Below are 55,996 nucleotides of genomic sequence, written 5' to 3'. Positions count from 1 at the left end.
ACACTTTGATTTTTTTTGCGCTTGCTGAAAGATAGAGTGACAGTGGTTGCGGTTTTGATTAGGTCTTTCGAGTTTGGTGTTGGTGTATGTCCCGTTTAGAACTCTCGCGGCAGCATTGAAATATTGTCATCCTCGCGAACGCGGGGATCTCGCTTTAAAATCCGTTCTTTCGAGATTGGTGGGGCTGTATGTCCCGCTTATAGATTTGCTAATTTCTTTAACTTTGCGGTAAGCGGTCCAATGACTCTTTGTCTTGCCAAAGAGTCATCAGAAAGGCGCTTTGGCTTGGCTGGTGTTGTCCGGTCGGTTTTAGGCGTTCCCGACACCGAAAACCTAAAAATTCGTCCTGAATTTTTCCCTTGTTTGTCGCTCTTCTCAAATATGGTCATTCTGCGGATGAAGAGACCTTGTTTGTCGACCTTCTCAAACATTGTCATCCTGCGGATGTTTTTTGACCCTCTCTAACATTGTCATCCTCGCGAACGTGGGGATCTCGCTTTAAAATCCGTTCTTTCGAGTTTGGTGTTGCATGTCCCGCATAGAAATCCAAAATTCACCCTGAATTTTGCCGACTATCTTTTCGCTGATTGGAATGCTTCTGTGAAAACGAGTTGCAATGGATTGTTAGAAATTTCAACGAAGATCGTTTGGCTTAATTAAAGTAATGTAACCATAGTCGAAACGCAGTCAGATAATTCTTCCAACAAAAATAGTCAATTTAAGTCAGCCTCTACAGTGTGTTCTTGCCTAAAATCTGTCAAACCTTATGAAAGTAAAAGAAAAGCTGTTACATTTATTGGTCGCGCTTGTTAAACTGGTAGAATATCAAATTTACTTCTTCCTCTCTGAATCATGGATAGATCAAACGTAGAACAGCAACAGCAAGTAGGAATCAATGAGCCTGAAAAATCTGTAGGCTCTCTCCATCTGTTATTTGAATTGGATTGGGCAGTAGGGAGAGTAGTGGCAACACTACTCAACGTATGTTTGTTCATAGCTCTAGTGGGAATGGCTCTAACATCCTTATGGTTGGAGCTTAGTAATATTTTCGAACACCAAGAGGGCCTGTCCGACATATCAACTCTCGAGGCTGTGTTCGCCGTCTTAGCTCTCGTTCTTTTAAGGCGATATATCTTCTACACACGTCAAACTAGTGAGCGTTGGTGGAATATTCTATCCATGCCTTTAATCTGGTATGGCAGATTTGTACTATTCGTCTGGTTGGCCGCTAGTGTTGTCGCTTTCTCTGATTTGCTAGAGGGGACTAAATATCTAAACTGGGCAATGCTTCATGGTGAGAACTATAGCCAGATGTTTGCGTTTGCTTGTATTCTTTTAAGCCTATACATAGCAGTGCCCAGCAAGAAGAAAATGACAAAGGTTATTTACTCTCAAGCTCTAAATGGAGATGACAGTAGCGGCAAAATCAATGCTACTTCTCAGGAGCAATCCCCAAAAACAACATCGGATATCTAGAATGCTACGTAAAAATACCTTTATCATTGCTCTTGGTCTTTTGCTAGTACCAGCAATCACTTCAGCTAAATCTCTTTCATTGACAGATAGTTGTGCTGAGTTAATTAATATATACGTGTCCAAAAATGAAAAGCATCTTTTAGCTGCCCAAACTACTTCGTTATCCGAAAGCTTAAGGGCAGGTTACTGTTTGGGTGTGATAGAGCAGTACGCAAAAAGTGAGTATCACTGTCGATCTGATTGGTTTAAGCGAGCGGAATTTATTGCGAAATACGCTCTTGAGGAAAATCCACCATCTGAAAAAAAGTTGTTAAGGTTGTCTTGTGAAATATGATGGATTGTCACCTCCTGACGCGATAAGAGCGTTGTTTTCTGTTGAACTGTCTGAGCACAAATCATTTAAAGATCTTGTTTACCCGCTTGTACGAAGTAAAGGTTTTCTTATCGTCAACAAAGAACAGATGGGGATTGGTTCAGAGAAAAACCATTTGCTCATAGCACGCGAAAGCCTAAATAAGTTTCACAATGCAGTGTTGCTGCAAGGTTTTTTTGCCGATAGCAAACGTGTTAAGGCTATCTTTACCGATAGTGGTAAGCGGATGGAAGCTGCTGAATTTTTAAACGTTATTCTAGCTGGTCGACAATCCATTATTGGTGTGGGTATCCAATCTGAAGCGCTGGAGCAGTTTATTAACATAATGAAATCGAGTGTTTCGTTGTCGGAAAATCGTTTACCCAATCCATTCTATGAACTCCCACAACTATCGATTGGTAATATCACCAGTGTTATGCAAGCTCTGCTAGCTCAAAGTGCTGTATTGAGTGATGGCGAAACCATGATGCTATATTACTTAAATGGCGATCTTGAAAAGGCTTATGAAGCAGCATCTTCACTGCAAGCTGAACATCCTGTTCTATCCAAGTATCAGTCACTGATAACCCAGCAATACCTCGAAGCGAGCGAGTTCGATAATTTATTGGACGATTTATTTAATTAGCTGTTGCGAGTGCAGTGCACTCAATCATTCTATTCTCAGTTCATCAAGGAGAGCAAGAATGACATCGATTAAACAACTTATTGATACATTCCAATCTCATATTCCACCGTGCCAGATTAAGCGTGCTTTCGAAATTGAAAGGTCACTTAAATCGGGGGTTTCTTATCTTAGTCTAGGAGGGAAGAAGATTCGCAGTTCCCCGACCTTTATTAGGTTCAGATTAGGAAGGGGCTTCGATTTGTTTGGCAGGATAACTCTGATGGACTGCACCCTAAAGCGATAACAACTAGACAAAGATTTGAGCGAACTATCAAGCAAATTCATAAGTCTAGTTTTAATTAAGGAAATCAGAATATGGCTAAAAAAATAACACCTGCTGACAATGCGTCAAATACCTCAAACGCAAATAAAGGCACTAAGGGAACCAACCGTCAGTACGATCAGAATCAGGGTAATCGCGGTAAGCAGATAAACCCTAATCAGCAAGGGAAGAAATAATATGCCAAATCCAAGTGAAATGTCTCAAGACGAGCTTGATATCTGGTCAGACATCAATAACCCAAATAACGATGCCGATATGGATGATTGGGCGGATGCTCATAACCCAAATAATGATGATTACTTGGGCGATGATGAATAACTAGAAAGCGGCCATAGTCAGTTTGACTGTGGCCGGATTTACTTATTTGCATGGAAGAGTTTTCCATATTTGAACTAATTTATCTTTTGTAAATTTAGCAAAGTTGCTAACTCGCTTCTGTCCAAAACCCTTACAGGCCGTGGCACTTTTCACTCAACAGTGTCAAAAAAGGGGCTTAATGCCCCTTTCTACCGTGTATCCGCTATTTGTGACCGATGACTACAGCCATCTCATCACCATCAACAAGTGGCGTGCCTTTGAGATCGCTGTATGCTCTTTTAATCTCAAGACCATGAGCTTCTAATTCTTGGCTAAGCTCTTCAATAGTAAAATGCTGAAGCCAGTTGAAGACTGTCCACTCTTTGTCTTCTTGAGAGATGACATACTTATCTAATGTCACCTTCTCTTCTTCATATTTGAATGAAGATTGAATACACCAATAATCCTTATCACTCCAGAAACCATTCATAGCGTTTCTTTCAAGACTTAGGGATTCATTTTGATTGGCAAATCTCGTTGCTGTATACACATCAAGCGCAATTGAACCATTAGATGCAAGCAGTGATTTGAATTCACCGAACAGTTCTGAGCGCTGTGCAGGATTGAGAGCACATAGGTCACACATTACTAGGGTAATTAAATCAAACTCTCTTGAATCACTATATTCAAGGTAATTGCCATAGCGGTATTCGATATCAAGGCTAGCTTGTTCCGCTTGCTCAGTGGCATGTTTCAAAGAGTTTTTTGAGAAATCCAACCCAACAACAGTACCCACACCTTTTGCTTTCAATCGATGAGTGTACAGCCCCGGACCACAGCCAAAATCAATGACTTTTGACGCTCCGTTTAGCCCAAATTCAGAAACCAGCCATGTAACAGACGCCTCAATGAAAGGGAGCGTTCTAGAGGCCAGACTTAAATCTGGATTGAGATGAAATGATAGCATTTGCTTTGCTATGTGCTCGTCAGTCCAGAGAACATCAGCGGTGTATTCAGACCAAACAATAGGCTTAGCCGTTGCACTAGTTATTTTTTTAAACATTTTTGTAATTCCGACAAGAATTTATTTGTCGTCCTCACAACAGACTAGAGGGGCAACTATTACCCAACAATGCAGTAAGGACGCGTTAAAGAAGTTGTTTTTTGAGTAATGTTCATTGTCAATGTCTCCTTGATAACGGTTAAAAATTAGGTGGAGGTTATACGATGTATTATCGGTTGGTGTCAATTTACGTTTTCTTTATATAAGTCAGTGTTGCTGTCATAGATGCTCCTTAACTACTGGTCATTTTTCATGGTGACAAATGTATAGATGAAAATGGTGAATAGGATAATTGAGCCTCCCACAATACTGGTCACGGCAGGTATCTCAGCAAAGAATAGTACGGCCCACACTGGTGCTAGCACCGTTTCTAACATCAAAGTCATCGATACCTCAGCTGCGGTGATATAACGAGTCGCAACCATCGACATTACTCTACCTAACGGCGCAGTAAACAGCCCCATTGCCGCCATAATCATCCAAGTATTCACGCTGTAACTGCTTGGCTCTGCGAAAAAGGACATCACAATGGTGAGTAGTAAACCGCCCAATGCAACACTCGCTAATCTACTTACATCCTGATATTTGCGCAGTAAGGTGAACATTAACGATAAGCAGATCACTGAGAATACAGCCAAAGCATCACCAAACCAGTTCCCCGAGTTAAAAGAACCTGACACAACAATGCCAATGCCGATCATGACAGAAATAATCGCAAGTACTGTCGATCGGCTGGTTTTCTCACGCAGTAATAGCCAGCTAAATATCGCTGCGACGGCTGGAGAAGCGCTAAGAATCACGAAGGTATTCGCAATTGACGTATTCTTGATGCTAAACACCAAACCCGTAGCACTGCCTAACATCAATACGCCAGCGAATAGCAACGGCCAACCACTCTGAATGATGGTTTTTCTGATGCCACGTTTGTCGTTTATCTTGAGCAAGATCGGCATTGATATCGCGCTAAACAAACCGAAAAGAAAGGCAGTGTCGAAGCCACTTACGCCAGCAAAACGGATAAATACAGGATCGATACTCATTAATATCGCTCCTAGAAGTGCTAACACAAAACCCGTTGTTCGGTTGTTTTTTAGAGCTGAAGAAGGAAGTGCAAAAATCGTCATAATGTACTCTCGTCATAAATCATACTGGCGAGTATGATTTTTTGTTGTTATCGTGTCAACACAAATCATACCAATGAGTGTGATCTAAGTTTTCTGAGGAAGCTGATGAGTAAAATTGAGCAAAATAAAGAAAAGAAAAAACAAGCGATCTTGGCTGCCGCGAAGTCTGTGTTTCTATCTGGGGGATATTCATCTGCCAGCATGGATGGAATTGCTGCGCAAGCGAAGCTGACAAAGCAGACCTTATATCGCTATTTCCCTTCCAAGATAGAACTTTTCCAAGCAACTTTGCAGCAAATCGGCGAGAGTTATAATGACCGTTATTCTCAACATCTTGCACTAGAAGGTACACGCGATGCCCTGATTGCTTTTGCTATAGAGTTTATGCAGTTTCATTTATCGCAAGAGCATATTGCGACGCAGCGACTTCTAATTGCTGAAGCGACCCAAGCTCCTGAAATTGTCGAGAGCTTTATGAGCATTGGTCCTGATGACACCAACAGTGCTTTGAAGGCGTTTTTTAACGAGCGGTTTAACTTACAGCAGCCAAATATCAAGATTGAACTCTGGCTCGGTATGCTGCTAGCTCCGCGTTCTGAGGCACTATTGGGTATGTCTGTTTTGAACGAACAACAGATTGAGCAACATGCCATTGAGGCAACAGATATGTTGCTTTTGGGTATTCAATAGCGCTATTTGGTGTAACCAACGTCGATATAAACGAACAAAGTCCTCAGGCTATAGATCTTGAAGAGTGTGTGGGATTCAAGCCGTTTTGCGCTCGCCACTAAATGAAATGGGAAAACCACCGCTAACTCTGCTTATGACACATTGAAGCTCGGCTTATCGTAATCCAGCACGTTAGAAGAAACGCCAAGGCCAACAATCTGTGGCGTTTCTGTATCCGTAAGTATTACGGTCTGTTGATTGCATTTTGCACAAATATGTCTGTTCGGAACTTTAGGTTTTAACAAATACTCCATGAGTTATATAAGATAAAACCAATGAAGTAACTATCGGATCAGAACGTAATTGATGATGCGAAAAACTCACTTCGTAGTAGTCATCCATTAAGGGTAATTTTGCAGAGTCTACGCTTACTAAACCATCATTCCGCTCATCAAAGTATTTACTAGTCCATTGGTAGCCTTTAGTACCAGCGATGACTCCAACGTTATAACTTGGTTCGTTTAGTTTGTTACTGAAGGCTCTTTCAGATGTAGTCAGAGAAAGGGGAATTTCGCCTAACCAGTGTATCCAAAATTTCTCAGCGTAATGATCTGCGACTTTGCTCCCGTGGTTCGGAGTACCAATCATAACAACTCTCCCCAATCGTTTTTCATCAATAAGGGCATGGTCTTCTTGGAGGTAGTGTCGAATTAATAAACCACCCAGTGAATGTCCAACAAAATGCACATTTTGCGCATTCTCGCTTTGGGTTAAACAGCTATTGATTTGCATACCCGTCTGTTCGGTTAACGCATTGTTGCTTACACCAAGGGAGGTATAGTTTAGAACACAGGTTTGATACCCCGCATTCTGAAACTCATAAGCAAACGTCTTCATTACTCGACCACTTTTTGCAAAGCCATGGACAAGGATGACCAAATCAGTGGCATTTTTATTAGCATCAAGCTTTGGAGTGTTAGAGCAACCGAACAGTAATAAAAGGATAAGAAATGTGATTTTATGAGTGGTATTCATAGCGAAAACCTCAACATGATAGCGCCCTTATCAACGTGAACGAGATAAGGGCATAACGTGTTAAAGACCGGCTTAGTTAACCGATATTTCTTTAAGTTCAGGAAGCTGATACTGCATCATTTTGTCGACATCTGGGCGATATGCTCGGATTTGACCTCTCCAACCATCAACATTGGTTTTGGCGTAGTTAACACCTTGCATTTCTGCGAGGTTTTGACATTTTTCGTCACCAAAGATAACGGTAAAACTACCATCTTCATGGCTCTTAAAGTCTGGCCGATTAGTGCTAACGATATTGTATTCGTCAGTCATTAAGTAATTGTGAGAGTCATACATGGTTAGAGAACCAAATGCTTTTGCTGGAATAGCATCAAATGTCGCGGTGTAGCATTGGCCTGCTTTAGTATCCTCTGGCGCCCATGATGCGTACATTGCCGTTGATTCAGGGCTTAATCCCCAAGAGCCAGCGATTGTGTATGTCCATTTTTCCCAGTCACTTACGTCATGAATGTCGAACTGGACTGAATCGTACATATCAGGAAGATTTCCCCATTCATCAAGAAGAGCATTGCGCAATGCTGCCACTTGCTCTTCGGTTGTGTCAGCCTCATAGGCAACCGCCGAGTTTGATTCAATCTTCATTTTTGGTTGTAGGACATCTTTGATGTAATCGAGGTCTTCTTGTGTCGCATCGGTACCTGTGCGAATTCCAACGAACACATAGTCTGTATCGATCTCTCCAACTGCGTATTCATACACTCCAGGCTCCCAGACATATTCAACGAAGGTATGGTTCTGGTCTTGAATGTGCAAAGACATAAAACGGTCACCCATTTCAGGTACTTCGATAGTAAAGCCTTCGCGAGTATCAATGATAGCTAAGGAGTAGACCGTATCCACATTTGGGGTTACTAACCAGTTGTCGCCAGCTTTGCTTAGCCCAGGGAAGTGAATAAATTCGTTTATCTCACCTCGATTTAGCATATTCAGCGCAAAGAGGTCGCCTTCTTTTTGCTGGTATTCCATTGCTGTCATACCAAAATCGAGAGGATTTACAGCCCAATTAGAAGAGTCAATTTTTGCGATAACATCAGCAGTGCTTGCGTTGACCAATGTTGAAGATGAAAGTAGGGCAATCGAAAGCGCAAGTGTTGTCTTTTTCATAGTGTTTACCTTATGCAAATTATTAAAGCTGGTAATTAAATTCGATGATGTGGGTGCCGTCTTTATAACTAAGCTGTTCATTCCACTGAGCGAAATAACGAATATTGAACTTAGGGTTGATCTGGTAAGACGCAGCAAATTCGTGATTCAGGATATTGTCACCATCCGCAAACGCATGGTTTTTGTAGTTATCCGAGCCAGATAGTGTCTTCATAAACATTGGGTTGTAGTTCAGCCAAATGTTGTCGGTTAACTCGAGTTTGCCGTACGTCCCCACAACCGCAAATGTACCGGGAACCGTATAACCACTGAGCGTGTCGCCACTATCATTGAGTGCGTTGTTCGCAAATGCAGCGCCGACTCCTGCTAGTGGATAAAGTTGCAGTGCACCAAATGCAGGTAAGGCTTGAATTAGGCTATAAGAAAGCGAACCTGCTTCTGTATTGAAGTTATAGTTGAAGTCCACTTGGGAACCTCGGCCGTTGGTGAGGTCAACACCAAATCGACGCAAGCGTAAGCTATCAATGCTGTCATCGGCATAGTCGCGTACCCCGAGTGCATCACCAAAAGCGCCTTTGAGTTCCAACACATTCATGCCCATCGTAGAGTCGCTGCCTGTATCGAAAGTCTGACCCAGTTTGAGGTTGAGACCTTTGTCGGTGTACCCCAGACCAACTTGTGTATAGACCGCAAGTGGATCTGACATGTCTTGAACGGCTTCCGTGCCTAGATTGTTGTGTCTCTCTGCATAAGCTAAAGGTGTTGCCATGAGCATACAGAGGGTTAAAGGAAGTCGCTCGGTTTGAAACATATCTTTTGCTTTCCGTTATTGAGGTGATGAAAGAATTTTAGGGAAATTTAGATATGCTCAGAAGTGAAGCTGTTGATTGCTAGAAATTAACTATATTAATATCTAGGTCGTTTTTCTTTTCTGAGGTTTGCTGATGAAATCGTTTGATTACAACCTGCTTAAAGTTCTGCGTGTCTTGATAGACACTCAAAATACACGCCATGCTTCTGAGGTTTTGAATCTGAGTCAATCAGCCGTCAGCCATGCTTTGAATCGTTTACGGGATACGTTTGATGACCCTCTATTTATCAGAGAACGCTATGGTTTAGTGCCAACCGAACGCTGTCTAGAAATCGAAAAATCCTTACCTAATTTGATTGAGCAACTTGATGGCTTGTTAGAGCAGAGCGGTGGTTTTAACCCTGTGAAGTACGATGGGAAGATTTCCATCAGTCTTACAAATGCGCTGACTAATGCGGTTGGTGTTCAGCTTTATCAAGAGTTGAGTAAACGAGCGCCAAACGCTCAATTTGAACTCATGGATTGGACGTGGCAGGTAGAATCGAGCCTTTTATCAAGAAAGGTACACGTTGCCTTGGATTATGGTCCGGAAAATTATTCTAAGCAGATAAAGCAGAAATTGATGCCAAAGAGTCGTTATGTCATATGCGTTCGTGAAGAGCACCCATTAACAAAATTGAGTTCAGTAACACTTAAGGATATTGCTCAATACCCCTTAGTATTGATTAGAACGCCAGATTGGCGGAGTAGACATGAAACTGCAGAAGATACCCTACTCAAAGCAGGCTATATGCCCAACGTTGTCTTGAAGTCTGACTCGCCACAAGTGAATTTCGAGGCAATTCGAAACTCTGATGCAATATTTCCAATGATACGCTCAACCGCATCACTGCCTGATGGTATTAAATGCGTAGAATCAATTGAGCAGTCACCAAAATACAATATGGACATTTATGCTTACTATCTTTATCAAACCAAAGACCTCTCTTTAAATGCTTGGTTGTTAAGAGAGATTGAATCCATACTGGAAACTACCTTTTGATATTAATGCCATGGAAAGGCCCGAGTATCAGGCCTTTCGAATTCGCATATTGAGCATGTTCATGTTATCAGTGGTGAAGTTAGTGTCCATTTTGATCATAAGTGGCATGCGCTGAAGGCAGGCGAAAGTATACGTTTTTTCAGTGACCAACCTTATGGATATCAGGCAGAGTCAGAAATTGCGGTGTTCCACAATATCGTTTGTTATCCAAAGTAAAGGGACATAATTTCTGGGCTTAGCCCTTGCACCTTGCCTTGCCTATCGATCTTCTCAAATATTGGCATTCTCGCTTTTTGTTTGTGCTTGAGCTAATAGCCACAAAGCAATAGATGCCAAATTGCAACTGGTTGCATTATAAAGGGTTGCGCGACAAAATGGCCCAGTAACACAACGCAGAGTTGAGGTTGGCTAGTAAGCACTCAACCTAATATTTTAATCTATTCACGGGAGGTAAAATGGAATTTACAAGTGCTAGTGAGGTTCATTTTGAAGCAATTTCTCAACTGGTTTCGTCACCTGAGGAGTTGTATTCAGTTTGTCCTTCAGCTTCTTATCCGTGGGATTACAATCAAATCAATGATATCTCCAAAGTACGGTCAGATTTGACAGTATGCCTTATTGACAATCAGGTTGTTGCCTTTGGGAATTTATATGATGTAAAACCATCAGAAAGTGCTTTCATTGGTAATATCGTGGTGTCTGATGCGTACAAGGGGCAAGGGATAGGGCGAGCCCTTATTGAGCATTTGAGTTTAAAGTGCACAGAGGTTTATCAAGCGATACCGTACTTGTCTGTGTTTAATTACAACACTCGAGCTTTGCTACTTTATATCAAACTTGGCTTTGAACCGTATAGCGCAGAATCTCGACTTTCCCATGATGGTGAAACGGTTGTTTTGCTTCATATGCGTAAGCAACCTGAATATAACAAGCCGTTATAACTGGGTAGTCGCAGGCGGTGTGCTTACTGTTAGGTGGGGCATGCCAATGTAAAATAAGAGAAAGGCAAGATTGTTGTCTATGCTAGATGAGCCTAGCGATACACCCAGCAGCGAAAATGAATCGAAAGGAAACAATGAAAATAACAACATTAGTTGACAACACTCGGCTGGAGAATCGACAAGACTTAGCTGTTGAACGTGGATTGTCACTCTATATTGAAACGGAATCATCAAAGATATTGTTCGATATGGGAAGTGGCAATACGTTTTGTCAGAATGCGCAGCGACTTGACGTTGATATCGAGGATGTTGATATCGCGGTGATATCCCATAGGCACCATGATCATTGTAATGGCGCTATCGACTTTATTGCTCACAACTCAAAAGCCAAGGTGTTTTTAAGAAACAGCGAAGATAAAAACTATTATTTCCGCGCATATGGCTTCAAATATGATGTTGGCGTCAATAAGGATTTACTAAAAAATAGTAATGAGCGGCTCGTATTGGTTGATAGAACGACTGAAATTGCCCCCAACGTATTTGTCATCACTGATATCAGCAGCAAACACGAAAAGCCCAAAGGGAATCAATACCTTTATACCCAATCTCAAAATCGATGGGAGCGAGATTCATTCGATCATGAGTTACTTTTGGTGATCAAAGAAGCCGATGGTTTAGTGATATTTACGGGTTGTGCTCATAGTGGTGTTCTCAATATGGTTGATACCGCTCTTACACATTTTCCTGGCGAGAATATAAAAGCCGTTGTCGGGGGCTTTCACCTAGTTGGGTTGCCATTATTCGATAGTATCGGAGGGACTAAGCAAAACATCAAAGACCTTGGTCTGGCGTTGTTGCAGTACCCTATCGATAAACTTTACACAGGGCACTGTACAGGGAAGAAAGCCTATGGCCTGTTAAAAGAAATACTAGGAGAACGTTTAGAAGCAATGCCTACAGGTCGGAGTATTAGTGTGTAGTGAGGCTGCTGCTTAGGCAGCTTCATCTGTACTATTTCACTTCGTACCTAAGTAGAACTTCATTATCCAAAACAACGTTTGTTGACCAAATGAAGTTAGCTCCAGCGCCACTGAATTTTTCGATAAAGTTCATGTAAGATTTCTTGTTATTCACACCAATTTCATCTTCTGAGTATTCAGTCGCTTGCGGCCATGAAACTGCGTCAAAGTCTTTTGCCATCCAGTTACTTGGAGTAGCCCAGTGAGCTGCATAAGCATTTTCACCGTTATCTGTACCTTGTGTCGTACAGTTCTCCGATAATCGCTTACCATCGATTTCACTCAGGCAACTTAAATCATAGATTGGTGCAGTATAAAATGTCTGAGCTTGCCAATCAGAACCTGTCACAGTACCGTCACTAAAGCTTGCGATAAAGCCACCATCACCTGGGTGGAATGCCTTGCCACGGTTATCTTCTGTACCTAAACCTAAGTTCTCTTCCCAATCAATGACTTTTATAGCAATCGTGTATGGTTTACTGACTTTGAACTTTACAATACTAGAGTTAAACGGTGTGAAAGGTACAGTGTCTACTGCAACGAGCTGTCCATTGGTATATAGCTCGAAGTAGTTGTCAGCAAAGATATAACCAGTGATCTCCTCGCCGTCTTCATCAATAACAGCTACAGGCACAGAGGCTTCATCTACATCAGCTATGCTTTCGGGTGTGATGTTGGCGCACTCTTCATAAAGATCGACCGCCTTTGGCGCAGTTGTGAAATGGTTTTGAGCAGGGACTGTCCATACTTTGCCATCAGCATCAGTAATTTCACCTATAGCCTCTTCGTCACTCAGAAATGCCCATAAACCTGCGCCCCAAGGCGCAACTTGAAAGTAAATCTATAGATTACTCAATCTTTCATTTTTGAATGAATAAGAATCAAGCCTGTCTATTTTTGATCTCTATTGAATTTCGTAGAATGACACCATCAACTTGCCAACACATAATGAAGGTTTGCTATGAGCCCATCGCAACTAATTCTTGAGCTATCTCTTATCGGCACGATGCTACTCGTTACGGGTGTTTTTTTGGTTCGCAGCTATGAAAAAACTGACAGCATAGGAACAAAAGTTCAAAAGATTCTAACTGGCCTTCTCGGTGCTTTTATGGTGATGGCGGGAACCGTAAAATTTTTCGAACCGTTTACGACTATGTTCGCAAAACAGATTGCACTAAGTGAGCTGCCTTTTCCAACTCTGTCTCGTTGGGCTGGCCAATTAGGTGAGATTTTTGCAGGTCTACTGCTACTTGTAGTGATGATTGGTAATAAGGCACTCGCAGCACCGATTAAAGATAAAGCGATGCAGCTATCAACGTTACTAACAACAGCAATTATGTTTGTTGCTGTGTATGTTCATTTACTGCCAAGTGTGCCGGCGCATGTGTTGCCACTGCAATCAAAGCCACCGGTAATGACATTAATTATTCTTGCTTTGGCTTGGCTAAATGCATTCCTCTACTTTCGTAAGAAGTAATCGCTCAAGCAATACGATACGCCAGATTAGACTGCCTAATCTGGCGTTTTTCATTTCATAAGCCCTACAACTATGAATCCCGCTCTGAGTTTATAGAGGCCAAGAACTCAGATGACTGCCCAAAGCGCTCAAAAATCATATCTCTAAAAGCAACGATTCTAGTGGCTATCAGTTTTCTATCCGCCCACACTAAGAAAGCCTTACCCGTTGGGCATTTTACGTTTGGCAATACCTCTACTAACTCTTTTCGTTCGGCACGTTTTTCAAAAGCAGCTCTTGGCATCATACAGATCCCTGCACCTGCCATTGTCGCATCAATGTTCAAGCGCAGACTGCTAACGGAATAGCGTGGTTGATAAGGAACACGGATCGCTTTGCCGTCTTCTTTTAGTTCCCAATATGGCAAGTTATTCCCTGACAGTAGTTGATGATTGATCAGCTCTTCTGCTCGTTTCGGCTGGCCATGCTTTTCAATATAGCTTGGTGACGCCGCTAGCATTAATGGGGACTCAAACAACTGACGCTGCACTAAATGACTGGCATGAGGTGGCGTCGTCACAATCGCAAGGTCAATCTGCTCATCAAAGAAGCGCTCTGTACCTGCACTGAATTGGATGGTTACAGAGACCTCAGGGTGGAGTTGCATAAATTCAATCGCCATCTTTTGCAGAAAGTTATCGGCAAACGGCTCTGGGCAAGAGACTCGGATTTCGCCCGTTAATACTGGTTGGCTATTCGAAAGCTGCGCCCACTCATCATTTAACTGCATAAAGAGAGCAGCGAAGCGCTGATAGTATTCGTCACCTGCTGTAGACAGTTGGAACTGCTTTGCATTACGGTGTACCAGTTTCTCACCTAGCTTATTTTCAAGGCTTGCGACTGCCCTTGATAGCGTTGGAGCTGAAACGTGTGTTTTAAGGCTTGCTGCTGCAAAACCACCGCACTCGACAGATTGGCAAAACAGGTAGAGGTTAGAGATGTCCTTTGCTTTCATTTGATCACCCTTAAGAGTTGTACTCTGAGTTAATCATTCAAATATGAAAGATTCAAGTTCAATGTTGTCTATTTTTGATTGCAAAATTCAGGGCTAATATAACCCCATCAGTTAGCCAATCGCAGTTAAGCATAAGAGAGAGCAGCATGAAAAAATTTCCACGTAAGTTCCAGTACCCACTAATGGTATCTATGGTTCTACCAACTATGCTTCTTAGCATGCCAGCTATCATGGTTGCTAAGACCTTACCGACAAACGGTGTGTTCTTCGATGCATGGTTAAACGCAGTTTCACAAATGGTGCCATCGGCGCTGTTAGTTTTAGCCCTTGTTGCACCAACGGTTCGTCTGTTCGTTACCAAAGTGCTGCTAGAGCCAGAAGTAAAATAAGTCAGTAAAGTTAATAAGTTAGAGAATAGGAAAAGTAAATGAGCGAATTTAAACTACACACTGTTGATTCAGCACCTGAGAAAAGCAAAGCAATCCTTGAAGGCGCACAAAAGCAAATGGGTATGGTTCCAGGTCTTTATGCAGTAATGGCTGAGTCTCCTCAAATCCTAACGGCTTACACACAGCTACATCAGCAATTCACTAATACGTCATTTGATGCTGAAGAGCTAACAGTGGTATGGCAAACCATCAACGTTGAACATGAGTGTCACTACTGCGTTCCTGCACACACTGGTATTGCACACTCAATGAAGGTTGCTCCGGCTTTGACTGAAGCACTGCGTAACGATGAAGCGATGCCTACGGAAAAGCTGCAAGCACTAAAAGACTTCACTCTTTCAGTAGTACGTGAGCGTGGCAACGTCTCAGAGGCAGATCTTGAGGCATTCTTTGCAGCGGGTTACGGTCAGCAACAGGTTCTCGAAGTGATCCTTGGTCTATCTCAGAAGGTGATCAGCAATTATGTAAATCACGTTGCTCACACACCAGTAGACAAAGTATTTGAGAAGTTTGCTTGGTCAAAGAAATAGCCCCACGAGCTAGATGCAATAGAGCGAACGAGTAAGTTCGCTCTTTTATTAACGAAAATTTGGGTGTTGAGATAGAAAGTGCTCTTTGACTATCCGAAGAAGTTGAGAGCAGGTTGATAAGGTTTGATTGTCAAAAATTGACGCGTTAGAGCTTTGATGCTGTCTCACTTTTGTCCAAAAGTTAGTTGTGACCGACTCTCATCAAAGCTTCAACTTAGTGGAAATAGTTCCCATGAAACTTTTCTCTACACAAGCTCCTTCAACAGTTTGAGATTGCTTTTTTTTATATATTTCGATTATTTTGGAAATATATCTTAAGTTGGAGAAAACGATGGAACTTGAAAGTGTGGCTAAAGCCCTTAAAGAGCTTGGGCATCCGACGCGTTTGTCGATCTACAAAAGTGTTGTGAAAGCAGGTCACCAAGGTATCGCTGTTGGTGGGTTGCAAGAGCAGTTGGATATTCCGGGTTCGACGTTATCCCACCATATAGCCAGCTTGGCATCTGCGGGGCTTATTAGCCAACGTCGCGAAGGTCGTACCTTGTTTTGTGTCGCTGAGTATCAGTGTCTAGAAGGTGTGATTGGCTTTTTGCAAGCTGAGTGTTGTGCTGATGAAAAGTGCCAGTAAGCCACTGAGCCTTGATGAAGTATGGCGTCAGTATCAGCATTCGCTTCGAGCGTTTTTGCATAGTAAGGTCGCCAATGAAGCGGATGTCGACGACCTCCAGCAAGAAATCTTATTAAAAACCTATCAAAGCTTGGCTGACGTAAAGAATGAATCAAGCGTTAAAGCGTGGCTTTTCCAACTTGCGCAGCGAACGATCATCGACTTCTATCGCAAGCGAGCCAGAGTGCAAAGGGATGATAGTTTGCACGTTGATGATCTGTGGTTTGAGCAATCACCAGCGAGTATTGAACAAGAACTAGCGAACTGTGTTGCGCCCTTTATTCAAGCTTTACCAGAGTCGAGTGCTTCACTTCTTGGTCGCGTTGAGCTTGACGGAGTGAGCCAGAAAGAACTCGCTGAACAACAAGGTGTGAGCTACTCCACGCTCAAGTCTCGAGTGCAAAAAAGCCGCACAGAGCTTAAAAAATTGTTTGAAGAGTGCTGCGATTTAACTCTGGATAAACACGGTAACGTCATCGACTATCAGCAAAAAAAGAACGGTTGTTCCCGTTGCTAAAATGATGAGAAAACCACAGAATGAAAACGCCCCGCAATAGCGGGGCGCTGTTTTATATCAACCAGAATAAATCCACTCACTGAATTATCCCAATTGGTAAGGTGTCGCTTTACAGCTTAAAGCTGCCAACCATTTTATCTAAACGTTGCGAAAGGTCTTTTAGCTCGGCACTCGCCATTGCTAACTCTTCTGCTGTACCGGTTGTCGCTTCGTTAATGGCATTGATCTCTTCGATATTGTGGTTGATGGTATGCACCACAGTTGATTGCTCTTCTGTCGCAGTTGCCACTTGGGTATTGCGGTCAGAGATATCATGAATTCGCTCAGCAATACTCGTCAGCACTTCTACAGCTTCATCAGATGAAGAGACACCTTCAAGCGTTACCGATTTGCCAGCTTCCATCGCCATTACCGCATCTTTGGCATCGCTTTGCAGCTGGTTGATCATCTTCTGAATTTCTTCCGTTGAGTCTGCTGTACGGCTTGCTAGGTTGCGCACTTCATCGGCAACAACGGCAAAGCCACGACCTTGTTCACCTGCGCGAGCAGCTTCAATCGCGGCATTTAACGCCAGCAGGTTGGTTTGATCAGAGATATCACGGATCACATCCAAGATAGAACCGATATCTTGTGTGGTTGAAGCAAGCTGCTCAATCACTTGACCTGTATTATCGATATCCATCGCTAGGCGGCTGATGGCGTCTTTAGCTTGGTTGACTACGTCCTGACCGAGTTGAGTGTTGTCAGAAGCCAGCGTTGCTGTTTCAGCGGCTGTCGCGGCATTAGAGGCGATTTCGCTGATTGTTGCGCCCATTTGGTTAATGGCAGTGACGACTTGTAAGGTTTGGTCGCGTTGTAACTGGCTATTATCGTATGTCGAATGAGCTTTGCTCGAAACACTGTCCGCTGCAGATTGCAGTGAGTTGCTGGTGGATGCCACTTCGCGCATTGAGTCGTGGATCTTCTCAATAAAGCCATTGAAGCCTTCAGAGAGCTGGGCGATTTCATCGTTGCCTTTGACTTCGATGCGTTGTGATAAATCGCCATCACCTTGTCCAAGGTCGCTAAAGCGAGCTGCGATGCCACGAATAGGACGTGTAATGCTGTTAGCTAGCACAATACCCATTAAGATAAATAGCGCGGCGATAACGGCTGTGGTGAACATCATCTCTTTTGCGACATTGGCAAGATCAGCAAATACTTCATCCACAGGTACGACACTCACCACAAACCAGTCCATTGACGGTACGTATCCGCTTGAGACGATCACGCGTTGGCCTTGGTAGTCTGTTTCGATGATGTTGAAGTTTGATTTGTTAAGCAGTTGAGAGGCTTGAGCGCCGTAGAGTTGGCTTAATGAGCTATTGTTTTTGCTACGATCTCGATGGATTTTTACTGCACCTTTGGCATCGGTTAGGAACACAAAGCCACTTTGCTCGATTTTAAAGTTGTTGAGCAGCGATACCATGTCATCCAACGATTTTGATAAACCTGCCATGGTGAGACCATGAACCAATTGGAAGTTGGTGAACATCTTCACATCGCCGTTTTGCTCTTGGAAAATGCTTACCGAGGTCTCTTTGCCTGACTGCGTAAAGTCAAAAAACCATGTGTCTTGCTGTTGATTAAGTTGGCGCAGAAAACCATTTTGGTTCCAGTAGTAGCCCGTATTGCGGTTAGCAACGGAGGCGTCATTGAGTTGGTACTGTTGACGAACATTATTCAGTTCTTTGACTAGCATCGCTTGCGTTGCTGAATCAATGTCAGTGCCATCAACGGCTTGTTTAATAAACTCATTGTTGGTGATCTGCTCGGCTGCGAGCAACATTTCGCTCACTTCTCGATCTATTTCACTACTGATTTTCTCAACAATAGAGGGAAGTTCGACGTCGATAAGATGGTGTTCTAATACACTGCGTGACTGCTTGTAAGCCAGTACACCCATAATGATGGTTGAGGCAAGTACAGCGAATGTGATGCCTGCAACAACCTTTTGCTTGATGCTAATCTTATTGAAATTCATTGGTTAATCTACCTTTGTATAGCACTTCGTTATTGTGATGTTTGGTGTCGCCTGCTTACCCTAATAGGCGATGTCATCTGTTTGTAGACAGGTCCAATACGAATAGAGTAACGACTGTTTGTGGTATTTCTTTACCCCAATTTGAGATTAAAATCGCAAAATATTGACCATTAGTCAGTTGACTCAGTTAAGCGATTGTTTTTTCGAATCTAAATTCTCAACGGTGGCGGGAGGATGTAGAGAGCGAAGCGGTTTTTAGTGAGCGACAAGTCGAAGGTATACAAGTGTTAGAGCTTGCGGGAAATAGCAGAGAAAGAAGCCGAGAATCCTCGGCTTGTGTATATCATTATTTAATTGAAAGCTGCTCTAAGCGATCGATGGTAATACCAAGCGCTTCATCACCCAGTTTTGCGATGGCTTTTTCATATTTTGATAGCTCGGTATACATCAACAGCAGTTCACTCTCTTCTAGGTGCTGCGCATGAAGCAGCAAGTCTTTATAGGTGAGTAAACGATGCTGAGATTGGCGCAGCATAAGGTGGGTTTCTTGTTGGCTGCTTGATGCTTTTAGTTCCAAATATGCAATCAAATCCGCAATCATTTTTTGCAAATTGCTAAGATCACTTTCGCAATTTGCATCAAAGACCTTTTGATCTCTTTCCATTGTTAGCAAACCTTTCGTTGTGTAACTCGTTAAAAAGTTTGGCTATTTTGGGTGGCTCACTAGGCGGGTAAATATATGCTGGTTAACATGGTCTAGTTATTGCCTTATTTAGGTCAAATATGTCCGTTTAAGGTGGTGCTAATGATAGATCCCATAGTGCAAGTGATTATTTCACGAAGAAAACTTTCTAAGCTAACCCGACAACAGATGGCTGATATTGCAGGAATGAGTCTAAAAACATATCAACGCATTGAGCGAGGGGAGTCCGATATGAAAATGTCGCAGTATCGCTCCATTCTTCGCACGCTGAACTTGACCGACTTGGATATCGCATTGGATGTAAAAGAGATTCAGCCTTTTACCAATGCAGATTTAGTGGCTGCGGCTAGATTGCTAAGCCCTGAAGCGCAAGCATTGCTAGTGCGCTTTATTATGAATGTGTCGAAATAGAGCAGCTTCTAAAGAAAAAGGCGGCTGGAGTGGTCGTGTTTAGCGAGGGCTTATAAGGACAGACACCGTTAGCCCCAAACTCCTACAGGTGCAGTGTTAGAGCTTGGAGCCGTTTGGACGGTTAGTGTCGGGTTGTTGTTGCGAGTTGTTGGTAGTTTTTGTCAAAGAGAACCGCGTGATAGTTTTCACCATCATCAAAACGAACCAGATAGTTTAATGGGTCAGCCAACAGTTGCAGCGACATCTTGTGGTAATCAAAACCCGCTAAGGACAATGGAATCATCTGATAGTTAGGGTAAGAAATGAGATAAACCTGACTATCGGTGGTGATTGCGTAACCATAAAATGATTTTTGTCGATTCTCAGAGACCTGGATATAAGCGATATCCGCAATTTGATCGCTAAGTTCAACCTTGGTGATTGTCATAACATCATCACCGCGCTTGAGATTGTAGAGATCGCCTTTGCTGTCGTAGATAAAGTATCCCCAGTCAAAGGGCTTCATATTAGTGGTTTTTCCCCAGATATTTTCAATCGGGAATTCGATGCCACTCTCTTGCGCCAACTGGTTGATTTCAGTGGTGAGAACAGGATTAACGCCTGCGGTCTCCGCATCAAAAACCACAAACTGATCATCTCTGATCACAAATGCATTTTCTGGAAAGCGAATCGCCCCTAATTGGCTATCAGGGTTGAACAATGGATAGAGTGGTAGTTCCAACCGCTCTAATTGATCAGGGTGGTATTGCAAGCTCAACCGAGCGCTGCGAATTGTGTTTTTATTGTAACTTTGCTTAGCGACAGTAACGGGCAGTTTCCCTTGAATATCAAGGTTTTTCCAGTAAACAAAAGGGAGTGCCAGTTCAAACTCGTTTTTGCTTAGATCACGATGACTTGTTCCGTAAAAGAACTGGTGATTTTGTCCATTTTTCTGGTAAACAAAGTCTTGTAGAACGGCGGAGTAAAATAGGTAGTAGTGACTGCGTTGTACCGCATACTGTTGGTAGAGCAACCAAGTTGTACTGCCGATCAAAACAGTAAGTAACATTGGCATACCGGGTTTTAGTAGCGGTAGTCGACGTGTTTTTACGCTGAGAAAGCTGTCTTTAATCAGCAGAAGCAACCACAGTACTAGCAAGGCCTCAATTATCAATTGCCAATGCGTGTTGGCATTAAGTATTAGGTAAACAACCAGCATGGTTGTTAGTGCTTTTGTTGCGCGTCTTAGCCATGTTTGTTCGACAATCACGGCACACACACCTAAGTAGGTTGCAAGCGCAGGTATTTGTCCCATTAGTAAGTCTTTGGCGGCTAAAGAAACGATATCAATGGGATAGTAGTGCTGAAATACCAGCAATGTGAGCGCAACCAACACCGCGTTGACGAGAAGCAGCAGCGCACTGCCACTAATAAGGTGTTGTATGACCACTCTATCGAGTGACCAAGGCAAATGGGCAAGAATCCGAATCTTATTGCCACTGATTTCAGGAATGTATTGGCAGCATGCAACAACCGTTGCAACAAGTATAAAAACGTAGTTCAGCCAGAGATATGGCTTATCATTAAGGTGGATTAATCGATACCACATCATCGATTCAGGCTCGATATTGGCAAATTGACCAATAAGGTCAAAACCGAAATACCCGCCAATTAAAACCGCACCAAGAAGAAGTAGGGCAAAAATTCGGCGTAGTTTTAACCACTCTTTTAGATAGATTGGGTTGGTCGTCATTAGTATTTACCTACATAGCCGAGAAATCGTTGTTCGAAGTTCATGGCGACTGGAGTGAGCGCTGTACCTATCTGTTGCTCTAATTGGCTTTGCTCTGCGAAGGAGTAAATTAAATGTTGATTACGATAGTGCTCATATCGGTGAACAAGAGGTGTCTGTTTATCTAGCAATTCGCTGGGCATTTGATAGCAAGAGAAACGCTGATTAAACTCTTTCATACTGCTTTGATAGACCTCTGTTGTGCGGTCAACAATGGCAATGTGGTCGACGAGATTTTCCAAGTCGTTCATCACATGAGTGGTGATTAAAACGGTCTTTTGCGTGCCAGATAAGTAATCAGAAAGATAGTCGACAAACAGTTGGCGATATCCAGCATCTAACCCCATGGAGTAATCGTCTAAGATTAATAGATCGGCGTCTTGTGCAAGCACTAGTCCAAGTACCACCTGCGATTTTTGACCAAAAGAGAGTGAACTGAGCGGTTGATTGAGATTGATATCCATCAATGCGATGAGTTCATCAAAGTAACGTTTTTGCCACGCAGGGTAAAATGAGGAGAAGAAGCGTTCGACTTGTTTGACGCTCATAGAGTCGTAACTGATAAAGCCTTCATAGAGCAGAGCTATGCGTGCGCGAGTTTGTGCAGATAGATCCTGCGTTCTTTCGCCAAAGAGTAAGCACTTACCTTGTTGAGGCTGCAAGTAGCCCATGAGTAAGTTGATAAGCGTCGATTTACCCACTCCGTTCTTGCCCAATAAACCAAATTTGGTGCCAGGTTCAATGGTGAGGTTTAGGTTGTGATAAATCGCCTTGTTGCCATAGCTATGAGAAAGGTTTTCGATTGCGATGACGGGTTGGGCACTGTTCATACATCACTCCGTAATGTCTCGGCCGTTCACATAAACGACATGTCCTTCGCCAGCGTTAAGAACGACAGTAAAATCACTTTGTGGTTTTTCAAAATAGATCTCGCCAAACTCATCAAGCTTGGTCTGCATCACAACAGATTGGTTCTGTTCGATACGCACTTCAACCCCTTCCGCTGATGCGCCATCGCTAAAGCCACCTTCACACATAATATAACCATTGCCCTCGTCGTAGCAGGCCATTAGGGCGGTATGCGCCATGCTTGATGCGCTAAATAGGCCAAGAACTAGGGCGAAATAAGATTTGTTCATAATGTACTCCTAATGACAAAAAGCTGACCGAAGTCAGCTTTTTAATAAACACAGTTAAATTAGGTGCTTATAGATCTTGTGCTTCGATCCAAAGTACTGCGTCTTGAGACAGTTCTTTGCCTTTGTATTCAGTGTCAGGACCTGAACCTAGACACGCAAAGCCCCATTTACCCGCTTTAGGAATACCAAAGGTAAACATACCATTGTCATCGGTTACGGCTACGATTGCTGATGCAGGTGTTGCGCTGAAGTTCTCTTTAGCAAATGCATTCGCTTTAGAATCGATCTTGGTGTTGATCCATTCGATTTCACATTCAACGCCTGCTGCAGGTTTACCTTCGCTCAGTACTTGGCCTGTGAAGGTGCTGCCAGCGAACACTTGGTAAGGTTTGTTCTTAGGAACGATTTCAGTTTTCAGACCTAGTGGCTTATCCCAACCAGTTGGCAGTGCACCTTTGTTGATGTAGCGTTTAGTGATTTGTTGAATGTAAACGCCTTCGCCTGCTTCGTAGTATGGAGCAGGAACAAGTGCAAACGCGTAGTCACCATTACGAGTGACTTTGTAGTCAACTTGGTAAGCGTCAGCTTGGTTGTCAGGACCAGTCCACGTGATCTTTTTCAGTTTGCTCAGCAAGTCAGTTTTTTTGTCTTTGAACATAACAAAAAACTCTTCAGGCGCACCCATGTCCATGACATGACCATTTTCCATTGGGTGACCGAATACAAGTTTCATGTCAACCGTGGTTGGTTTTTCCAATTGAGAAGTTGGGGTATAAAGTAGTTGGAAGTGTGCGTGAGAAGCCGCTGAAACTGCTAGTGCAGCTGTGCCAACCAAAAGTGAAATCTTTTTCATTTCCTTCTTTCCTTAAAAATATAATAACTATAATTGTGTTTGTAATTATTCGACGATGTCTTCGCCTTTAATTTCTAGCGCGTGGCCAGGACCTGCGTTAAAGATAACTTTGTAAGTACCTTCAGGTTTTTGGAATTCGAACTCACCATCTTCAGACATTTCGCTTTTGATGATCTCTTTGTCTGAACCGTCTAGAACTAGCATCTCAACACCCGCCGCAGATGAGCCATCGGAGAAGCCACCTTCACAAAGAATGGTGTTGTCCCCAAAGTCGTAACATGAGAACAGTGGAGTGTGAGCTAGAGCAATGCTAGGTACGCTTAGTGCGATTAGCACAGATAAAGCGGTTTTCTTCATGAGATTTCCTCTCTCTTTGAAGTAATCGAATAACAAGAATAAGAATTTCAGAAAGTCAACTATACGCATATGAATGCGCGACCTTTGTAACCTTATTATTGATAGCGATTATCACTTCCATTTGTATTGATCTAAGTCAATTTAAAAACAAATGATAGTACTTATCATTTTACTATTGAGATGCGTCGCTCTAATTTTGAGCAAAATAAAGTGAAAATAACAATGAAACAAATGCTTACGGAACTTAAGCCGGGAGAGGTTGCACGTGTTGTTGGCCACCAATCTCAGGGACTAGTGAGACAACGTCTGCTCGATCTAGGTTTGATACCTCAAACAGAAATCAAATTTATACGTTATGCCCCTTTGGGTGATCCAATCGAAATTAAGGTTGGTTATACCCATGTGGTCATTCGCGCCTCGGAAGCGGAAACCGTGATCGTAGAGAGCCAAGCCTAGCATCGTGAAATGGAGTTGTAGCAATGCAAAGAAGTAAAATTTTATTGGCAGGCCAGCAGAACGCGGGTAAGTCAACCATCTTCAATATGCTGACAGGAGCAAGGCAGCATGTTGCGAATTATCCCGGTGTAACGGTCGATAAGAAAACAGGCTATTTCAGTAATGAGTCAGGTTCTTTCGAACTGGTGGACTTACCCGGGACATACGGCTTAACCAGTTTCTCGCTTGAAGAAAGGGTGGCGCGTAAAGCATTGCGAGAAGAGCAAGCTGACTGTGTTTTGAATGTGATTGATGCGGCTAACTTAAGTCGCTCGCTACACCTAACATTGCAACTGTTAGAGTTGGAGTTGCCATTGGTGATTGCACTCAACATGATGGATGTGGTGCGAAAAGCCGGTCTTGATATTGATGTTGAACGTTTAAAGCAGCAGCTTAATGTACCGATTATCGAGTGTATTGGACGTTTAGGTAAGGGAGTTGAAGCGATTTCTGCCGAAGTCGCACATGCGCAAGTAAGTAGCGTTAAGGTGGATTATCCACTGCTGGATGAGGCGATTAGCGTCATCAGTCATCAGCTTTTTTCTCTAAATATTGACCAGTTACCGAGTGCTCGCTGGCTAAGTTTGCGTTTGCTGGAAAACGATCAAGAAGCGTATAACTGGCTTGAAAACCAGCTAGACAAAGTGAGTTATCAAGAGCTTGAGGCTATCGTGGCTATCGAGCAAGAAGGGCTGTTGGCGAAGTTGGACGGCGAGATTAATGACTACATCGTTGCTCAGCGGCAAAAGCTCGTGTCTTCAATTGTTTCGTCGTGTCTTAAGCAGATAACCGCAGAAGAAAAGACCGCTCTTACGCCTAAAATTGACCGTATTGTACTAAGCCGTTGGGGCGCGCCTATTTTCTTGATCAGTACGGTGTTTATTATTTATCAGAGTGCGATCGTTTACGGCTACGAGTTGACCAACTATTGGTGGCCGTATCTCGCAGCATTGCGTGAAATGATTGCCTCGATATTGCCAGAGGCGGGCTTCCTTCATGATCCTTATGTGCGTTCATTAGGGCTTTGGATTGTTGACTCGGCAAATACCTTACTGAACTACATCCCTATATTCCTGATTCTATTCTCTTTGATCGCCATTATTGAAGACTCAGGTTATATGGCGCGTATTGCTTTTATCGCGGATAAGGCCCTGAATAAATTTGGCTTGCATGGTCAAAGTACTCTGCCAATGATTTTGGCGGGTGTGTTTGCTGGTGGTTGTGCGGTGCCCGGAGTGATGGCAACCAAAGGGATTCCTGACAATAGAGCCCGTCTTGCGACGATCATGACAGTGCCATTTATGAACTGTTTAGCGAAAGTGCCGCTTTACACGCTATTGCTTGGTATTTTCTTCGTCGAAGACAAATCTTTGATGCTTTTCTATATCTCGACGATCACCATTATCGCTGCTTTGCTGGTTGCGAAGTTACTGACTACAACAGTATTGCGTAATCAGGAGCCTTCGCCATTTGTAATGGAATTGCCACGTTACAACTTGCCGACAGTAAGAAGTGTGGTGACTCGCGCGGTAGAACGTACTTGGATTTATATCCGTAAAGTGGGCACCATTGTGTTGGCGGTTTCTACGGTGATCTTTGTATTGCTCCAATTCCCGGGTATCTCAGAAGAGAGCGAGGCAAAATACCAAGCGAGAGCGGAAAAAGCTGTAGCAAAATTTGAGCGTTCGATTGCTAAAACCGATTATGCCGATACGTTAGAACAGCAAATGATTCCTGATTTAGTTAACTTTTATACCGATTTTAAAGCGGCGAAACTAAACGCCAAAGGTGCAAAAGCGTCAAAACAGGTTAACCAAGATTTCAAACTTCGTAATGAGCTGTTCTTCTCGGTGATTGCGCCTGCGAAAGGGGACAAATCTGCTAAGACAGTCAGTCGTTCACTTCGTAAGCTGGTTTCAGAACGTAAGAAGATTCGCCGAGAAATGAAGGAAGAGCGCTTAGAGGCATCGTTACTCGGTAGCATGGGGCGCAGCTTAGAACCTGTCACTCAGTACGCGGGCTTCGATTGGAAGATAAACGTAGCGCTGTTCTCTTCTTTCGCTGCGCGGGAAAGCAGTGTGGCAACGTTGGGCGTATTGTTCCAGCCAGATGAAGACAGCAACCAGAAGCTTGAAGAGCGTATGGGGTCGTCATCGGAACTAAGCAGTCACGGCGAGCTTGCAGCTGTCGCATTGATTTTGTTCTTTATCCTATACCCACCTTGTTTGGCTACTGTGATGATGATTAAGGTGCAAACGGGTGAGTATAAGTGGATGTTGTTGTCGATATTCTTACCGACGCTGCTTGGCTTTACTGTCGCAACAACAGTGTACTCCATTGGTACGGCCTTTAACTTGAGCGGTGTAGCCATGATGAGTGGCGCTTACTTTACGGGTGTATTAGGGCTGATATTAGTGGTGATCAAGGATCGCTTTGTCAAAGGTAAAAGTCACGGTGACATACCGATAAAGATGGTGGAGTAGAACTATGTTTAGCCAAGAAATTCAGTTCTGGGATATTGCCACGGTAGTTGTGGTGGTGGGTATCGCCGCTTACTATTTGTACAGAAAGCTTATCGCTAAGAAAAACCATGGTGATTGTAGTTCGTGTCCTAGTTGCGATAAGAGCAGTAAAAGGTAACCTTGTTTTCGACAAAGATTCACGTGATTTCAAGATGCAGGATTTAGAGCATGGTCACTGGTTCGGCTACAAGGAAAGCCGCGACGTGAAATAGCCATCGACTATCTAGGTATATCCGCCCCAAATATCGTTATGATATTTGGGGCTTTTTTCATGGTTGAGAACTAATATTACTGATATTTTTGTCGTTCAAAGTTTGACCTGTTTGATTAGCCTTTGTAGGCTGGGACTTATGTAATGATCCCTGAGGTATTGATGCGATGAATCGTTATTGCTCAAATTGTGGAAAGACATGTGAACACATAGAAATTGTTAAACAGAAAAAATCACCCTACGGAAAAAGCCGTAAAGAACAGTTTAAAGCCTTTATTTCGGGCTTTATATCCGGTGCTGCGGTTGGCGGTGCTCTTGCGTCGCTTGAGCTGATTGACCGTTATGTCCAATGCACCCAATGTCGGCATTTGACACTCGAAAACAAGGGTGAGGAATTTCAATAACGAGCCGTTAAAACACAAGGAGCGTGACGTGAGTTATCCGATTAAAGCAAGTTGCCAATGTGGGCAAGTCTCATATCAACTTAAAGCCGCACCGCAGATGGTGGTGGCGTGTCACTGTAAAGAGTGCCAAAAACTCGCTACTGCGCCCTTTAGCGTGACTGCGATGGTAAGGGCAAGCGATATCGATTTTTCAGGGGAACTGGCTGAGTGGAGTCGTAAAGCGGACAGTGGCAATATCAATAGCGCCAAGTTTTGTCCTCGTTGTGGTAATCGAGTGCTGCATTACAACCCTGCCGAGCCGGATATGATTAAGCTCAAACTTAAACCTGTGCACTATCAAGAGGATGGTATTTTCGAGCCCAAGGTTCATGTGTGGGTGAAAGAAAAGGTCTCTTGGTACGTTATTCCTGAAGGTGTCAAAACCTTTGAAGAGCAACCCTAGAAAAGAAAACAGCGCCATTATGACGCTGTTTTAGTAATGGGGGAGTCACCTCGGTTAGATTTTGAACTTGTTCAGTTCTTGGTGCAGTTCTGCCGCGCCATGAGAGAGTTCATGACTGATATCGACCGACTGCGTCATGGTGTCTGTCACATCAATTGCCGTGTCGTTAATGATCACCACATTGCGATTGATTTCCTCAGCGACAAGGCTTTGTTCTTCTGCCGCAGACGCGATTTGGTTGTTCATATCATTGATGATTTCAATCGCTTGGTTAATTTCTGCTAGGGCAATTTGCGCCGCTTCGGTTTCACCTTTGGTATCGGCTGCTTGTTGGCTGCTTGTTTGCATGAGACCGACAATACTCTGTGTATCTTGCTCTAGACGAGCGAGCATCGCGCGGATCTCCTCCGTTGAACTTTGTGTGCGATTGGCAAGATTTCTCACTTCATCGGCAACAACGGCGAAACCTCGACCAGCTTGACCTGCACGTGCTGCTTCGATAGCTGCGTTTAACGCTAGTAGGTTGGTTTGCTCTGCAATGCCACCAATTTCAGTCAAGATGCCTTGGATATTGGCACTAGACTGAGCAAGACTCAGAGTTTGCTGCTGAGCATCGCTGACCTGCTCTGCAAGCGCTTCCATTGCATGGGCGGCATTGTCCATGCGGTCCATACCATTACGGCTGCTTACTTGCACTTCGCCGGCAGCTGAAGCGGCTTGTACCGCCGAGTTTGCCACTTCTTGCGCTGCTGCCGTCATCTCGTTAATAGCGGTTGCCAAAGAGTTAACTTCATTAAGCTGGGTGTTGAGTTTATCTTTTGCCATTTCGCCACTGGCTTTACCTTCACCAGCGTGATGGTCAACTTGCAGTGCGGTCTCTTTGGCGGCTCTAATCATCTCTTGCATGCGGGCTAGAAACGCGTTGAACCATTGCGCAAGTTGCGCGGTTTCATCTTTTCCTTTTACTTCTAAGCGGTAGGTTAAATCACCTTCGCCTTGAGCAACGTCTTTGAAACGCTCAACCAGATTGGATAGAACACGGCCCAAAGAGGTGGCGATTACCGTCATAGCAAGTACACCGGCTAACATGGCTAAAACGCCCGCCCAAACGCCTTTTTCAAGCGCACTGCTGTTCATTTCTTCGTTCCAATGGGTAAAGTCAGTGATGCTCTTTTGCAGAACTTCCGTCGGCACTGAAACGATCACGACCCATGGAGCGCCAGAAGTTTGGATAGAGGTAACCGCATACTCCTGACCATTTTGCGTCATCATGCCGATCTCAGAGCGAGTCGCGAGATCTTGGATGTCACTCCACTGTTTGTAGAGTAGCGAGGGTACTTTTTTGCCCACACTGGTCGGCAGCTTGCTGTTCGCCAGTGTCGCACCGCCCCATGACGCGATGATGATGTTGCCTTGCCCTTCGAATAGCTCTTTCGCCAAGGTTTCACTTTGACCTTGCAGTTTATGCAGTGATAGATCAAAGCCCAGCGAACCAATGATCTTGCCATTAAGGCGAATTGGTTGGCTGATGGTCGTGATAAGCTCTTGCTTACCACGTACTGGGTACATATAAGGTTCCATTACGAATGGACGACCCGTCTCATAAGGAGCCAAATGCCAATCATCAATACGTTCGCCGTTAGCGTTTAAAGCAGTATTGGTAAAGCTTTCCATGCCTAGCGCATCAAAACCACCTTCACTGTTTGGCGAGAAAAATGGTGCTAGGTGCCCGTCTGGGCTAAATGCTGCCGCAGCAGCAGCTTCTGTTTCGATTGGCCACGTTTTTTGTTCAAAAACCATGTAACCCGCAAAAACTGCTTCATCTTGTGCTTTTAGCGCAGCGATAAAGTGGTTTACCAGCGCATCTGCACCAGCGCCATCAAAGGCACTTTGCTCCATGATTGAGCGCAATTGACTTAAGCTACGAGTGACAGGAAAAAGATCGTTAGCGATAATTTTGCTTTCTTCAGAAGCGGTAAAACGTAGGTGAGAAGTAGTTGCTTCAGTTAGCTGATCTGTCACTTTGTGTGAGATCTGTCGGTTGACCTCGGTAAACGCATTGGTTGTCATCCCCATTGCGATCAATAGGGTAAACGCCATTGCTGCGCCTGCCGTGACTGCGATCCGTGTACGGATACTATTAAACATGCTCGATTGACCCTCAGTTAATTATATTTGTGTGAATCGCGGGGATTATATCGACAAGTATTGAATGCAATATGTTGCTTTGTGATGAGTTGTTAATGGGTTAATTGATGTTATGAATATGGGTTTGTCAGTGACTAAATTATGTCACTAGGAATAAGGTGACTTTAAGTGCAATTTCATGATTAACCATATGTATTTTAAAGTAAAATTGAAATGGAACTATTATTGACGCTATAAGTGACGAATATTTGTCGTTTTTGCTCGATGAAAAGTGAGAAAAACTAATTGTAATTTTAATGCTTTAGGTCAAATTTTATTTTGAGTTAGACCTAAATGGCAGCAAAGAGAACCGCGTAACGTGATGGCGTTTTTAATTGAACTGGGAGGAAGAATAATCGCTGTTCAGGTTGCCTGCTACCGTCTTACTTTCTTGCTAAACACCTCGTTACTCATGCAGGGTGAAGTATCTTTGTATGTGTAGGAGTAATACTTACTTTGCTATGACGGTTAGGCAACGTTAAACTTCATTTTTTGTTGTCTTAATTTAGGTGTTTTGTGTCTATATCCTCTGCTGCTAACTCAATTATTGTGCTCGATTTCGAAACGACGGGGCTTTCACCGCAACAAGGCGATCGCGCAATTGAGATTGGTGCGATTAAGTTGCACCAAGGAGAAGTGGTTGATCGCTTTCAGAGCTTGATGAATCCGGGTTTTCGCGTCAGCGGTTTTATAGAAGGCTACACGGGGATCACCAATACCATGTTAGCCGATGCGCCTAGTTGTGCAGAGGTGATGGATCAGTTTGCTGATTTTATTCAGGGCAGCAACCTTCTCGCGCACAATGCATCGTTTGATCAGCGTTTCCTTGATGCTGAACTGCAATTGATCAATCGTGATTACAAAGGCAAATTTGCATGCTCTTTGTTGGTATCGAGACGCCTTCATCAAGAGAGTCACTCACATCGGTTAGGGGACTTAGTCAAATACCATCAGATTGAAAATGATGGAGTATTTCACCGCGCATTAGCCGATGCAGAGATGACGGCAAGACTTTGGCAGGTTCAGTTAGCAACCTTGCAAGAAAAGTATGCGATTGCTGACCCTAGTTTTGAGCTTCTGGTAAAAGTAGGCAAAACTGCCAAGGCTTCGGTTGACCAAATGCTGCAAAAAGAAGCACGAAAAATTGTACTGAGATCTTAGATTTCATTGCTAGTTATTGGCATATGCCAATAACTAGCAATATAGTAGCATGGTTACTTAACGGAAACTGAGTGCCCATGATATACGCTATTCCTACTCGCGACTTTCAAGTTGCCAATCACTTCTCACGCTCACCAAACGTGGTTATCTTTGATGATGAGCATCATACACACCAGCTAATTCAATTGGTTGAGACGCCTTCTCAGTGCGGCAAAAAAAAGCAGTGGGTCGAGATCTTAAATGCCTATCAAGTTGATGCGGTCGTCGTACGTTCTATTGGCAAAAAAATGCTCAAGCGTTTGTTTGATATGCAGATGAAGGTGTTGGTCTCTCCAGCTAAAGCTCAAGTACAACATCTTGATTTTAATACACTTGAAGAAGTAAAAAGCATTGAGTATGGTAGAGAGCCACGCAAGCAAAGCTCTTGTTGTGGAAGCAAAAAATCAGCAAAACCATCAATGTTATTGAATCCGGCTTCAACCTCATTCGGGGCGATAAAAAGGATCAGTAAATGACCTTACTTCTCACGTTGGTTGGTTTTATCGCTGTGATTGCATTGATGGCGATTGGTGTCATGTTTTCGCGCAAACCAATTGAAGGAAGTTGTGGTGGTTTGGCCCAACTAGATATTGAGCGTGAATGTAATTGCAAAGAAGTGTGTGCAGAGCACAGTAAAACACTTTATCAGATCCAAGAGCCGGGGCAGTCTTAGAACCGGAGTATTACGTTGTGCTAAAAGAGACGGACTTTAATATCGATCATCAGTTTCTCTATTTTCGTAAAGATCGCTACCCACTAGCTAAAATAAACGACGTGCGGCTTAAGAAGATGTCGCTGTTGGATAATGTTGGTCAGTTGGCGTTTTGGCTGTTTCTTTTTGCCGGTCCGCTTTGGCTAGGTATGGCGAACTGGCAACCTGCCCCTTTGTGGTTGGAATGTACTGCCGTGGCATTAGCAATCTCGGGATTGGGGTTCGGGCTAAGTCGCTGTTCTCGATACGCTCTGCAAGTGGAGTTTAACCACATTGATGAGACGGGGACCCAATGGGTCAACGTAACCAAATCATACACAACTAAAGATAGTGCGCTGCTGCTACGTCAAGAGCGGGCTATCAAAACCGCGCTATAAACTTGGTCGTCGCGCTACTCTGGCTGCAAGATTAAAGCGTGCCCGTTGACAAGGCATTCACTCACTTTGGCTCGGGCGCGCTTAATAATATTGCCAAAGGTTTGACGAGAGACCCCCATTTGAGCTGCGGCATCGAGTTGGCTCAATCCTTCCTGATCCGCCAGTCGCAGCGCTTCCAATTCTTCAGCGAGTAGCTCGATATGTTGCAATTCTGCCATCGGTACACCATTAGGCTTAAAGCATGAATATGGCGCTCGGGTACAGATTTGGCGGTGAATTTTAGGACGAGCCATAGCAAGGTTCCATTAGGTGAGTAAACGATATGTCAGTTCAGATCCCACGTAACCACGCACAGTGCGTAATTTGTCAGCAGCCCTTTTTTACTGATCATGTAATTGAGTTTCAACCGACCGCACAGGGTGTGGTTCGCGCAGAGATTGTAGCAACTTCTCAAGTGCAGGGCTACGTTGGCGTGATGCAAGGTGGGCTAGTGACAGCGCTGCACGATAGCGCAATGTTACATTGTTTGTTTGCTGAAGGGGTCACGGCTATGACCGCTAAATTGGAGACGCGTTTTCATCATCCGGTGCCGATTGGTGAGACCTTAATTGTGGAAGCTAAGCATGTGATGAGCAAAAGAAATGTCCATTACTTGCAAAGTGAAGTGCGATGTGGGGAAACGCTATGTTCAAGCGCTAAAAGTCAGTTTATTTCCATTAGCTAAAACTCAGAGCCACTTCAATCCATGTTAGGATGGCTGAAGTAAAACCGCGTACATGGAGAAAATAACGATGTCACAGCAGTATCGATTATCTGGAGTTTATGTTGGTCAAGTTGCCGAGCGTTTTGGCATGAAAACGGCGATAGATAAATCCGCCGTCAGTGGTGAGATTTACCTGTCGGAGACAGGTTTGGCGGGCGATGAGTGTGCTGAAACTAAGTTCCACGGTGGCGTAGAGCGTGCGTTGCATCAGTACCCAGCAGAGCATTACCAATACTGGGCCAAGAAGTACCACAGTGAACATGAGTGGCAAGCACCAGGGATGGGGGAAAACATCAGCGCATCAGGGATGTCAGAGTCCGATGTCTGCATTGGTGACCGTTACCAGTGGGGGGAGGCTATCATTGAAGTGAGCCAGCCCCGTTCACCATGTATGAAGTTAAGTCAGCGTTGGGGCGTAGAGAATTTCTCGGTCGATATGCAAGAGATCAGTCGCTGTGGTTGGTTATACCGCGTGATTCAACCCGGCGTTGTCAGTGTTGAACAGCCGTTGGTGTTAATTGAACGAGTGGAAAATCCGCTCTCTATTCTTGCAGTTTGTGAGCGTTATTTTGGCGATCCTTTGAATCGTTCTGGTTTAGAGCAGTTGATCGCGCAAGAGCGTCTATCTAAAAGCTGGCGCGATAAAATTCTCCAACGTTTAGCTACGGGCGAAGTCGAGAACTGGAATTTTCGTTTATTAGGGCATGCCTAAAATAAAAGGGTTGACCCGTCTATCAGTCAAGGGTTGAAGATGCAGTCTGAACCACAAAGAGGCAAGCATATGTTAACGGTTACCCAATTGGCACGAGAGTGTGGAATTTCACGCACAACCATTTTGTACTACGAAAAAGAACAGCTATTGCTGCCGACTTGCCGTGGGGAAAATGGTTATCGCTGGTATGGGGAAAGCGAGATAAATCGATTGAAAGCGATTTCGTCATACCGCTCCTATGGTTTACCGTTGGCAAGTATTCGCGCTTTGTTGGAGCATCAGGGGCAATCTCAGGCACAAATCTTAAAAGATCACTTTGCAGAACTTGAGCAAGAGATTCAGACACTTCGCGCGCAACAAAGCGCGATAGTTGCCCTTCTTCAAGAACCAAACCTGATAGAGGACAAGAGTGTGACTAAGCAACGTTGGGTAGAAATAATGCAAGCCGCTGGTTTCAGTGATGCTGATATGGTGAAGTGGCATCAGAAATTTGAAGAAATGGAGCCGGAGGAACATCAAAAGTTCCTAGAGTCGCTTAGCATTGATAGTGAAGAAATCGCTCAAATCCGCAAGATGTAATCTCGCCAAGAGTGTCAGACTAAAGCCAACAGAGATGTTGGCTTTTTTACTTTAAACCATTAGTGAGCTTGCCACTCTACAATCTTGCCATTGCTTAATTTCGCCAAAATGGCGAGCTTTTGTAATCTATATGTCAACAATAGACGGTTTATTTTTCGTAGAGCTCTAGTGGTAGCCCATCTGGGTCTTTGAAAAAGGTAAAGCGTTTGCCCGTAAACTCATCAATGCGAATAGGCTCAACATCTACCCCGTGTTGTTGCAAATACTCAGCGCTCTCTTCAACACTAGCCACAGCAAAAGCAAGATGTCTTAACCCCTGTGCCTCTGGGCGACTAGGGCGGGATGGTGGGTTAGGAAAAGAGAACAGTTCGATTTGATTACCATTTGGCAGCGCTAAATCCAACTTGTAAGAATCGCGTTGTTGGCGATAGTTTTCTGCAATCACCTTTAACCCCAACAGGTTTACATAGAAGTGTTTGGAGATTGAATAATCAGAGCAGATGATGGCCACATGATGGATTGCTTCAAGTTGCACTGTGGGTGTCCTTTTTGCTGTTGTGCGCGGAATGCATCGACAATTTAAACTGGCTGTCGCAAATCTTCAAGATTCAGACCGCTGAGCGCAGTATGCTCATAGTCAACGATATTCAACAAGGATTCGATATGAAACTGAAATACACCATTATGTACGTGGAAGATGTCAAAACAACATTGGAGTTTTATCGTGATGCTTTTGGCTTTGAGATTGAGCTTTTGCATCCAAGTGGTGACTACGGAGCACTAAACACTGGTGAGACAACGCTGTCGTTTAGTTCGTTAGCATTGATGAATCAGTTAGGAAAAGGCGCGATTAAGCCACAACCTAGTGCACCGACTTTCGAGATTGCGTTTGAGACAGAGCAGGTAGCAGAACAACTGCAGCAAGCATTGGCGGCAGGCGCAAAGTTAGTTCAAGATGTTGAAGAGATGCCTTGGGGGCAAACGACCGCTTATGTGCACGATATCAACGGTTACTTAGTAGAAATTTGCTCGCCAGTGTCTGTTTAATAACCGGGTGCTTGCAATTCACTGTTAGTAAAAGAAAAGCCTCCTAACAAAAGGGGGAAGTGGCTAGGAGGCTGTGCGAGATACCTAAACAACGAATTTGTGATGAAGGGGACACAAACGGTTTAGGCTTAAAACTAGTTTAGCAAACTGGTGATGGGGGCACCGTTTTCTGGTGCTTGAGCCGCAAAAAATTTGCAGACAGTTGCGCCAACGTCTGACAGGGTCTCGCGTTCACCAAGGTTAAGGGCTTGGTGACCTTTTTTTATCGCAAGGAGTGGTACTTTTTCCCGCGTATGTTTGGTGTGACCAATAAACGGATCATTGCCATGATCGGCCATAACGATAAGCACATCTTGCTCGGTCATCTTCTCAATCACTTGGCTTAACCCAATATCTGCTCGTTCCAGAACGCGCCAATACTGTTTGGGATCTTGTTGGTGCCCAGAAAGATCTGTCTCTTGTACATTGGCGCAGAAGAACCCCTGCGTTTGCGTGGCTAAATCTTGGTTTAACAAGCGAAATACTTCATCGGTATCCACAACCGATAGGTAGGATTGACCATTTGGGTTTTGCACGATGTCTGCGACTTTGCCATACAACCAAGTTTTTATGCCTTGTTGGTGGAGCAAGTGAGGTGCCTGAGTTAGTGCATCCACACCAAAGCCCAAGTGAGCCACTTGAAAACCGCATTCGTACGCGCCGCTATCTGGGGCATTGATGCCGATATAAGTAGGTTGCCCTTGAGGGTCGTTTTTTACTTCAATCGCGTTATAGACGCGTTGCATGCTAGGTATGCCGTTCTCTGATTCAATATTGCCACCAAAGGCGATATTGCGACTTACGGGGTTATTTGCCCGTACGACACTGGCAATCTCAAGCAGTTTTTCAAACGGCACTACATTGAAATTGCATGTTAAGTTATAGACTTGTCCTAAATCAGCCTCTAAGTTATCGCCGACAACGACACCGTGCTCAATTTGCAGCAATGACAATCCTTGCTGGGTAATTCTTTCAACGTGATAGCTTTTGTCGATCAGTGCTGACTCAATCTTTGCTAGTGCTTGTTGAAAGGGTTGAACCAATGGGGGTTTTGGTTGTGTGCCCATAATTTCTTGGTGTCCCATAAACGTGTCACCACCTTCATGAGCAAGCCAAGCTGAACCTGTATTGGCATCTGGGTTGGGCTTCATCACTGAGTCAGGGTTACCAACCACATTCTGTAGCCCCATTTTTTCTAGAGTGGGTAATCGTTTGAGAGCAAAGTGAGACAGTAGTTTGTTGGCAGTGTTTGCACCACAATCTTGTGGTCTCACCTGAGGCACATCCGGCATTTCACCTACGCCAAATCCATCAAGAACCACGACAATAAATCTAGCCATGATGCACCTCGCTGGTGTTCAGTGGATTTCCTAATGCGTCGTAAACAGCCATGAGATGTGGCTTGCCACTGCTAATTCCGGCCACTAAAGCAACATCACTTCGGGTGACAAAGACTTGAGTGCGATACGCCATGATTACTGGTGACCCGACAGGAAACAATCCAGATAGGCGCAGATGATAATCGATGCTGTCGCGATCATCATTGTAGATACTGGTGAGGTAGCGCTTGTTATTATCGAAAACCAAGCAGTTCTCTAGACCACCTCTGCGGTAGTAACCCCCCGCAAAGCAGTAACTGTCTGAACCATAATGGTGAGACACCTCACTTAGGTAGAGCATCGCGATTTTTTCGCTTTGGGTGGTGGTGGCATTGGCAGGCACTGTGCCAGTCAATGCGTGCCCAGGCTCACCATGTGTACAACCAAACTCAGCTAATATCGGTAGCGTTTCAACGCAAGTTGCTGACGGTGCATTGATTTGGCGACACTCAACGCCCAGCTGTTCTAATCTCTGCTTTGCCTCAATCAAGGTGGTTAAGTTTGCAGTAGGCTGGGTTTTGTTACTTTCTTGGTTATAAAGAAAGCAAGGGAAATGGGTGACACCCTCAATATGTACGTTTGGCATCGCTTCAATTTCTGCGACAATGTCATCCAGCTCTTCGATTGGAAAGCCCGACTCTTGATTCGTGTAGAGTTGATCTCGTGCATGATAGAATTTCAGCAGCAGGCCTTGTTGGCGCTGATACTTCTGTGCGGCATTCGAGATCTGTTTGGCTTTATCGAGACTGTAAACCGTAATCACCTCGGGTTGAATTTCTCCAATTAGGCTATCGATCATATTAGTGGGTGGCTGGACTAAATGACCAACATTCGCAATTGGCAGTCCATGTTTTGCCATTAGGCGCGCTTCTTTAAAGTCGACACAGACAATCCCATCAAATTGACATTGCTCGATTAGGATTTTGGCGAGTAAAGGATTGCGACCGACCTGCTTGGTCATTGCAAACAACTTCAGTCCATATCTATCTGCCTGTTGGCGTATATTTTGGGCATTGTGAATAAATTGGTCTACATCAATGACGGTTGTATCCGGCATCAATAGACCTTGGTTAAATAAGCTTAACGCGGCTTCTACTAAGTCGGGATTTTGCTTTTCTAAGGCTTGTAAAAACATTTTCTCCCCTTTTTAGGAATGAGCTGATCCGGCACTAACATCTCTGTAGCGCTGGTTAAATAACGACACCAGTTGATCTAATTGAGTAATTTAAGCCAGTGATCAGCTCGGCTATTTATTTTTAGATGGCGAACAGTCCAACCACGTGAAGAATGTTTAAGATGACGCCAGTGAGAATGGCGGCTACGGCTGGAGCTGCAATCTTCAATACAGGGCGACCCATAACTTCGTTGAGGTAGAACAACATCGCAAAGATGGTAAAGCCTGTGGTGGATCCCATTTTCATTACCGCGAGAACACCACCGATAAGAAGTGCGAACTCCATTAGTGTGTTCATTGAGTTACGAATATTGTCTGAAGCGTTCCGAATTGAAGGGAACTGCTCTAAGAAGCGGCCGATACCACGTAATAAGTAAACTTCAACGCAAATAGTGACGGCACCTAATGCTGCTGCGACTGCCATATTGGGTGATAGATAACCCACGACGAACACAAAGGTCATACCCACCACGCCATAAACACCCGTTGCGAGCGCGGTCGTTGCAATCAGCGGAATAAAGCCTAAGCCACGCATAAACTCAGACAGAGCCACTTGTTTCATGGCGGCATCTTGAGCTTCAGGGTCGGCGATTTTCAGTGCGTCTGCGAGTGAATAGATAGAGACTTCGGATCCGGCGAAAATACCACCGTTCGAAACCGCTGCAATCAGTGCACCAGTGACCGCCAAGAAAGGTAAGTGTTTAACAATACGTTTGGTTCGTTCTTCAAAAATGCTGTGTAGGCCAGACATATCTGGAGCCTGAATGCCTGCTTTACGATCCGCTAAGTCTTTACGTACCGCAAAGAAAACTAACATTAGCATACCGACAAAGATTTGAATCGACTCTGGGTAAATGCCAGTGAACTTCATGATCATTAAGCGAGAAAGCAGAATGACACCAGCTGCAATTGCCCCAGCTTTCCAGCCAAATTGATAGAAAATAGCCAACAGTGGGAAGAGTGCAAAGGCTGACATTACCGGTGTACCGAGTTCACCTAGTGCGCCAAGAGCATCAATCGGTAGACCAGTTAAAACGGCATTTACACCCGCAAGAGAGGTGACAACTAACACTCCCCACAACCCACCAGCGAGCGCTGCCAGAATGCGGCTACCGATCATGACACCAAGGATATCGGTGGGCAAAAAGAGTAACCAAGGGTTAAGCAGTCCAGTTGATAGAGTGAAAGAAATACCTACAGAAGCAACGAAACCGATGGAAAGACCGAACGCAACAGAACCTGCATCTCGGCGAGTCATATTGCCTTCGAATAATTGTGGTAAAACAGGGCGGATGCCGTCATGGAAGACGGCGGCACTCATGTTGGCAATCAATGCGGTCATGGCACAGAGTGCAGCAACCAGTCCAATGTGCATAATATCCATGAGAGACTCCTTACTTCTCTGCGAGTAGTTTTGTGAGCATGGGGACTGCGTGCTCGACATGTTCAATAGATAAGCCAAACGCGACACAGCCTTTATCTATAAACTGCTGAACCTCATCTTGCTTTGCTTGAATTGCTGGCTTTGCGATGGTGCAACTTTGACCAAAACCAATAATGGCGATAGCCATAGCCAGTGCGCCACCAGCGCCGGTATTACAACATCCGATAAAGTAGTCCATTTCTCCTGACTTAACCTTCATCGCCGCGTCCATATCGGTGAGGATATGGCACTCAAAGGTGTCGGGCATGGTTGTCTCAATTTGCTGTTTGATTTGCTCACGCTGCAAACCAGCAATCGCGATTTTTTTCATGTTCTATCCTTATATTTTTGAGCGCGGACGCTCTCTAGCCAAATAAGCGAGCAGGGTTGGTTTTTAGTAGGGTGCTTATTTGGTGATCACTGACCCCATGCTGTTTAAGCAGGGGAACGAATTCGTCAATTAGGTAGCTAAAACCTAGGCCACCGTTGGCTTTTAAGTGCGAGCGACGGGTAATGTCCATCGAGAGCATGATCTGTTTTTCGTAGCCTCGTCGGCATAGTTCGGCGATGGAGGCTGCACGTTTGTCGTCTGGGTAGTAACTGTTTTTGCCAATGGTGTCGAACTGCACATAGCAGCCTTGATCGAGCATCCAAATAATGTGCTCAAAGTTATCGCGTAGGTCACAGTGGCCAATGGTGACGTTTTCCATTTCAACGCCGCACTGTTTTAGCAGTTCAATTTGTTGTCTACCCATCGTACTCATTGATTGGTGAGTTGAGATTGGACGCCCCGTTTCAAGGTGGGCGATTGCCGCGGCTTGAAATACTTTTTGTTCGGTTGGGCTAAACTGCGCTTCGCTACTGCCAATTTCTCCAATCACACTCGCTTTTAAGCAAGAACCATCAATACCAACTTCTATTTCATTGATCATTCCTTGGGCAATTTGCTCGACACTTGCGTCGTACAAGCTGGCGGGGAAGAAGCCTTCAATATAAAAACCGGTAGAAAGTAAGACGTTGATACCAGTGTCATTAATTAAATTTTCAATAAATTGAGGATTTCTGCCCATAAAAGAGTTGGTCACTTCTACGATGTTACGTACCCCACGTTTTTGAACGTCACGCATCTCTTCACACAACAGCTGGTATTGATCCAAACGACAATCAAGAGTGTGTTTTTGTGGCGATAAGTCGATGTGCAAGTGCTCATGACAGTAGGTATAACCCGTAGTATCAATCATCATTTTGTCTCCTCAAGTGAGGTCTGAATCAATGAATAGATATTGGCTAACATAAAACCCTCTTCACTGCTCGGTACAGTGTGTAGTTCCATCGCATCCAATACCTGTTGATGCAGTGTGAGTGTGTCGGAATAGCATTCATCCGTTGAAATCTCATCGAGAATGTCTTGGTCCAATCCCTCTGCTACGGCTTCATTTTGCCAAATACGATCCGCCGCTCTCGCTAAGTGAGTGATCGCCATTTGATACTGTTCATTGTCGTGTGGCACAGACAGTTGTTTATCGATGATATCAATTACTCGTAAACAGCCTTGTTGTGCTTTTGAGCTAATCACATTGGCTTGCAACAGCAGCTCGAGTCGCTCTTCCATATGTCACCTTTAATAGCTTGGTGTGAGTTCACCTTTCACCACCGCTTGTTGATGGATCAGTAGCGGTGAAAGTTTCAGTAATTTACGCAGCAAGATAGTAATGTGCTGCTCGTTGCCATTGACCAACATAACCGCTTCGGATGCTTGCTGGCAGGCGGGTAGGTGGCTAAGCGATTGCTCTGCTAAGCCGTATTTTTCCATATCGATCGCTTCTGGAAGCCAAACGACAGCGTCAATATCGCCATTGGTCAGGTGATTTAAGCTTTCACCGTAGTGTATTTCGACAATTTCGATTTCCTTGTCTTCAAATGCCTGACTAGTAAGAATCTTTTGGTCAGGAGAATCGGGGTCGACACCGACACGTTTGATTTGCTCAAACTCTCCTTGACGATAGATTAAGCGGTGTTCGTGAGAATAAGTTCGTGGTCCCAAATCAATGGCAGTAATTAACCCAGATGCTAACTCTTTCGCTGCCAACTTAGACATAATCGCCACATCATAGGTGCCATTTTTCAAACATTCGGCACGTACGCTTGCACCGCGCATATGGGCAAAGTAGAGCGGAAGACCACCAAGTTGCGCTTTTAGACCGCTTGCCAATCCTTCATAGTGACGGGTATAGGGAAGTGGCATCGCACAAACGACATTGCTGATCCCAGCGCATGCTACCAGTTCTTGATAGTTTAATTGGCTGATAAAAGTTCCGTTACGTCCCTGTTTTGACAACACGACGGCACCACGCTGCTCTATAGTGGTTAGCGCTTTCTGAATAAAGCCTACCGAGACCGCAAACTCCTCTGAGAGTGAGTCGATAGTTCTTAATCGATCACCTTCATTTGTGGTCATTAGGTATTGAGCGATATTCATGATCGCTGCGCCTTCTTTGCTAATGTATTGAACTGACATAAATTTAAATCTTCATTATTTTGAAGATAAATTAGCAGTAAGCTGGCTGGTTAGGAAGATAGTTGCGGCTATTTTGTGACCCGTTTCGATAAAAATCGTTGAATAGTTAAACACACTGTCTTGGTGAATTTGTCAGATATTCAAAGGTCTTTGACCAGTTTTATTGGTGTTAAACTGTTGATTTTAAGTCTTTTCAACCAGTTTCTCTCGCAGAAAATCACGCAGAGAATTCAACGCAGGCGTCAATTGACGTTTATCTGTCACCACCAGATTGAGTGGGATTTTATCACCCTGCCAATCTTCGAAGAGGGCTACTAAGCTGCCATTATCAATATCTGGTTGTGAATCAAGGCGTGACTTATAACCAATCCCTTTGCCAGAAATCATCCAACGGCGCACGGCATCACCATCGTTGGCAAAACGGTTACCCGTTGCGATGACTTCGCACTTTTCGCCCTGTTTGGTAAAGCGCCATTTGGTGTGGTATTTGACCAAGGTAATAAAGTTAATACAGTTGTGATTGACGAGCTCTGCTGGGTGAGTGGGGGTGCCATATTTGGCGAGATACTCGGGAGAGGCGCAAGCGACGCGGTCATTATCAGGGCAAATAGGGAGTGCGACCATGGTGGAATCTGGTGGCATACCGTAGCGGATGGAGGCGTCGATTGGGCGGGTATAGAGGTCAATTAAGCTGTCACTAAGCTCAAGAGAGATCGAGAGTTTGGGGTGTAAATCCATAAATTCATCCAGCAGAGGGATGATGATGTTGCGCCCCAAATCGGATGGCATGGCTAGGCGTAAATGACCCGTAATTTGGTTGGGATCGCGTTTGACGGATTCGATACCAGATTCAATCGCATTGACCGCTTGCTGGCAGCGCTCAAGCATCAGTTGCCCTTCTGCGGTAAGACGAATACTGCGAGTCGAGCGGATAAACAGTGCACAACCAAATTGGGTTTCGAGACGTTTGATGGTGGCACTTACAGCCGCAGGCGTAATGTTAAGAATGTTTGCCGCTTGGGTAATACTCCCTTGGCGAGCTGTTTCTATAAACACACTAAAGTCTTGAAGTACTTTCATTGTATGGCCTGCGATTGATAAACGCTTACTAGATAAACAGGTGCTTGATTTGTTCAAACAAGCCTTGTGCAAACTTAGCCGGTTGGTCTTGATGCCAGTGCACACCTTCATCAGGGCTTGAAGTCACAAATTCGCCCGCATTGATATAATAGCAGCCGAGCTCTTGGGCTCGTTGCTCAAAATGTTCGGCAAACTGTTTTGACTTTTCTTCGGCACCATCAAAACCTGTCGCAGCAAAGCCGACTTGATAGATTGGAGGCGGGCATATCAAAACGATGTCTGTTGGTTTGCCATTGTGATGATTGGCAAAATGCTGAGCTTGTTTCACGAGTTGCGCGGCACCAAGTGAAATATCTTGGGCAGAGAGTTCGAGATGACTTTGTAGATCGTTCGTGCCAAGCATAATAACCACCACATCGGGTTGGTGTTTCTCTAAGCACGGCAGAAAATAACCAAGACCAGAGTGAGGGTTATGGATGGATTCATGAAAGCCCGTGGTTCGGCCCGGTAAGCCTTCATTAATCACTCGCCAGTTATCTGGCAGCATTTGCTCAAGCAGTGAAGTCCAGCGTTGTTCCACTGGGTAGCGTCCACCGACTAGTGGAATGTAGCCCCATGTATTGGAGTCCCCAAAACATAAAACAGAATTAAGACCTGATTTCATTTCCTATCCTTGCCAACAAACTCAAGCTTATTGTCGTTCATCGAAGATGAGCCAGCGAATCTAACTGGCTCTCTATTTGAGTATTGGCCGGCGTCTCGTCACGATAGAGTTTACCGATCAGAGCATCTCGATGCCGCGCTGAACACAAATAGTCAGAATTTATGAACGATGTCGTTTTGCAACCAGCGTGAATTTGTAATCGCTTGATTTAAAATAGTTTCGACTGTATTCGAAAATTGTATCATCGATTAAATGGCTACGGGTACGTTTCTCTATAATCGGTTGTGCTGGGTCAATGCCAAGTAGTTCGGCGATCTCTTTTGGTGGCAGTACGGGAATGATTTCTTGTTCACTTCGATCAATGACGAGCCCTTTTTGATTTTCGATAAACTCGTATTTTGAACCTTGCATCACTTGATAGGTGAGATCGGGGAACATCTCAGTTGGTAACCAAGTTTCTTCTACCGTAATTGGGTTTTCATCAACATAGCGAACCCGCTTTACATAGAAGACTCTATCACCTTCACAGATATCTAGACGTTCTGCCATCGTGAGTGAGGCACTACGGATCTCAAACGCGAGTACATCGCTACGAGTGACAGAGTCTAGGTGTGACCACTTTTCAGCAAAGCTACTTTGCTGATAAATGTCATAGTTGACTTTGCTCTCTTTAACGTAAGTCCCACTACCTTGTTTGCTCTCAAGCTCATCGTTTTCGACCAACAGCTTAAGCGCTTGGCGTACAGTGACGCGACTGACGGAGAACTCTTCACGCAATTGCGCTTCAGTTGGCAGTGCGTTGCCCACTTTGTATTCACCAGAGCTAATTTTGGCGCGAATGGCATCAGCAATTTGTCGATACATTGGCAGTCGTGCCATAGTGACCTCTCTTACACTGGTCCGTTACTTCTCTAATCTTGGAACAGTGTTTATATACGCTATAGTTAACCGTATCATACGAATTCACTTCAATATGACAAGTAGTTGTTTTGTCTATTTTGAAAATAAACAATACAACATTAATACATTTATTGATTCAAATGAGATCTGGATCGCGGATCATTTGTATTTAATAGGTATTATTGGTCTCATTGTTGTACGGACAACAATGAATAATGTGACAATGGGACAAACGTTATGAATCTAACCTCTCTAACCCACCCATCGCTGATTAACTTACAAACGACATTTAATAGTCGTGACGAAGCGATTCGTGCGCTTGCTGAACAATTAGATCAACAAGGCAAACTGCATGACAAACAACAATATTTAGACGCTGTATTTGCGCGTGAAGAACAAGGGCCAACCGCTTTAGGTGAAGGTCTGGCTGTCCCTCACGGCAAAACTGATGCAGTAAAAGAAGCCGCTTTCGCTGTTGCCACTTTGAAACAAGATTTGAAATGGAAAGGTTTGGATGAGGATGAAGATGTTAATCTGATCTTCCTGATTGCGATTCCAAATGCTGAAGCTGGCTCTACGCATATGCACTTGCTTACAGAGCTAACCACCACACTCGTTGATGACGACGTACGCGAAGCCGTGCTCAACGCGACGACGACAGATGAACTTCTTGCGCTGTTTAACAAGCCTGATGAAGTCGTAGAAAAACAAGACAACTTAGATACAAATGCGCCGACGGTCGTCTGTGTAACGGCATGCCCTGCTGGTATTGCTCATACTTATATGGCAGCGGAATATCTTGAAAAAGCGGGTAAGAAGCTTGGTATCAATGTCCATGTTGAGAAACAAGGTGCCAATGGTATTGAAGACCGCTTAACGGCTGAGCAACTGAACAAAGCCGATGCTTGCGTATTTGCGGCAGAAGTTGCGATTAAAGAGCTAGAGCGTTTTAACGGTATTCCGCGCGTTGAAGTGCCTGTTGCTGAGCCAATCAAACACGCAGAGCGCATTCTAAATGAAGCGTTGGAAGCGGCGAAAAATGGCTCTGGTGCCGAGCGTACGGTTGCAACAGATGCGCCGAAGAAACGCAACTCTTGGAAAACCGATGTTAAACAAGCGCTGCTCTCTGGTATCTCGTTTGCTGTGCCACTGATTGTGGCGGGTGGTACGGTGCTGGCGATTGCGGTTCTGCTTTCACGTATCAACCCAGAAATGCTTGCGCTGTATAACGAAGCAGGCAGCTGGTTGAACATGTATCGTAAACTTGGTGGTGGTCTACTTGGCGTACTAATGGTGCCAGTACTCGCAGCATACACGGCTTACTCTTTAGCTGATAAACCAGCATTGGGCCCAGGTTTTGCGGCAGGTCTTGCGGCGAACTTAATCGGGGCAGGCTTCCTTGGGGGCGTCGCTGGTGGTTTGCTCGCGGGCTACTTTATGCGCTGGGTGAAAGAGAATGTTCGCGTTAGCCCTGCATTTAATGGTTTCTTGACCTTCTACCTCTACCCAGTACTTGGCACCTTGATCGTTGGTTCATTGATGCTGTTTGTGGTGGGTAAACCTGTCGCATGGCTTAACCAAGGATTGACTGACTTCCTTAATGGTCTGTCTGGTACTAATGCCATCATCCTAGGTGCGGTAATCGGTCTATTTGTATCGTCTGACCTTGGCGGTCCAATCAATAAAGCAGCTTACCTATTCTGTGTGGGTGCAATGGCGAACGGTAACTTTGCGCCATACGCAATCTTCGCCTCAGTAAAAATGGTATCTGCCTTTACGGTGACCTTCTCAACCATGCTACGTCCTCGTCTGTTTAAAGATTTTGAAATCGAAACAGGCAAGTCAACTTGGCTACTCGGCCTTGCGGGTATCACGGAAGGTGCAATTCCAATGGCGATTGAAGATCCAGTCCGTGTTATCGGCTCATTCCTAGTCGGCTCTGCAGTTTGTGGTGCCATCGTAGGTGCGGCGGGTATCGGTCTACAAGCGCCGGGCGCGGGTATCGTATCGCTATTCTTACTCGATTACAGCGCTGAAATCGGTGCATTCGGTGCCGGTGCTATCTGGCTTGGTGCTGCTCTAATCGGTACCGCAATTTCTACGGCAATGCTGATTGCGTGGCGAGCTCACGCGATAAAAAAGGGTCAATTTGACGCTCAGGTTGCGACTTCAAACTAACGCTTAATCGCACAGGACACAGGGTAACTGTGTCCTGATGCTAACTGCCGGTGAAGCAGTATTGCCTGATAAGGCTTCCTCACCAAGTTTTCAAATTTCAAATTTCGAGTCTCTTTACTGACTAAGTAAATCGCTCAATAGGTAATACAGTTATGACTACATCACGCGTTCATATTACTCCACACATGCACTGGGATCGTGAATGGTATTTCACCACTGAAGAGTCACGTATTCTTCTGGTAAACAATATGGAAGAGATCATGCAGCGTCTAGAAACTGACCCTGCATACAAATACTACGTACTGGATGGTCAAACCGCAGTACTAGAAGATTACTTCGCGATCAAACCAGAGAACAAAGAGCGCGTTAAAGCCCTAGTTGAAGCAGGCAAACTGATTATCGGTCCTTGGTACTCACAAACGGATACCATGCAAGTATCTGGCGAATCCATTGTACGTAATATGCTTTACGGTATTCGTGACTGCCTAGAGTTTGGTGAAGTAATGAAGATTGGTTACCTACCAGATTCATTCTCAATGAGCTCGCAACTACCTATGATTTACAACGGCTTTGGTATCAATCGCGCGATGTTCTGGCGTGGCTGTTCTGAGCGTCATGGTACAGATAAAACCGAGTTCGTATGGCAATCAAACGATGGCAGTGAAGTGACTGCACAAGTGCTACCACTGGGCTATGCGATTGGTAAATACTTACCTCAAGATGAAAAAGGTTTGCGCGACCGCCTAGACAAATACTTCCCTGTGCTTGAAAAGCCATCAGTGACGAAAGACATTTTGTTGCCAAACGGTCACGACCAAATGCCAATTCAAAAAGACATTTTTGAAGTGATGGACAAGCTGCGCGAAATCTACCCTGATCGCGAGTTTGTGATGAGCCGTTACGAGGAAGTGTTTGAGCGTATTGAAGCGCTGCGCGATCAACTAGATACAGTAAAAGGTGAGTTTAACGACGGCAAGTACATGCGTGTTCACCGCACGATTTCATCAACTCGTATGGACATCAAACTGATCCACGCAGAAGTTGAGAATAAGATCGTCAACATTCTAGAGCCGCTTGCGTCTATCGCTTGGAGCTTAGGCTTTGAATACCACCACGGTCTGATTGAGAAAATGTGGAAAGAGAGCATGAAGAACCACGCTCATGACTCGATTGGCTGCTGCTGCTCAGACAAAGTACACGCTGAAATCCTAAACCGTTACATCCTTGCCGATGATATGGCGACCAACCTAATCAACTTCTACAAACGTAAGATTGTTGACCATATGCCAGCGCGCGAAGGCTGTGACAAGCTAGCGCTGTTCAACCTATCTCCATACGCGCGTGAAGAGGTGATCAATACCACGATTACTCTACGTGCTAATGAATTTAATCTGTTTGATGATAACGGCAACGCGATTGAGTACTTTATTCAAGACCAACGCGTGATTGACCCAGGTAAGATTGACCGTCAGATCGTTCACTACGGTAACTACGACCCGTTCATCGAATATGACATCCAGTTTAAACATACAGTACCAGCAATGGGCTTCACGACATTGCATATTGAAGCGCACAGCAAAGGCACGCAAAAAGTGGCAGAGCAGGGTGAACACGTTCTAGAGAACGACTTTTACCGCATCAATGTGAACGCGAACGGTACCTTAACGATTTTCGACAAAGAGACGCTACACACTTACGACCAAGCGCTGCGTATCGAAGATGGCTCCGATGATGGTGACGAATACGATTACTCTCCATCACGCCAAGAATGGCTACTCTATTCCGATGAGTTTGAGGTGCAAACAGAAATCAAACACGAAGGCTTCCAATCGGTTGCGAACATTAAGCTACGCATGTCTGTCCCTGCAAACCTGCAAGAGCGTGAAGAGCGTGCAGGTCAAAATGGTTTCCTAGACGTCGATTGCCAAGTGGTACTAAAACAAGGTAGCCGCCGTATTGAAGTTCGCATGGAGCTGGATAACCAAGCTGATGATCACCGCGTACGTGTGCTTATCCCGACGCCATTTGTTTCTGAAACCGTGGTAGCGGATAACCAGTTTGGTTTGATCACTCGTTCAACCAACGATCCTGCCATGGAAGTATGGGAACAAGAAGGCTGGAAAGAAGCGCCAGTACCGGTTTACCAACTGATGAACTTTGCCGCGGTTGAGAACTCGGCTGGCGGTATGGCGCTAATGACTAATGGTCTGCGTGAGTTTGAAATTATCTCAAGCCAAAACAACCAAGAGCGCGACACGTTTGCTCTAACGCTGCTACGCGGTGTTGGTACGTTGGGTAAAGAAGAACTACTGCTGCGTCCGGGGCGTCCTTCAGGTATTAAGATCCCAACGCCTGACTCGCAAACGCGTGGCAAGCTAGTGTGTAACTTCAGCCTGTTTGGTTACCAAGGTGATCACATCAGTGCGAACATTATGGCTGAATCTCGTGACAACGTCACTCCAATAAAGTGTTACAACAAGATCCCATACAACGCGATGAAGCTAAATGTGGGTGAGCAAGATAAGCCTCTCACGTACAGCTTGCTTGAAAAAGAGCAACGTGGCGCAGTGTTGAGCGTGCTGAAGAAAGCGGAAGATGAGCAAGGCCTTGTGATTCGTGTCTACAACCCAGCAGAAACGGGTGAGCTAGAAGATAGTGTTTGCTTTACTCAAGCGGTAAGCGCATGGCAAGAAGTGAGCATGGATGAGAAGCCTCTAGCGCAATCTCAAGCGCAGACAAGCTTTGGCAGCTTGAAAGCATGCCAAGCTAAGTCATTCTTAGTGAAGTTCTAATCGCCTCCTTTGCTCAGCACATTGCCTCATAGATGTGCTGAGCTTTTTTATTCCTCTTCCACACGCTCGAAAGAGATTCCACTATGACTAAAACACTATTTAAACTCGACAACGTGATTCAGAATTATGTTTGGGGTAGTAAAACGGCGATGGGTGAGCTATTTGGCATCACTAACCCAGACAATCAACCTCAAGCTGAAATCTGGATGGGCGCACACCCAAATGGCTGCTCAAAAGTAGCGGGAAGCGGTGAGCTTTTGTCTGAGGTCATCGCGCAAGATCCTAAAGGCGTGTTGGGTGAGTATACGGCGGAACGTTTTGGCGAACTGCCTTATCTATTTAAAGTATTGTCTGCGGAAAAACCGCTTTCAGTGCAAGTTCACCCAAGTAAAGCGAAAGCGATGGCAGGCTTTGCGAAAGAGAACCAGCAAGGCATTGAGTTAAATGCGGCGAACCGAAATTATAAAGACGCAAACCATAAGCCTGAGTTGGTTTACGCGTTAACGTTTTACAAAGCGATGAATGGTTTTCGCCCAGTAGCAGAGATTGTGGCACTGTTTCAACAAGCAGAAATTGATACGCTGCGTGATGAAATTGATGCGCTAAGTGCTTTACCCAATGAGCAAGGCTTAGCAGAGTTTTTCTCTGTGGTGATGAACCTTACCGGCGAGAGAAAGCAGCAAGCGATCGCTGAACTTATTGCGCGAATCGAACGGCCCGCTAAAACGGCATTAGCACGGGAAGCGTTTGATCTCATTCGAGAGTTTAGCCAAGGGTATAGCGATGATATCGGTCTGTTTTCACCGCTGCTATTAAATGTGGTGGAGCTTGAACCAGGTGAAGCGATGTTCCTCCATGCTGAAACGCCGCATGCGTATGTAAAAGGTACTGGCTTGGAAATAATGGCGAACTCTGACAACGTGCTGCGTGCAGGTTTGACGCCGAAGTACATGGATGTGGCAGAGCTTATCGCCAATACTCAGTTCCACTCAATTTCAGCTGACCACATCAAGCTGGCACCGTTTAGCAGCGGAAATAAGCTCGGTTATCCGATCCCAGTTGATGATTTCGGTTTTGAGATCATGACGCTCGATGCCAAGGCGAAAGTGCAATATGTGCGTGGTGCAGAGATTATTTTCTGTATTGAAGGTCAAGCAACACTAAGTGGTGGTAGTGAAGAAATCACCCTTGTTGCGGGTGAGTCTGCTTTTGTTTGCAATCGTGCTAAGGTCTATCGATATTCTGGATTAGGCACTTTGGCACGTGCTTTTAACTGATGCTCAGATGCCCAAGACTCAGTGATGCTTGGGCCAACGCAACAACGCCGAGCGGCCATCTTTGTTTCCCCCCCAAGTCAATGTTAGTCGCTCAAAGGAATACCGATGTTGTTATTGTTACCCGTTAGCCTAGAGATTACTCGGGTATCTTTGGTCGCGTCTTGCGAGATGTACAACTGATACCAGCCTTTTCACCGACTTTTTTGGTATCAACGACCAGCCCACCATTTGGTGGGCTTTTTTCGTTTTTGCTCTTCTCAAAAACGAGAACATCTAACCGAGATCCTATCAATGTATCATTCTTGGCAATGGCTGCCTTCCTCTCGCGGATAGAATGAAATTAATCACATTAATTGGTGAAATATTGAGCCATGCTTAGATGAGGAGTCATAAACCTTCAGTCATGGTGGTGATATGCATGGGGTGATCCGAAAAATGACATGGCAGACGATAGGGCGGTAATCCCGCCCACTTAATGCCGTTTGTTACCTGAAATCAGGTTTAACTTGGAACCGATGGCGCTAATCAGCCAATCGTGTTCAACGTGTCATTTGCAAGGAGGCCCTATGCCTATCAATAAGATCCGCAACATCGCCTTTGTCGGCCAAACGGGAACTGGTAAAACAACCTTAATTGAGAAGCTGCTTTATACCTGCCAGACAACCACCCATTTAGGATGCGTAGAAAAAGGGGATACCGTTACCGATTTTGATGACCAATCTATTCAGTACCAACACAGTATCGAAGCGACGCCAGTCGCGCTCAGTTGGAATCAACACCGTCTTAATATCATTGATACTCCCGGACAAAATGAACTGCTAGGACGTACGCTCAGCGTATTTCCTGCGGTAGAAACCACCGCACTCATCATCGACCCACAAGCACCGATAAATCAAACCTCTGAGCGTATTTTTGCGTTTGCCAAAGAGCGACATATGTGTCAGATGATCATCATCAATAAACTCGACAATCATGGCAGTCAACTTGAAGCCTTAATGGAGAACATCGTTGAGCATTTCGGTGACAACTGTCTGCCGATTAACTTACCTTCAGCGGACGGGAAAAGTGTTGTCGATTGTTACTTTGAACCTCAAACCGAGCAAGATACGCTCATTTCAAGTGTAGAAGCGGCACATGAAACCTTGATTGATCAAGTGATAGAAGTGGATGAAGAGTTAATGGAACTCTACCTTGAACAGGGATCAGAACTGACGCCTGAGCAGTTGCATGACCCGTTTGAGGAAGCGCTTAGAACCGAACATGTGGTGCCAATTTGCTTTGTGTCGGCACAAACGGGGGCGGGTGTTGAATTACTGCTGAGAACATTGACGGAAATTATGCCGATGCCTAACGAGGGGAATCCTCCGTTATTAGAGAAAAATGGCAAGATGATTAAGGTCAATTGTGAGACCTTAGAGCATAGTGTGGCCCATGTGTACAAAATCAGCGTCGACCCTTACATGGGTAAATTGGCATATTTGCGGGTCTATCAAGGAGAGATCCATGTAGGTAGCCAGCTCTATATTGGTGAGAGTAATAAAGCATTTAAAGTCGGTCACCTTTATCAACTGCAAGGTAAGGTGCGTACCGAAATCACCAAGGCTTTAGCGGGAGACTTCTGCGTGCTAGCTAAAGTCGATGAGCTTGAATTTGACTCTATCGTGCATGACTCACATGATGAAGATGGCGTGGCACTTAAAACACTCAATTTCCCTAACCCAATGTATTCATTGTGTTTACGCCCAATGAAACGTGGAGATGAGCAAAAGCTGGGTGATGTGTTGAATAAAATTGTCAGTGAAGATCCTTCGTTGCGGGTTGAGCATCGCTCACGCACCAATGAAACGATCTTAAGCGGGCAAGGTGAGTTTCACCTCAAAATTGCATTAGAGAAAATGGCGAATGTCTACAAGTTGGAGGTGGAAACCAGCGAGCCAAGCGTGGAGTACTTTGAGACGGTAACCAAACCCGCGGAAGGGCACTATCGCCACAAAAAACAGAGTGGTGGAGCTGGGCAATTTGGTGAGGTACAACTGAGAGTGCGACCACTAGAGCGAGGGGCGGGATTCCAGTTCATCAATAAAGTTGTCGGTGGTTCTATACCTACTGCGCTTATTCCTGCGGTGGAGAAGGGGATTGTTCAAGCCCTCGAGGAAGGGGCGATTTCGGGTAATCCAATTAAGGATGTCGAAGTGACGGTTTACGATGGTAAATATCATTCCGTGGACTCAAAAGAGATTGCGTTTGTTATCGCGGGTAAGAAAGCTTTTCTCAATGCGATCAAAAATGCTGATCCCATTGTTTTGGAGCCTATCGTGCAGATGGAATTGTCTATCCCAACGGTGAACGTTGGTGACGTGTCTGGTGACTTATCAGGCAACCGGGGATTGATAGAAGGGACGGAGCCGATAGACAGTAATTTCACTCTGTTGAGGGCAAAATCTCCTCTTAATGAACTGCAAGACTATTCGCGCCGCTTACGCTCGATAACTGGTGGAGAGGGCAGTTTTAATATGTCTCTCAGTCACTATGAGCCAGCACCACCTTTGGTGCAAAAACGGGTGTGTGAACTGGCCACTGAGCAACACTAACGCTTGATACTAAAAAGCCCTCACCGAAGTGAGGGCTTACATTATACTCAAGTGACTTCAAGATGCAGGATTCAGAGCCTTGTCACTGGCTCAAGTTCAAGGAAAACTACGACGTGAAATAGCCACCTATTTTCAAGTAGTTTGACGTAGAAATCGGGCCAGTGACGAGCTCCCGAAGGGCGAGTTTCCTTGGTTCGTATGCATCGTTAACGATTTTTGGTTTAGAACCACTAGACCTTCAACTCGTTGCCTTGCCTACAAACCAAGTCATTCTCGCTGAACCAAACATCTTGAGGTTACTTGAGTATAAGTGATGCTTAGATCTTAAAGTAGGCCACTTCTTGTTCTAGGTGCACAGATAGCTCATTTAGCTTTTGACCCGCGACTTCATTGTTCGTCATTAGTTCGACTGAACTGCGTGACATGGTTGAGATTTGATCCATCGCGGTAACCACTTCACTGACTACCTCAACTTGCTCTTGAGTCGCGACTACGATATCGCGTACGCGGCTTAATGTATCTTGCGCTTGTTGCTCAATACCAACAAGAAGGTCACTCGCAGCAGAGGTGTTCTGCTGGCACTCTTCAACTTGCGGTTGGGTATTTTCCATTGCAGTAACGCTTGCCACGGTTTGGGCTTGAACCTCTTTAAGTAGGGTTTCAATTTGTGTGGTCGCCGCCCCCGTGCGTTGAGCAAGGTTGCGAACCTCATCAGCCACCACGGCAAATCCGCGCCCCGATTCACCGGCACGCGCAGCTTCAATAGCAGCGTTTAATGCAAGCAAATTCGTTTGATCAGAAATTTCACTGATCATATTGACGATACCACTGATATCTTGGGTCTTTGCTTCGAGTTGCTTAACTTGAACCACAGTGCCGTTTACTGCGTTGGTGACTTTTTCCATTTGGTCAGCCACTGAAACAATCAATTGACGTCCTTCAACGGCATGCTCAGATGTCGCGACGGAGTTTTGTTCAGAGAGGTTCACGATATGAGCGATTTCATCAATACTGGTGCGCATACCATCTAATTTAGTCACCATACTCTCAGTCAACATGGCTTGATCTTGAGCTGTTGCGAGTACTTGACTAGACCCGGTAGACACTTCTTTCACTTGCTCCGCCAACATGTTGGAAGCCCCGCGAATATTGCCGACAATGTTGATCAATTTCCCTGACATCGCAGATAGTGAATCAAGAATACTGCCAGAAAAGCTGCTTTCTTGACGTTGAGTTAAATCGCCCTCTGCCATCATTTGGATCGCCTGCTGTGCATCATGCGGTTCACCGCCTAGAGAACGACGAAAACTGCGTTCAATGGCGACACCAACAATCACAGAAATCACTAACGCGATAGCACTGAGAATGAGCATTAGGTTTTGGAATCCGCCTGCCATTTCACGAGCTTGTGGGGTCAACTCTTGGTTGAGCTTTTCTTGATAATCAATAAATTGGTTGATGTGATTTAGCCAAGTAATAAAGGCAGGGCGAGCTTTATCAAGTACGCTGTCATTGACGGGCTTACCTTGTTTTTTGTCGGCGATAATTTGATCGATGAGTGGCAGTGTTGAACGTTTGATATCATCAATTTTATGCAGAATATCAAGCTCCTGCTTTGTAAACATCACACCGCTAGCCAACATTTTCTGCATGCCTTGCTCTGACTGATCGTAAAACTCTTTAAGTTGCTGAATTTCATTGACCAGTGTGTTTACTTCGGCATTGCTGCGGGCAATCGCAACATCTCGAATGGCAATCGCTCTATCGTGAACACTGCCTCGATAGTTGATGGCATAGCGCTGTTTGACTGAGTTTACATCGGTGACTTCGGCTAAAGTGGAGTCGATATAGTTAACTTTCTGAATACCTAACACCGTTAGTAGCATCATCAGCGAAACCAAAGTACCGAAGCCTATAGCGAGGCGAGTCTTTACTTTCAATTTAGATAGATAATTCATACTTTTTCCTATAGCAAGCAACTAAAAACAACGTTTTTGTTACTAAACTTATTCGTTATTTTTATATTCTGGTCTTTTATATAGAGGAATTAGATTGGTAACAAGGTTTAAAGAGCGATTTATCAAAAAAGAATTTGAATCATTATCAATTATCTTGGCTCCAATTTGTGTTTTTTCTTGCCATTAGGCAATTGACCACTGCGGTGGACTTAGAGTCAAACCATAAATTGCTTCTCAGAATGGTTCTGAATTTGCGAGTTGAAAATGTTCGGTTGATAAACGAATGAAAAATAAGATTATCTATGCTGGTGTGGATTATGCGTTAAAAAAGCTAAACCCATTAACGTCGGCTTGGATGATCACATGACAGATTCGGTAAAATTGCTTTCTAGCCAGCAAACTCAAGCATTTGATACAGAGTACGTGGATGACATGATGTTTGAACTGGTAAAACAAGCGTTGGCTAAGTTCCAAATTTCTCAGTCGCCTTTTAGGTTGTTAGATGTGGGAGGTGGTAACG

61 protein-coding genes and 1 pseudogene (1 of these 62 cut by a window edge) are annotated in these 55,996 nt (G+C 44.5%); 33 read left to right on the top strand and 29 right to left on the bottom strand.

Going from position 1 to position 55,996, the window contains the following annotated elements; translation table 11 throughout:
* Positions 1-197: 197 nt before the first annotated feature.
* Complete coding sequence (locus GZK95_RS21465; RefSeq protein ID WP_075713855.1) at positions 198-431, bottom strand: hypothetical protein; 234 nt, start codon at positions 429-431, stop codon at positions 198-200.
* A gap of 421 nt (positions 432-852) precedes the next feature.
* Here GZK95_RS21465 and GZK95_RS21460 point away from each other — a divergent pair, with 421 nt between their 5' ends.
* From GZK95_RS21460 to GZK95_RS22160, 5 genes are all read left to right on the top strand, one after another.
* Positions 853-1,476: a hypothetical protein gene (locus tag GZK95_RS21460; protein WP_075713853.1), complete on the top strand. Its 624-nt coding sequence runs from the start codon at positions 853-855 to the stop codon at positions 1,474-1,476.
* A gap of 1 nt (position 1,477) precedes the next feature.
* Positions 1,478-1,810 carry a hypothetical protein gene (locus GZK95_RS21455; RefSeq protein WP_075713851.1) on the top strand — a complete coding sequence of 111 codons (333 nt, stop codon included), beginning with the start codon at positions 1,478-1,480 and terminating at the stop codon, positions 1,808-1,810.
* The gene (locus GZK95_RS21450) at positions 1,800-2,474 is read left to right on the top strand and encodes a hypothetical protein (RefSeq protein ID WP_075713849.1); all 675 of its coding nucleotides are present in this window, start codon (positions 1,800-1,802) and stop codon (positions 2,472-2,474) included. Before GZK95_RS21455 ends, GZK95_RS21450 begins: the two co-directional genes overlap by 11 nt.
* A 354-nt stretch (positions 2,475-2,828) precedes the next feature.
* Positions 2,829-2,972 carry a hypothetical protein gene (locus GZK95_RS22165; protein WP_170296245.1) on the top strand — a complete coding sequence of 48 codons (144 nt, stop codon included), beginning with the start codon at positions 2,829-2,831 and terminating at the stop codon, positions 2,970-2,972.
* A 1-nt stretch (position 2,973) separates the two neighbouring features.
* Positions 2,974-3,114, top strand: a complete 141-nt coding sequence (locus GZK95_RS22160) for a hypothetical protein (protein ID WP_170296244.1) — start codon at positions 2,974-2,976, stop codon at positions 3,112-3,114.
* A 202-nt stretch (positions 3,115-3,316) separates the two neighbouring features.
* Here GZK95_RS22160 and GZK95_RS21445 read toward each other — a convergent pair whose 3' ends face one another.
* Both GZK95_RS21445 and GZK95_RS21440 read right to left on the bottom strand, forming a co-directional pair.
* On the bottom strand, positions 3,317-4,156 hold the full coding sequence (locus GZK95_RS21445; RefSeq protein ID WP_075713847.1) for a class I SAM-dependent methyltransferase: 840 nt from the start codon (positions 4,154-4,156) through the stop codon (positions 3,317-3,319).
* Between the two features lie 236 nt (positions 4,157-4,392).
* Entirely contained in the window at positions 4,393-5,280 is an 888-nt protein-coding gene (locus GZK95_RS21440) for a DMT family transporter (protein WP_075713845.1), read from the bottom strand.
* 105 nt (positions 5,281-5,385) lie between these two features.
* Here GZK95_RS21440 and GZK95_RS21435 point away from each other — a divergent pair, with 105 nt between their 5' ends.
* Positions 5,386-5,970, top strand: a complete 585-nt coding sequence (locus GZK95_RS21435; protein WP_075713843.1) for a TetR/AcrR family transcriptional regulator — start codon at positions 5,386-5,388, stop codon at positions 5,968-5,970.
* 270 nt (positions 5,971-6,240) lie between these two features.
* On the opposite strand, the gene GZK95_RS21430 is transcribed toward GZK95_RS21435, so the two are convergent.
* The 3 genes from GZK95_RS21430 to GZK95_RS21420 form a co-directional block, all read right to left on the bottom strand.
* Positions 6,241-6,984, bottom strand: coding sequence for an alpha/beta fold hydrolase (locus GZK95_RS21430; RefSeq protein WP_075705700.1), 744 nt, complete (start codon positions 6,982-6,984; stop codon positions 6,241-6,243).
* Positions 6,985-7,056: 72 nt separating this feature from the next.
* Entirely contained in the window at positions 7,057-8,148 is a 1,092-nt protein-coding gene (locus tag GZK95_RS21425; RefSeq protein ID WP_075713841.1) for a DUF1254 domain-containing protein, read from the bottom strand.
* A gap of 22 nt (positions 8,149-8,170) precedes the next feature.
* A complete protein-coding gene (locus GZK95_RS21420; RefSeq protein WP_075713839.1) occupies positions 8,171-8,959 on the bottom strand; it encodes a hypothetical protein in 789 nt (262 codons plus the stop codon).
* A 133-nt stretch (positions 8,960-9,092) separates the two neighbouring features.
* Between GZK95_RS21420 and GZK95_RS21415 the strand changes: the two genes are divergently transcribed.
* The 4 genes from GZK95_RS21415 (at position 9,093) to GZK95_RS21400 (ending at position 11,922) form a co-directional block, all read left to right on the top strand.
* Positions 9,093-10,001, top strand: a complete 909-nt coding sequence (locus tag GZK95_RS21415) for a LysR family transcriptional regulator (protein ID WP_075713837.1) — start codon at positions 9,093-9,095, stop codon at positions 9,999-10,001.
* 48 nt (positions 10,002-10,049) lie between these two features.
* Complete coding sequence (locus GZK95_RS21410) at positions 10,050-10,217, top strand: cupin domain-containing protein (protein WP_139315025.1); 168 nt, start codon at positions 10,050-10,052, stop codon at positions 10,215-10,217.
* A 239-nt stretch (positions 10,218-10,456) separates the two neighbouring features.
* Positions 10,457-10,942, top strand: coding sequence for a GNAT family N-acetyltransferase (locus GZK95_RS21405; protein WP_075713835.1), 486 nt, complete (start codon positions 10,457-10,459; stop codon positions 10,940-10,942).
* 134 nt (positions 10,943-11,076) lie between these two features.
* The gene (locus tag GZK95_RS21400) at positions 11,077-11,922 is read left to right on the top strand and encodes an MBL fold metallo-hydrolase (protein ID WP_075713869.1); all 846 of its coding nucleotides are present in this window, start codon (positions 11,077-11,079) and stop codon (positions 11,920-11,922) included.
* Between the two features lie 31 nt (positions 11,923-11,953).
* On the opposite strand, the pseudogene GZK95_RS21395 reads toward GZK95_RS21400, so the two are convergent.
* Positions 11,954-12,739 (bottom strand): annotated as a pseudogene (locus GZK95_RS21395) (hypothetical protein); the annotation flags it as partial.
* Positions 12,740-12,922: 183 nt separating this feature from the next.
* Here GZK95_RS21395 and GZK95_RS21390 point away from each other — a divergent pair.
* Positions 12,923-13,438 carry a hypothetical protein gene (locus GZK95_RS21390; RefSeq protein WP_075713833.1) on the top strand — a complete coding sequence of 172 codons (516 nt, stop codon included), beginning with the start codon at positions 12,923-12,925 and terminating at the stop codon, positions 13,436-13,438.
* 70 nt (positions 13,439-13,508) lie between these two features.
* On the opposite strand, the gene GZK95_RS21385 is transcribed toward GZK95_RS21390, so the two are convergent.
* Complete coding sequence (locus GZK95_RS21385) at positions 13,509-14,432, bottom strand: LysR family transcriptional regulator (RefSeq protein WP_075713831.1); 924 nt, start codon at positions 14,430-14,432, stop codon at positions 13,509-13,511.
* A 146-nt stretch (positions 14,433-14,578) separates the two neighbouring features.
* On the opposite strand from GZK95_RS21385, the gene GZK95_RS21380 reads away from it, so the two are divergent.
* The 4 genes from GZK95_RS21380 to sigZ all read left to right on the top strand — a co-directional run bounded on the left by GZK95_RS21380 (position 14,579) and on the right by sigZ (position 16,595).
* A complete protein-coding gene (locus GZK95_RS21380; RefSeq protein ID WP_075713829.1) occupies positions 14,579-14,821 on the top strand; it encodes a DUF2798 domain-containing protein in 243 nt (80 codons plus the stop codon).
* 38 nt (positions 14,822-14,859) lie between these two features.
* A complete protein-coding gene (locus tag GZK95_RS21375; RefSeq protein WP_075713827.1) occupies positions 14,860-15,411 on the top strand; it encodes a carboxymuconolactone decarboxylase family protein in 552 nt (183 codons plus the stop codon).
* 331 nt (positions 15,412-15,742) lie between these two features.
* A complete protein-coding gene (locus GZK95_RS21370; RefSeq protein WP_075705693.1) occupies positions 15,743-16,039 on the top strand; it encodes an ArsR/SmtB family transcription factor in 297 nt (98 codons plus the stop codon).
* Entirely contained in the window at positions 16,023-16,595 is a 573-nt protein-coding gene (gene sigZ, locus GZK95_RS21365; RefSeq protein WP_075705691.1) for an RNA polymerase sigma factor SigZ, read from the top strand. The genes GZK95_RS21370 and sigZ overlap by 17 nt, the downstream gene beginning before the upstream one ends.
* A gap of 109 nt (positions 16,596-16,704) precedes the next feature.
* Here the strand turns inward: sigZ and GZK95_RS21360 are convergent, their stop codons facing one another.
* Both GZK95_RS21360 and GZK95_RS21355 read right to left on the bottom strand, forming a co-directional pair.
* Positions 16,705-18,618, bottom strand: coding sequence for a methyl-accepting chemotaxis protein (locus GZK95_RS21360; protein ID WP_075713825.1), 1,914 nt, complete (start codon positions 18,616-18,618; stop codon positions 16,705-16,707).
* Positions 18,619-18,964: 346 nt separating this feature from the next.
* Positions 18,965-19,282 (bottom strand): hypothetical protein, encoded by a 318-nt coding sequence (locus tag GZK95_RS21355; RefSeq protein ID WP_075705689.1) that lies wholly within the window; start codon positions 19,280-19,282, stop codon positions 18,965-18,967.
* Between the two features lie 141 nt (positions 19,283-19,423).
* Here GZK95_RS21355 and GZK95_RS21350 point away from each other — a divergent pair, with 141 nt between their 5' ends.
* Entirely contained in the window at positions 19,424-19,732 is a 309-nt protein-coding gene (locus GZK95_RS21350) for a helix-turn-helix transcriptional regulator (protein ID WP_075713823.1), read from the top strand.
* A gap of 121 nt (positions 19,733-19,853) precedes the next feature.
* Here the strand turns inward: GZK95_RS21350 and GZK95_RS21345 are convergent, their stop codons facing one another.
* The 5 genes from GZK95_RS21345 to GZK95_RS21325 form a co-directional block, all read right to left on the bottom strand.
* Positions 19,854-21,464, bottom strand: a complete 1,611-nt coding sequence (locus GZK95_RS21345) for a DUF4857 domain-containing protein (protein ID WP_075713821.1) — start codon at positions 21,462-21,464, stop codon at positions 19,854-19,856.
* A complete protein-coding gene (locus GZK95_RS21340) occupies positions 21,464-22,333 on the bottom strand; it encodes an ABC transporter ATP-binding protein (RefSeq protein ID WP_075713819.1) in 870 nt (289 codons plus the stop codon). The genes GZK95_RS21345 and GZK95_RS21340 overlap by 1 nt, the downstream gene beginning before the upstream one ends.
* A 3-nt stretch (positions 22,334-22,336) precedes the next feature.
* Positions 22,337-22,642 carry a hypothetical protein gene (locus GZK95_RS21335; protein ID WP_083626122.1) on the bottom strand — a complete coding sequence of 102 codons (306 nt, stop codon included), beginning with the start codon at positions 22,640-22,642 and terminating at the stop codon, positions 22,337-22,339.
* 67 nt (positions 22,643-22,709) lie between these two features.
* A complete protein-coding gene (locus GZK95_RS21330) occupies positions 22,710-23,495 on the bottom strand; it encodes a DUF4198 domain-containing protein (protein ID WP_075705679.1) in 786 nt (261 codons plus the stop codon).
* A gap of 45 nt (positions 23,496-23,540) precedes the next feature.
* On the bottom strand, positions 23,541-23,852 hold the full coding sequence (locus tag GZK95_RS21325) for a hypothetical protein (RefSeq protein WP_075705677.1): 312 nt from the start codon (positions 23,850-23,852) through the stop codon (positions 23,541-23,543).
* A 222-nt stretch (positions 23,853-24,074) separates the two neighbouring features.
* Here GZK95_RS21325 and GZK95_RS21320 point away from each other — a divergent pair, with 222 nt between their 5' ends.
* The 4 genes from GZK95_RS21320 (at position 24,075) to GZK95_RS21305 (ending at position 27,926) form a co-directional block, all read left to right on the top strand.
* Positions 24,075-24,308, top strand: coding sequence for a FeoA family protein (locus GZK95_RS21320; protein WP_075706218.1), 234 nt, complete (start codon positions 24,075-24,077; stop codon positions 24,306-24,308).
* Positions 24,309-24,331: 23 nt separating this feature from the next.
* Positions 24,332-26,830 carry a ferrous iron transport protein B gene (gene feoB / locus GZK95_RS21315; protein WP_075713815.1) on the top strand — a complete coding sequence of 833 codons (2,499 nt, stop codon included), beginning with the start codon at positions 24,332-24,334 and terminating at the stop codon, positions 26,828-26,830.
* Positions 26,831-26,834: 4 nt separating this feature from the next.
* Positions 26,835-26,987, top strand: a complete 153-nt coding sequence (locus tag GZK95_RS21310) for a FeoB-associated Cys-rich membrane protein (RefSeq protein WP_083626120.1) — start codon at positions 26,835-26,837, stop codon at positions 26,985-26,987.
* Positions 26,988-27,512: 525 nt separating this feature from the next.
* Complete coding sequence (locus tag GZK95_RS21305) at positions 27,513-27,926, top strand: GFA family protein (protein WP_075705671.1); 414 nt, start codon at positions 27,513-27,515, stop codon at positions 27,924-27,926.
* A gap of 54 nt (positions 27,927-27,980) precedes the next feature.
* On the opposite strand, the gene GZK95_RS21300 is transcribed toward GZK95_RS21305, so the two are convergent.
* Positions 27,981-30,074, bottom strand: a complete 2,094-nt coding sequence (locus tag GZK95_RS21300; RefSeq protein WP_075713813.1) for a methyl-accepting chemotaxis protein — start codon at positions 30,072-30,074, stop codon at positions 27,981-27,983.
* Positions 30,075-30,629: 555 nt separating this feature from the next.
* On the opposite strand from GZK95_RS21300, the gene GZK95_RS21295 reads away from it, so the two are divergent.
* From GZK95_RS21295 to GZK95_RS21280, 4 genes are all read left to right on the top strand, one after another.
* Entirely contained in the window at positions 30,630-31,274 is a 645-nt protein-coding gene (locus GZK95_RS21295) for a 3'-5' exonuclease (protein ID WP_075713811.1), read from the top strand.
* 77 nt (positions 31,275-31,351) lie between these two features.
* Positions 31,352-31,789 (top strand): NifB/NifX family molybdenum-iron cluster-binding protein, encoded by a 438-nt coding sequence (locus GZK95_RS21290; RefSeq protein WP_075713809.1) that lies wholly within the window; start codon positions 31,352-31,354, stop codon positions 31,787-31,789.
* Positions 31,786-31,986 (top strand): (Na+)-NQR maturation NqrM, encoded by a 201-nt coding sequence (gene nqrM / locus GZK95_RS21285; protein WP_075705663.1) that lies wholly within the window; start codon positions 31,786-31,788, stop codon positions 31,984-31,986. Before GZK95_RS21290 ends, nqrM begins: the two co-directional genes overlap by 4 nt.
* 17 nt (positions 31,987-32,003) lie before the next feature.
* Entirely contained in the window at positions 32,004-32,402 is a 399-nt protein-coding gene (locus tag GZK95_RS21280; protein ID WP_075713803.1) for a hypothetical protein, read from the top strand.
* Between the two features lie 14 nt (positions 32,403-32,416).
* Here GZK95_RS21280 and GZK95_RS21275 read toward each other — a convergent pair whose 3' ends face one another.
* Positions 32,417-32,695, bottom strand: a complete 279-nt coding sequence (locus GZK95_RS21275) for a DUF134 domain-containing protein (RefSeq protein ID WP_075705659.1) — start codon at positions 32,693-32,695, stop codon at positions 32,417-32,419.
* A gap of 29 nt (positions 32,696-32,724) precedes the next feature.
* Between GZK95_RS21275 and GZK95_RS21270 the strand changes: the two genes are divergently transcribed.
* The 3 genes from GZK95_RS21270 (at position 32,725) to GZK95_RS21260 (ending at position 34,456) form a co-directional block, all read left to right on the top strand.
* Positions 32,725-33,126 (top strand): PaaI family thioesterase, encoded by a 402-nt coding sequence (locus GZK95_RS21270; protein WP_075713801.1) that lies wholly within the window; start codon positions 32,725-32,727, stop codon positions 33,124-33,126.
* 67 nt (positions 33,127-33,193) lie between these two features.
* Complete coding sequence (locus tag GZK95_RS21265) at positions 33,194-33,877, top strand: MOSC domain-containing protein (protein ID WP_075713799.1); 684 nt, start codon at positions 33,194-33,196, stop codon at positions 33,875-33,877.
* A gap of 69 nt (positions 33,878-33,946) precedes the next feature.
* Positions 33,947-34,456 carry a MerR family transcriptional regulator gene (locus tag GZK95_RS21260; protein WP_075705653.1) on the top strand — a complete coding sequence of 170 codons (510 nt, stop codon included), beginning with the start codon at positions 33,947-33,949 and terminating at the stop codon, positions 34,454-34,456.
* Between the two features lie 148 nt (positions 34,457-34,604).
* Here GZK95_RS21260 and gloA2 read toward each other — a convergent pair whose 3' ends face one another.
* Positions 34,605-34,991, bottom strand: a complete 387-nt coding sequence (gloA2, locus tag GZK95_RS21255) for an SMU1112c/YaeR family gloxylase I-like metalloprotein (protein WP_075713797.1) — start codon at positions 34,989-34,991, stop codon at positions 34,605-34,607.
* A 128-nt stretch (positions 34,992-35,119) separates the two neighbouring features.
* On the opposite strand from gloA2, the gene GZK95_RS21250 reads away from it, so the two are divergent.
* The gene (locus GZK95_RS21250) at positions 35,120-35,503 is read left to right on the top strand and encodes a VOC family protein (protein ID WP_075713795.1); all 384 of its coding nucleotides are present in this window, start codon (positions 35,120-35,122) and stop codon (positions 35,501-35,503) included.
* A 134-nt stretch (positions 35,504-35,637) separates the two neighbouring features.
* Here GZK95_RS21250 and GZK95_RS21245 read toward each other — a convergent pair whose 3' ends face one another.
* From GZK95_RS21245 to GZK95_RS21200, 10 genes are all read right to left on the bottom strand, one after another.
* Positions 35,638-36,882, bottom strand: a complete 1,245-nt coding sequence (locus GZK95_RS21245) for a phosphopentomutase (protein ID WP_075713793.1) — start codon at positions 36,880-36,882, stop codon at positions 35,638-35,640.
* Complete coding sequence (locus tag GZK95_RS21240) at positions 36,875-38,056, bottom strand: YhfX family PLP-dependent enzyme (protein ID WP_075713791.1); 1,182 nt, start codon at positions 38,054-38,056, stop codon at positions 36,875-36,877. The genes GZK95_RS21245 and GZK95_RS21240 overlap by 8 nt, the downstream gene beginning before the upstream one ends.
* Before the next feature lie 121 nt (positions 38,057-38,177).
* Positions 38,178-39,479 carry a YhfT family protein gene (locus GZK95_RS21235; protein WP_075705641.1) on the bottom strand — a complete coding sequence of 434 codons (1,302 nt, stop codon included), beginning with the start codon at positions 39,477-39,479 and terminating at the stop codon, positions 38,178-38,180.
* A 10-nt stretch (positions 39,480-39,489) separates the two neighbouring features.
* Entirely contained in the window at positions 39,490-39,849 is a 360-nt protein-coding gene (locus GZK95_RS21230) for a DUF2620 domain-containing protein (RefSeq protein WP_075705639.1), read from the bottom strand.
* A gap of 34 nt (positions 39,850-39,883) precedes the next feature.
* Positions 39,884-40,759 (bottom strand): phosphotriesterase family protein, encoded by an 876-nt coding sequence (locus GZK95_RS21225; protein ID WP_075713867.1) that lies wholly within the window; start codon positions 40,757-40,759, stop codon positions 39,884-39,886.
* A complete protein-coding gene (locus GZK95_RS21220; protein WP_075705637.1) occupies positions 40,759-41,130 on the bottom strand; it encodes a PRD domain-containing protein in 372 nt (123 codons plus the stop codon). The genes GZK95_RS21225 and GZK95_RS21220 overlap by 1 nt, the downstream gene beginning before the upstream one ends.
* A 9-nt stretch (positions 41,131-41,139) precedes the next feature.
* Complete coding sequence (gene yhfZ, locus GZK95_RS21215; RefSeq protein WP_075705635.1) at positions 41,140-42,036, bottom strand: GntR family transcriptional regulator YhfZ; 897 nt, start codon at positions 42,034-42,036, stop codon at positions 41,140-41,142.
* 183 nt (positions 42,037-42,219) lie between these two features.
* Entirely contained in the window at positions 42,220-43,116 is an 897-nt protein-coding gene (locus tag GZK95_RS21210) for a LysR family transcriptional regulator (RefSeq protein WP_075713788.1), read from the bottom strand.
* Positions 43,117-43,144: 28 nt separating this feature from the next.
* Positions 43,145-43,780 carry an SGNH/GDSL hydrolase family protein gene (locus GZK95_RS21205; protein WP_075705631.1) on the bottom strand — a complete coding sequence of 212 codons (636 nt, stop codon included), beginning with the start codon at positions 43,778-43,780 and terminating at the stop codon, positions 43,145-43,147.
* A 159-nt stretch (positions 43,781-43,939) separates the two neighbouring features.
* On the bottom strand, positions 43,940-44,659 hold the full coding sequence (locus GZK95_RS21200) for a GntR family transcriptional regulator (protein WP_075705629.1): 720 nt from the start codon (positions 44,657-44,659) through the stop codon (positions 43,940-43,942).
* Between the two features lie 258 nt (positions 44,660-44,917).
* Between GZK95_RS21200 and mngA the strand changes: the two genes are divergently transcribed.
* The 4 genes from mngA to fusA all read left to right on the top strand — a co-directional run bounded on the left by mngA (position 44,918) and on the right by fusA (position 53,518).
* Positions 44,918-46,858, top strand: a complete 1,941-nt coding sequence (gene mngA, locus GZK95_RS21195; RefSeq protein WP_075713786.1) for a PTS 2-O-a-mannosyl-D-glycerate transporter subunit IIABC — start codon at positions 44,918-44,920, stop codon at positions 46,856-46,858.
* A gap of 152 nt (positions 46,859-47,010) precedes the next feature.
* The gene (gene mngB, locus GZK95_RS21190; RefSeq protein ID WP_075713784.1) at positions 47,011-49,650 is read left to right on the top strand and encodes a mannosylglycerate hydrolase; all 2,640 of its coding nucleotides are present in this window, start codon (positions 47,011-47,013) and stop codon (positions 49,648-49,650) included.
* A gap of 83 nt (positions 49,651-49,733) precedes the next feature.
* A complete protein-coding gene (gene manA, locus GZK95_RS21185; RefSeq protein WP_075713782.1) occupies positions 49,734-50,927 on the top strand; it encodes a mannose-6-phosphate isomerase, class I in 1,194 nt (397 codons plus the stop codon).
* A gap of 566 nt (positions 50,928-51,493) precedes the next feature.
* On the top strand, positions 51,494-53,518 hold the full coding sequence (fusA, locus tag GZK95_RS21180) for an elongation factor G (protein WP_075713780.1): 2,025 nt from the start codon (positions 51,494-51,496) through the stop codon (positions 53,516-53,518).
* Positions 53,519-53,835: 317 nt separating this feature from the next.
* Here the strand turns inward: fusA and GZK95_RS21175 are convergent, their stop codons facing one another.
* Positions 53,836-55,476, bottom strand: coding sequence for a methyl-accepting chemotaxis protein (locus GZK95_RS21175; protein ID WP_075713778.1), 1,641 nt, complete (start codon positions 55,474-55,476; stop codon positions 53,836-53,838).
* A 363-nt stretch (positions 55,477-55,839) separates the two neighbouring features.
* Here GZK95_RS21175 and GZK95_RS21170 point away from each other — a divergent pair, with 363 nt between their 5' ends.
* Positions 55,840-55,996: the start of a class I SAM-dependent methyltransferase gene (locus GZK95_RS21170; protein ID WP_075714442.1), read on the top strand. 590 nt of this gene lie beyond the right edge of the window; the window shows 157 of its 747 coding nt (coding positions 1-157); the start codon lies at positions 55,840-55,842; the stop codon falls past the right edge of the window.

This window comes from Vibrio panuliri (assembly GCF_009938205.1).
Lineage (GTDB): Bacteria > Pseudomonadota > Gammaproteobacteria > Enterobacterales > Vibrionaceae > Vibrio > Vibrio panuliri.
This window is presented reverse-complemented; position numbering and strand designations above follow the sequence as displayed.

What these genes read in the sequence shown, in the direction of transcription:
- GZK95_RS21465 (WP_075713855.1), bottom strand. Translation starts at nt 431, where the DNA reads ATGTTTGAGAAGGTCGACAAACAAGGTCTCTTCATCCGCAGAATGACC.
- GZK95_RS21460 (WP_075713853.1), top strand. Translation starts at nt 853, where the DNA reads ATGGATAGATCAAACGTAGAACAGCAACAGCAAGTAGGAATCAATGAG.
- GZK95_RS21455 (WP_075713851.1), top strand. Translation starts at nt 1,478, where the DNA reads ATGCTACGTAAAAATACCTTTATCATTGCTCTTGGTCTTTTGCTAGTA.
- GZK95_RS22165 (WP_170296245.1), top strand. Translation starts at nt 2,829, where the DNA reads ATGGCTAAAAAAATAACACCTGCTGACAATGCGTCAAATACCTCAAAC.
- GZK95_RS22160 (WP_170296244.1), top strand. Translation starts at nt 2,974, where the DNA reads ATGCCAAATCCAAGTGAAATGTCTCAAGACGAGCTTGATATCTGGTCA.
- GZK95_RS21445 (WP_075713847.1), bottom strand. Translation starts at nt 4,156, where the DNA reads ATGTTTAAAAAAATAACTAGTGCAACGGCTAAGCCTATTGTTTGGTCT.
- GZK95_RS21440 (WP_075713845.1), bottom strand. Translation starts at nt 5,280, where the DNA reads ATGACGATTTTTGCACTTCCTTCTTCAGCTCTAAAAAACAACCGAACA.
- GZK95_RS21435 (WP_075713843.1), top strand. Translation starts at nt 5,386, where the DNA reads ATGAGTAAAATTGAGCAAAATAAAGAAAAGAAAAAACAAGCGATCTTG.
- GZK95_RS21430 (WP_075705700.1), bottom strand. Translation starts at nt 6,984, where the DNA reads ATGAATACCACTCATAAAATCACATTTCTTATCCTTTTATTACTGTTC.
- GZK95_RS21425 (WP_075713841.1), bottom strand. Translation starts at nt 8,148, where the DNA reads ATGAAAAAGACAACACTTGCGCTTTCGATTGCCCTACTTTCATCTTCA.
- GZK95_RS21420 (WP_075713839.1), bottom strand. Translation starts at nt 8,959, where the DNA reads ATGTTTCAAACCGAGCGACTTCCTTTAACCCTCTGTATGCTCATGGCA.
- GZK95_RS21415 (WP_075713837.1), top strand. Translation starts at nt 9,093, where the DNA reads ATGAAATCGTTTGATTACAACCTGCTTAAAGTTCTGCGTGTCTTGATA.
- GZK95_RS21405 (WP_075713835.1), top strand. Translation starts at nt 10,457, where the DNA reads ATGGAATTTACAAGTGCTAGTGAGGTTCATTTTGAAGCAATTTCTCAA.
- GZK95_RS21400 (WP_075713869.1), top strand. Translation starts at nt 11,077, where the DNA reads ATGAAAATAACAACATTAGTTGACAACACTCGGCTGGAGAATCGACAA.
- GZK95_RS21390 (WP_075713833.1), top strand. Translation starts at nt 12,923, where the DNA reads ATGAGCCCATCGCAACTAATTCTTGAGCTATCTCTTATCGGCACGATG.
- GZK95_RS21385 (WP_075713831.1), bottom strand. Translation starts at nt 14,432, where the DNA reads ATGAAAGCAAAGGACATCTCTAACCTCTACCTGTTTTGCCAATCTGTC.
- GZK95_RS21380 (WP_075713829.1), top strand. Translation starts at nt 14,579, where the DNA reads ATGAAAAAATTTCCACGTAAGTTCCAGTACCCACTAATGGTATCTATG.
- GZK95_RS21375 (WP_075713827.1), top strand. Translation starts at nt 14,860, where the DNA reads ATGAGCGAATTTAAACTACACACTGTTGATTCAGCACCTGAGAAAAGC.
- GZK95_RS21370 (WP_075705693.1), top strand. Translation starts at nt 15,743, where the DNA reads ATGGAACTTGAAAGTGTGGCTAAAGCCCTTAAAGAGCTTGGGCATCCG.
- sigZ (WP_075705691.1), top strand. Translation starts at nt 16,023, where the DNA reads ATGAAAAGTGCCAGTAAGCCACTGAGCCTTGATGAAGTATGGCGTCAG.
- GZK95_RS21360 (WP_075713825.1), bottom strand. Translation starts at nt 18,618, where the DNA reads ATGAATTTCAATAAGATTAGCATCAAGCAAAAGGTTGTTGCAGGCATC.
- GZK95_RS21355 (WP_075705689.1), bottom strand. Translation starts at nt 19,282, where the DNA reads ATGGAAAGAGATCAAAAGGTCTTTGATGCAAATTGCGAAAGTGATCTT.
- GZK95_RS21350 (WP_075713823.1), top strand. Translation starts at nt 19,424, where the DNA reads ATGATAGATCCCATAGTGCAAGTGATTATTTCACGAAGAAAACTTTCT.
- GZK95_RS21345 (WP_075713821.1), bottom strand. Translation starts at nt 21,464, where the DNA reads ATGACGACCAACCCAATCTATCTAAAAGAGTGGTTAAAACTACGCCGA.
- GZK95_RS21340 (WP_075713819.1), bottom strand. Translation starts at nt 22,333, where the DNA reads ATGAACAGTGCCCAACCCGTCATCGCAATCGAAAACCTTTCTCATAGC.
- GZK95_RS21335 (WP_083626122.1), bottom strand. Translation starts at nt 22,642, where the DNA reads ATGAACAAATCTTATTTCGCCCTAGTTCTTGGCCTATTTAGCGCATCA.
- GZK95_RS21330 (WP_075705679.1), bottom strand. Translation starts at nt 23,495, where the DNA reads ATGAAAAAGATTTCACTTTTGGTTGGCACAGCTGCACTAGCAGTTTCA.
- GZK95_RS21325 (WP_075705677.1), bottom strand. Translation starts at nt 23,852, where the DNA reads ATGAAGAAAACCGCTTTATCTGTGCTAATCGCACTAAGCGTACCTAGC.
- GZK95_RS21320 (WP_075706218.1), top strand. Translation starts at nt 24,075, where the DNA reads ATGAAACAAATGCTTACGGAACTTAAGCCGGGAGAGGTTGCACGTGTT.
- feoB (WP_075713815.1), top strand. Translation starts at nt 24,332, where the DNA reads ATGCAAAGAAGTAAAATTTTATTGGCAGGCCAGCAGAACGCGGGTAAG.
- GZK95_RS21310 (WP_083626120.1), top strand. Translation starts at nt 26,835, where the DNA reads ATGTTTAGCCAAGAAATTCAGTTCTGGGATATTGCCACGGTAGTTGTG.
- GZK95_RS21300 (WP_075713813.1), bottom strand. Translation starts at nt 30,074, where the DNA reads ATGTTTAATAGTATCCGTACACGGATCGCAGTCACGGCAGGCGCAGCA.
- GZK95_RS21290 (WP_075713809.1), top strand. Translation starts at nt 31,352, where the DNA reads ATGATATACGCTATTCCTACTCGCGACTTTCAAGTTGCCAATCACTTC.
- nqrM (WP_075705663.1), top strand. Translation starts at nt 31,786, where the DNA reads ATGACCTTACTTCTCACGTTGGTTGGTTTTATCGCTGTGATTGCATTG.
- GZK95_RS21275 (WP_075705659.1), bottom strand. Translation starts at nt 32,695, where the DNA reads ATGGCTCGTCCTAAAATTCACCGCCAAATCTGTACCCGAGCGCCATAT.
- GZK95_RS21270 (WP_075713801.1), top strand. Translation starts at nt 32,725, where the DNA reads ATGTCAGTTCAGATCCCACGTAACCACGCACAGTGCGTAATTTGTCAG.
- GZK95_RS21265 (WP_075713799.1), top strand. Translation starts at nt 33,194, where the DNA reads ATGTCACAGCAGTATCGATTATCTGGAGTTTATGTTGGTCAAGTTGCC.
- GZK95_RS21260 (WP_075705653.1), top strand. Translation starts at nt 33,947, where the DNA reads ATGTTAACGGTTACCCAATTGGCACGAGAGTGTGGAATTTCACGCACA.
- GZK95_RS21250 (WP_075713795.1), top strand. Translation starts at nt 35,120, where the DNA reads ATGAAACTGAAATACACCATTATGTACGTGGAAGATGTCAAAACAACA.
- GZK95_RS21245 (WP_075713793.1), bottom strand. Translation starts at nt 36,882, where the DNA reads ATGGCTAGATTTATTGTCGTGGTTCTTGATGGATTTGGCGTAGGTGAA.
- GZK95_RS21240 (WP_075713791.1), bottom strand. Translation starts at nt 38,056, where the DNA reads ATGTTTTTACAAGCCTTAGAAAAGCAAAATCCCGACTTAGTAGAAGCC.
- GZK95_RS21235 (WP_075705641.1), bottom strand. Translation starts at nt 39,479, where the DNA reads ATGGATATTATGCACATTGGACTGGTTGCTGCACTCTGTGCCATGACC.
- GZK95_RS21230 (WP_075705639.1), bottom strand. Translation starts at nt 39,849, where the DNA reads ATGAAAAAAATCGCGATTGCTGGTTTGCAGCGTGAGCAAATCAAACAG.
- GZK95_RS21225 (WP_075713867.1), bottom strand. Translation starts at nt 40,759, where the DNA reads ATGATTGATACTACGGGTTATACCTACTGTCATGAGCACTTGCACATC.
- GZK95_RS21220 (WP_075705637.1), bottom strand. Translation starts at nt 41,130, where the DNA reads ATGGAAGAGCGACTCGAGCTGCTGTTGCAAGCCAATGTGATTAGCTCA.
- yhfZ (WP_075705635.1), bottom strand. Translation starts at nt 42,036, where the DNA reads ATGTCAGTTCAATACATTAGCAAAGAAGGCGCAGCGATCATGAATATC.
- GZK95_RS21210 (WP_075713788.1), bottom strand. Translation starts at nt 43,116, where the DNA reads ATGAAAGTACTTCAAGACTTTAGTGTGTTTATAGAAACAGCTCGCCAA.
- GZK95_RS21205 (WP_075705631.1), bottom strand. Translation starts at nt 43,780, where the DNA reads ATGAAATCAGGTCTTAATTCTGTTTTATGTTTTGGGGACTCCAATACA.
- GZK95_RS21200 (WP_075705629.1), bottom strand. Translation starts at nt 44,659, where the DNA reads ATGGCACGACTGCCAATGTATCGACAAATTGCTGATGCCATTCGCGCC.
- mngA (WP_075713786.1), top strand. Translation starts at nt 44,918, where the DNA reads ATGAATCTAACCTCTCTAACCCACCCATCGCTGATTAACTTACAAACG.
- mngB (WP_075713784.1), top strand. Translation starts at nt 47,011, where the DNA reads ATGACTACATCACGCGTTCATATTACTCCACACATGCACTGGGATCGT.
- manA (WP_075713782.1), top strand. Translation starts at nt 49,734, where the DNA reads ATGACTAAAACACTATTTAAACTCGACAACGTGATTCAGAATTATGTT.
- fusA (WP_075713780.1), top strand. Translation starts at nt 51,494, where the DNA reads ATGCCTATCAATAAGATCCGCAACATCGCCTTTGTCGGCCAAACGGGA.
- GZK95_RS21175 (WP_075713778.1), bottom strand. Translation starts at nt 55,476, where the DNA reads ATGAATTATCTATCTAAATTGAAAGTAAAGACTCGCCTCGCTATAGGC.